Origin of the sequence: Phyllobacterium endophyticum (assembly GCF_003010935.1) — a bacterium.
GTDB lineage: Bacteria > Pseudomonadota > Alphaproteobacteria > Rhizobiales > Rhizobiaceae > Phyllobacterium > Phyllobacterium endophyticum.
This window is the reverse complement of sequence record NZ_PGGN01000001.1, coordinates 1-55749: the sequence shown is the minus strand read 5'-3', so window position 1 is coordinate 55749 and position 55749 is coordinate 1. Positions and strand designations below refer to the sequence as shown.

Annotated in this window: 57 protein-coding genes and 1 riboswitch (1 of these 58 only partly in view); of the genes, 36 read left to right on the top strand and 21 right to left on the bottom strand. The window is 56.6% G+C overall.

The features are described 5' to 3' along the window. Nucleotides 1-2345, top strand: the 3' portion of a protein-coding gene (gene pyc, locus CU100_RS00290) for a pyruvate carboxylase (RefSeq protein WP_106714582.1). 1114 nt of this gene lie to the left of the window's left edge; the window shows 2345 of its 3459 coding nt (coding positions 1115-3459); the start codon falls outside the window, past its left edge; its stop codon occupies nucleotides 2343-2345. 150 nt (nucleotides 2346-2495) lie between these two features. Further along, nucleotides 2496-3662 (top strand): MFS transporter, encoded by a 1167-nt coding sequence (locus tag CU100_RS00285; RefSeq protein WP_106714581.1) that lies wholly within the window; start codon nucleotides 2496-2498, stop codon nucleotides 3660-3662. Here CU100_RS00285 and CU100_RS00280 read toward each other — a convergent pair. Together CU100_RS00280 and CU100_RS00275 are read right to left on the bottom strand one after the other, a co-directional pair. Continuing rightward, nucleotides 3659-4774 (bottom strand): patatin-like phospholipase family protein, encoded by a 1116-nt coding sequence (locus tag CU100_RS00280; RefSeq protein WP_106714580.1) that lies wholly within the window; start codon nucleotides 4772-4774, stop codon nucleotides 3659-3661. The genes CU100_RS00285 and CU100_RS00280 overlap by 4 nt on opposite strands. Next, the gene (locus CU100_RS00275; RefSeq protein ID WP_106714579.1) at nucleotides 4774-5553 is read right to left on the bottom strand and encodes a 3-hydroxybutyrate dehydrogenase; all 780 of its coding nucleotides are present in this window, start codon (nucleotides 5551-5553) and stop codon (nucleotides 4774-4776) included. Before CU100_RS00275 ends, CU100_RS00280 begins: the two co-directional genes overlap by 1 nt. Nucleotides 5554-5751: 198 nt before the next feature. Here CU100_RS00275 and ispG point away from each other — a divergent pair, with 198 nt between their 5' ends. Then, entirely contained in the window at nucleotides 5752-7008 is a 1257-nt protein-coding gene (ispG, locus tag CU100_RS00270; protein WP_106714578.1) for a flavodoxin-dependent (E)-4-hydroxy-3-methylbut-2-enyl-diphosphate synthase, read from the top strand. A gap of 3 nt (nucleotides 7009-7011) precedes the next feature. On the opposite strand, the gene CU100_RS00265 is transcribed toward ispG, so the two are convergent. Further along, nucleotides 7012-7908, bottom strand: a complete 897-nt coding sequence (locus CU100_RS00265; protein WP_407070300.1) for a polyprenyl synthetase family protein — start codon at nucleotides 7906-7908, stop codon at nucleotides 7012-7014. Between the two features lie 186 nt (nucleotides 7909-8094). Here CU100_RS00265 and mtgA point away from each other — a divergent pair, with 186 nt between their 5' ends. Together mtgA and rpmF are read left to right on the top strand one after the other, a co-directional pair. After that, on the top strand, nucleotides 8095-8832 hold the full coding sequence (gene mtgA, locus CU100_RS00260; protein ID WP_245418888.1) for a monofunctional biosynthetic peptidoglycan transglycosylase: 738 nt from the start codon (nucleotides 8095-8097) through the stop codon (nucleotides 8830-8832). 164 nt (nucleotides 8833-8996) lie between these two features. Further along, entirely contained in the window at nucleotides 8997-9179 is a 183-nt protein-coding gene (gene rpmF, locus CU100_RS00255) for a 50S ribosomal protein L32 (RefSeq protein WP_008121851.1), read from the top strand. 66 nt (nucleotides 9180-9245) lie between these two features. Here the strand turns inward: rpmF and CU100_RS00250 are convergent, their stop codons facing one another. Together CU100_RS00250 and phaR are read right to left on the bottom strand one after the other, a co-directional pair. Continuing rightward, nucleotides 9246-9527, bottom strand: coding sequence for a cupin domain-containing protein (locus CU100_RS00250; protein WP_106714576.1), 282 nt, complete (start codon nucleotides 9525-9527; stop codon nucleotides 9246-9248). A 24-nt stretch (nucleotides 9528-9551) separates the two neighbouring features. Further along, nucleotides 9552-10160: a polyhydroxyalkanoate synthesis repressor PhaR gene (phaR, locus tag CU100_RS00245; RefSeq protein ID WP_106714575.1), complete on the bottom strand. Its 609-nt coding sequence runs from the start codon at nucleotides 10158-10160 to the stop codon at nucleotides 9552-9554. Nucleotides 10161-10420: 260 nt separating this feature from the next. Between phaR and CU100_RS00240 the strand changes: the two genes are divergently transcribed. The 6 genes from CU100_RS00240 to CU100_RS00215 all read left to right on the top strand — a co-directional run bounded on the left by CU100_RS00240 (nucleotide 10421) and on the right by CU100_RS00215 (nucleotide 17921). Beyond that, complete coding sequence (locus CU100_RS00240; protein WP_106714574.1) at nucleotides 10421-11605, top strand: acetyl-CoA C-acetyltransferase; 1185 nt, start codon at nucleotides 10421-10423, stop codon at nucleotides 11603-11605. A gap of 130 nt (nucleotides 11606-11735) precedes the next feature. After that, nucleotides 11736-12461 carry a beta-ketoacyl-ACP reductase gene (gene phbB, locus CU100_RS00235; protein ID WP_106714573.1) on the top strand — a complete coding sequence of 242 codons (726 nt, stop codon included), beginning with the start codon at nucleotides 11736-11738 and terminating at the stop codon, nucleotides 12459-12461. 385 nt (nucleotides 12462-12846) lie between these two features. Continuing rightward, nucleotides 12847-15912, top strand: coding sequence for a helicase-related protein (locus CU100_RS00230; protein WP_106714572.1), 3066 nt, complete (start codon nucleotides 12847-12849; stop codon nucleotides 15910-15912). Nucleotides 15913-15914: 2 nt separating this feature from the next. Next, on the top strand, nucleotides 15915-16331 hold the full coding sequence (locus CU100_RS00225; RefSeq protein ID WP_106714571.1) for an RNA-binding S4 domain-containing protein: 417 nt from the start codon (nucleotides 15915-15917) through the stop codon (nucleotides 16329-16331). A gap of 300 nt (nucleotides 16332-16631) precedes the next feature. Next, nucleotides 16632-16970, top strand: coding sequence for a ferredoxin FdxA (gene fdxA, locus CU100_RS00220; protein ID WP_106714570.1), 339 nt, complete (start codon nucleotides 16632-16634; stop codon nucleotides 16968-16970). A 351-nt stretch (nucleotides 16971-17321) separates the two neighbouring features. Then, nucleotides 17322-17921: a CarD family transcriptional regulator gene (locus CU100_RS00215; RefSeq protein ID WP_106714569.1), complete on the top strand. Its 600-nt coding sequence runs from the start codon at nucleotides 17322-17324 to the stop codon at nucleotides 17919-17921. Between the two features lie 46 nt (nucleotides 17922-17967). On the opposite strand, the gene CU100_RS00210 is transcribed toward CU100_RS00215, so the two are convergent. The 4 genes from CU100_RS00210 to thiB form a co-directional block, all read right to left on the bottom strand. Then, nucleotides 17968-19395 carry a M48 family metalloprotease gene (locus CU100_RS00210; protein WP_106715900.1) on the bottom strand — a complete coding sequence of 476 codons (1428 nt, stop codon included), beginning with the start codon at nucleotides 19393-19395 and terminating at the stop codon, nucleotides 17968-17970. 199 nt (nucleotides 19396-19594) lie between these two features. Further along, entirely contained in the window at nucleotides 19595-20269 is a 675-nt protein-coding gene (locus tag CU100_RS00205; protein ID WP_106715899.1) for a thiamine ABC transporter ATP-binding protein, read from the bottom strand. 64 nt (nucleotides 20270-20333) lie between these two features. Then, nucleotides 20334-21986: a thiamine/thiamine pyrophosphate ABC transporter permease gene (thiP, locus tag CU100_RS00200; protein WP_106714568.1), complete on the bottom strand. Its 1653-nt coding sequence runs from the start codon at nucleotides 21984-21986 to the stop codon at nucleotides 20334-20336. After that, the gene (thiB, locus tag CU100_RS00195) at nucleotides 21962-22978 is read right to left on the bottom strand and encodes a thiamine ABC transporter substrate binding subunit (RefSeq protein WP_106714567.1); all 1017 of its coding nucleotides are present in this window, start codon (nucleotides 22976-22978) and stop codon (nucleotides 21962-21964) included. Before thiB ends, thiP begins: the two co-directional genes overlap by 25 nt. Before the next feature lie 43 nt (nucleotides 22979-23021). Further along, nucleotides 23022-23141, bottom strand: a riboswitch (TPP riboswitch). Nucleotides 23142-23302: 161 nt separating this feature from the next. Between thiB and CU100_RS00190 the strand changes: the two genes are divergently transcribed. The 4 genes from CU100_RS00190 (at nucleotide 23303) to CU100_RS00170 (ending at nucleotide 26746) form a co-directional block, all read left to right on the top strand. After that, nucleotides 23303-23938 carry a thiamine diphosphokinase gene (locus CU100_RS00190; RefSeq protein WP_106714566.1) on the top strand — a complete coding sequence of 212 codons (636 nt, stop codon included), beginning with the start codon at nucleotides 23303-23305 and terminating at the stop codon, nucleotides 23936-23938. Nucleotides 23939-24030: 92 nt separating this feature from the next. Beyond that, complete coding sequence (locus CU100_RS00185) at nucleotides 24031-24321, top strand: hypothetical protein (RefSeq protein WP_106714565.1); 291 nt, start codon at nucleotides 24031-24033, stop codon at nucleotides 24319-24321. A 154-nt stretch (nucleotides 24322-24475) separates the two neighbouring features. Then, a complete protein-coding gene (locus tag CU100_RS00180) occupies nucleotides 24476-24793 on the top strand; it encodes a glycine zipper 2TM domain-containing protein (protein WP_106714564.1) in 318 nt (105 codons plus the stop codon). Nucleotides 24794-24931: 138 nt separating this feature from the next. Beyond that, nucleotides 24932-26746 (top strand): ABC-F family ATP-binding cassette domain-containing protein, encoded by a 1815-nt coding sequence (locus CU100_RS00170; RefSeq protein ID WP_106714562.1) that lies wholly within the window; start codon nucleotides 24932-24934, stop codon nucleotides 26744-26746. Here CU100_RS00170 and CU100_RS00165 read toward each other — a convergent pair. Then, nucleotides 26743-27108, bottom strand: coding sequence for a cell division protein ZapA (locus CU100_RS00165; RefSeq protein ID WP_106714561.1), 366 nt, complete (start codon nucleotides 27106-27108; stop codon nucleotides 26743-26745). The two genes, CU100_RS00170 and CU100_RS00165, sit on opposite strands and share 4 nt — an antisense overlap. A gap of 30 nt (nucleotides 27109-27138) precedes the next feature. After that, nucleotides 27139-27411: a DUF4164 domain-containing protein gene (locus CU100_RS00160; RefSeq protein ID WP_106714560.1), complete on the bottom strand. Its 273-nt coding sequence runs from the start codon at nucleotides 27409-27411 to the stop codon at nucleotides 27139-27141. A 294-nt stretch (nucleotides 27412-27705) separates the two neighbouring features. Between CU100_RS00160 and tkt the strand changes: the two genes are divergently transcribed. From tkt to CU100_RS00135, 5 genes are all read left to right on the top strand, one after another. After that, nucleotides 27706-29691 carry a transketolase gene (tkt, locus tag CU100_RS00155; protein ID WP_106714559.1) on the top strand — a complete coding sequence of 662 codons (1986 nt, stop codon included), beginning with the start codon at nucleotides 27706-27708 and terminating at the stop codon, nucleotides 29689-29691. Between the two features lie 58 nt (nucleotides 29692-29749). Next, a complete protein-coding gene (gene gap, locus CU100_RS00150; RefSeq protein ID WP_106714558.1) occupies nucleotides 29750-30757 on the top strand; it encodes a type I glyceraldehyde-3-phosphate dehydrogenase in 1008 nt (335 codons plus the stop codon). Between the two features lie 96 nt (nucleotides 30758-30853). Beyond that, nucleotides 30854-32050 carry a phosphoglycerate kinase gene (locus tag CU100_RS00145; protein WP_106714557.1) on the top strand — a complete coding sequence of 399 codons (1197 nt, stop codon included), beginning with the start codon at nucleotides 30854-30856 and terminating at the stop codon, nucleotides 32048-32050. A 141-nt stretch (nucleotides 32051-32191) separates the two neighbouring features. Continuing rightward, on the top strand, nucleotides 32192-33217 hold the full coding sequence (locus tag CU100_RS00140; RefSeq protein WP_106714556.1) for a class I fructose-bisphosphate aldolase: 1026 nt from the start codon (nucleotides 32192-32194) through the stop codon (nucleotides 33215-33217). 182 nt (nucleotides 33218-33399) lie between these two features. After that, nucleotides 33400-34149: an SGNH/GDSL hydrolase family protein gene (locus CU100_RS00135; RefSeq protein ID WP_106714555.1), complete on the top strand. Its 750-nt coding sequence runs from the start codon at nucleotides 33400-33402 to the stop codon at nucleotides 34147-34149. Here CU100_RS00135 and CU100_RS26665 read toward each other — a convergent pair. Next, nucleotides 34146-34307 (bottom strand): hypothetical protein, encoded by a 162-nt coding sequence (locus CU100_RS26665; protein ID WP_170113701.1) that lies wholly within the window; start codon nucleotides 34305-34307, stop codon nucleotides 34146-34148. The genes CU100_RS00135 and CU100_RS26665 overlap by 4 nt on opposite strands. Before the next feature lie 123 nt (nucleotides 34308-34430). Here CU100_RS26665 and CU100_RS00130 point away from each other — a divergent pair, with 123 nt between their 5' ends. The 3 genes from CU100_RS00130 (at nucleotide 34431) to CU100_RS00115 (ending at nucleotide 38049) form a co-directional block, all read left to right on the top strand. Beyond that, nucleotides 34431-36338: a propionyl-CoA synthetase gene (locus CU100_RS00130; RefSeq protein ID WP_106714554.1), complete on the top strand. Its 1908-nt coding sequence runs from the start codon at nucleotides 34431-34433 to the stop codon at nucleotides 36336-36338. 411 nt (nucleotides 36339-36749) lie between these two features. Then, on the top strand, nucleotides 36750-37352 hold the full coding sequence (locus CU100_RS00120) for a DJ-1/PfpI family protein (RefSeq protein ID WP_106714552.1): 603 nt from the start codon (nucleotides 36750-36752) through the stop codon (nucleotides 37350-37352). Beyond that, on the top strand, nucleotides 37339-38049 hold the full coding sequence (locus CU100_RS00115; protein WP_106714551.1) for a helix-turn-helix transcriptional regulator: 711 nt from the start codon (nucleotides 37339-37341) through the stop codon (nucleotides 38047-38049). The genes CU100_RS00120 and CU100_RS00115 overlap by 14 nt, the downstream gene beginning before the upstream one ends. A 46-nt stretch (nucleotides 38050-38095) precedes the next feature. Here the strand turns inward: CU100_RS00115 and CU100_RS00110 are convergent, their stop codons facing one another. After that, nucleotides 38096-38794, bottom strand: coding sequence for a DUF1013 domain-containing protein (locus CU100_RS00110; RefSeq protein WP_106714550.1), 699 nt, complete (start codon nucleotides 38792-38794; stop codon nucleotides 38096-38098). 229 nt (nucleotides 38795-39023) lie between these two features. Between CU100_RS00110 and CU100_RS00105 the strand changes: the two genes are divergently transcribed. Beyond that, a complete protein-coding gene (locus CU100_RS00105) occupies nucleotides 39024-41222 on the top strand; it encodes an esterase-like activity of phytase family protein (RefSeq protein ID WP_106714549.1) in 2199 nt (732 codons plus the stop codon). A gap of 69 nt (nucleotides 41223-41291) precedes the next feature. Here the strand turns inward: CU100_RS00105 and CU100_RS00100 are convergent, their stop codons facing one another. Then, nucleotides 41292-42296 (bottom strand): NAD(P)H-quinone oxidoreductase, encoded by a 1005-nt coding sequence (locus tag CU100_RS00100; protein WP_106714548.1) that lies wholly within the window; start codon nucleotides 42294-42296, stop codon nucleotides 41292-41294. A gap of 121 nt (nucleotides 42297-42417) precedes the next feature. Here CU100_RS00100 and CU100_RS00095 point away from each other — a divergent pair, with 121 nt between their 5' ends. The 3 genes from CU100_RS00095 to CU100_RS00085 all read left to right on the top strand — a co-directional run bounded on the left by CU100_RS00095 (nucleotide 42418) and on the right by CU100_RS00085 (nucleotide 44289). Further along, nucleotides 42418-42603: a DUF1192 domain-containing protein gene (locus CU100_RS00095; protein WP_106714547.1), complete on the top strand. Its 186-nt coding sequence runs from the start codon at nucleotides 42418-42420 to the stop codon at nucleotides 42601-42603. Between the two features lie 115 nt (nucleotides 42604-42718). Beyond that, the gene (locus CU100_RS00090; protein WP_106714546.1) at nucleotides 42719-43960 is read left to right on the top strand and encodes an MFS transporter; all 1242 of its coding nucleotides are present in this window, start codon (nucleotides 42719-42721) and stop codon (nucleotides 43958-43960) included. 65 nt (nucleotides 43961-44025) lie between these two features. Next, on the top strand, nucleotides 44026-44289 hold the full coding sequence (locus tag CU100_RS00085; RefSeq protein WP_106714545.1) for an ArsR/SmtB family transcription factor: 264 nt from the start codon (nucleotides 44026-44028) through the stop codon (nucleotides 44287-44289). Nucleotides 44290-44402: 113 nt separating this feature from the next. Here the strand turns inward: CU100_RS00085 and CU100_RS00080 are convergent, their stop codons facing one another. Next, a complete protein-coding gene (locus CU100_RS00080; RefSeq protein WP_106714544.1) occupies nucleotides 44403-44582 on the bottom strand; it encodes a YdcH family protein in 180 nt (59 codons plus the stop codon). A 226-nt stretch (nucleotides 44583-44808) separates the two neighbouring features. Between CU100_RS00080 and CU100_RS00075 the strand changes: the two genes are divergently transcribed. The 5 genes from CU100_RS00075 (at nucleotide 44809) to CU100_RS00055 (ending at nucleotide 47640) form a co-directional block, all read left to right on the top strand. Continuing rightward, a complete protein-coding gene (locus tag CU100_RS00075; protein WP_099997693.1) occupies nucleotides 44809-45012 on the top strand; it encodes a YdcH family protein in 204 nt (67 codons plus the stop codon). Between the two features lie 87 nt (nucleotides 45013-45099). Beyond that, the gene (gene purE / locus CU100_RS00070) at nucleotides 45100-45597 is read left to right on the top strand and encodes a 5-(carboxyamino)imidazole ribonucleotide mutase (RefSeq protein WP_106714543.1); all 498 of its coding nucleotides are present in this window, start codon (nucleotides 45100-45102) and stop codon (nucleotides 45595-45597) included. 2 nt (nucleotides 45598-45599) lie between these two features. Further along, nucleotides 45600-46673, top strand: a complete 1074-nt coding sequence (locus CU100_RS00065) for a 5-(carboxyamino)imidazole ribonucleotide synthase (RefSeq protein WP_106714542.1) — start codon at nucleotides 45600-45602, stop codon at nucleotides 46671-46673. Nucleotides 46674-46849: 176 nt separating this feature from the next. Then, complete coding sequence (gene ykgO, locus CU100_RS00060; RefSeq protein WP_100000962.1) at nucleotides 46850-46975, top strand: type B 50S ribosomal protein L36; 126 nt, start codon at nucleotides 46850-46852, stop codon at nucleotides 46973-46975. A gap of 62 nt (nucleotides 46976-47037) precedes the next feature. Further along, on the top strand, nucleotides 47038-47640 hold the full coding sequence (locus CU100_RS00055) for a tetratricopeptide repeat protein (protein WP_106714541.1): 603 nt from the start codon (nucleotides 47038-47040) through the stop codon (nucleotides 47638-47640). A 150-nt stretch (nucleotides 47641-47790) separates the two neighbouring features. Here the strand turns inward: CU100_RS00055 and pyk are convergent, their stop codons facing one another. From pyk to CU100_RS00040, 3 genes are all read right to left on the bottom strand, one after another. Then, nucleotides 47791-49227 (bottom strand): pyruvate kinase, encoded by a 1437-nt coding sequence (gene pyk, locus CU100_RS00050; protein WP_106714540.1) that lies wholly within the window; start codon nucleotides 49225-49227, stop codon nucleotides 47791-47793. Then, the gene (locus CU100_RS00045; protein WP_210280633.1) at nucleotides 49224-49706 is read right to left on the bottom strand and encodes a DUF1036 domain-containing protein; all 483 of its coding nucleotides are present in this window, start codon (nucleotides 49704-49706) and stop codon (nucleotides 49224-49226) included. Before CU100_RS00045 ends, pyk begins: the two co-directional genes overlap by 4 nt. A gap of 304 nt (nucleotides 49707-50010) precedes the next feature. Next, the gene (locus CU100_RS00040; protein WP_106714539.1) at nucleotides 50011-50508 is read right to left on the bottom strand and encodes a hypothetical protein; all 498 of its coding nucleotides are present in this window, start codon (nucleotides 50506-50508) and stop codon (nucleotides 50011-50013) included. An 18-nt stretch (nucleotides 50509-50526) separates the two neighbouring features. Between CU100_RS00040 and CU100_RS00035 the strand changes: the two genes are divergently transcribed. Both CU100_RS00035 and CU100_RS00030 read left to right on the top strand, forming a co-directional pair. Continuing rightward, nucleotides 50527-50832 carry a DUF1244 domain-containing protein gene (locus CU100_RS00035; protein ID WP_106714538.1) on the top strand — a complete coding sequence of 102 codons (306 nt, stop codon included), beginning with the start codon at nucleotides 50527-50529 and terminating at the stop codon, nucleotides 50830-50832. 239 nt (nucleotides 50833-51071) lie between these two features. After that, complete coding sequence (locus CU100_RS00030; RefSeq protein WP_370637210.1) at nucleotides 51072-51341, top strand: DUF2312 domain-containing protein; 270 nt, start codon at nucleotides 51072-51074, stop codon at nucleotides 51339-51341. Between the two features lie 34 nt (nucleotides 51342-51375). On the opposite strand, the gene CU100_RS00025 is transcribed toward CU100_RS00030, so the two are convergent. Next, on the bottom strand, nucleotides 51376-51915 hold the full coding sequence (locus CU100_RS00025; protein WP_106714537.1) for a carboxymuconolactone decarboxylase family protein: 540 nt from the start codon (nucleotides 51913-51915) through the stop codon (nucleotides 51376-51378). Nucleotides 51916-52001: 86 nt separating this feature from the next. Continuing rightward, nucleotides 52002-52700 carry an outer membrane protein gene (locus CU100_RS00020; RefSeq protein ID WP_106714536.1) on the bottom strand — a complete coding sequence of 233 codons (699 nt, stop codon included), beginning with the start codon at nucleotides 52698-52700 and terminating at the stop codon, nucleotides 52002-52004. A gap of 238 nt (nucleotides 52701-52938) precedes the next feature. On the opposite strand from CU100_RS00020, the gene CU100_RS00015 reads away from it, so the two are divergent. Continuing rightward, nucleotides 52939-54330, top strand: a complete 1392-nt coding sequence (locus tag CU100_RS00015; protein WP_106715897.1) for a sensor histidine kinase — start codon at nucleotides 52939-52941, stop codon at nucleotides 54328-54330. Continuing rightward, a complete protein-coding gene (locus tag CU100_RS00010; protein WP_106714535.1) occupies nucleotides 54327-55007 on the top strand; it encodes a response regulator in 681 nt (226 codons plus the stop codon). The genes CU100_RS00015 and CU100_RS00010 overlap by 4 nt, the downstream gene beginning before the upstream one ends. Here CU100_RS00010 and CU100_RS27040 read toward each other — a convergent pair. Continuing rightward, nucleotides 54997-55533, bottom strand: a complete 537-nt coding sequence (locus CU100_RS27040; protein ID WP_106714534.1) for a hypothetical protein — start codon at nucleotides 55531-55533, stop codon at nucleotides 54997-54999. The genes CU100_RS00010 and CU100_RS27040 overlap by 11 nt on opposite strands. Nucleotides 55534-55749: the final 216 nt, after the last annotated feature.

Here is a 55749-nt window from a genome sequence, read left to right as displayed (position 1 = left end):
CCTATCGCGGCGCCACGGGCTTCGGCATCCGGCTCGATGGGGGAACAGCCTATTCCGGTGCGGTGATAACGCGCTTCTACGATCCGCTGCTGGAGAAGATTACGGCTTGGTCGCCAACAGCCGACGAGACGATCCACAGGATGCATCGCGCGCTGCGCGAGTTCCGTATCCGCGGCGTTGCGACCAACCTGACCTTTCTGGAAGCAATCATCACGCACCCGAAATTCGTTGACAATTCCTATACGACGAAGTTCATCGACACGACGCCGGAGCTCTTCGAGCAGGTCAAGCGGCAGGACCGTGCGACCAAGTTACTGACCTATCTCGCCGATGTAACGGTCAACGGGCATCCGGAAACCAAGGGTCGCGCAACCCCTCCGAAGGAAGCCGCACTTCCACGCGTTCCATTTATCGAAACCGCTATTCCAGATGGCACGAAGCAACTTCTCGACCAACTCGGGCCGAAGAAGTTTGCGGGGTGGATGCGAAACGAAAAACGCGTGCTATTCACCGACACAACCATGCGCGATGGACACCAATCGCTGCTCGCAACGCGTGTAAGGACCTACGACATTGCTCGTATTGCAGGTACCTACGCACGCGCCTTGCCGCAGCTGTTCTCGCTGGAGTGCTGGGGCGGCGCTACCTTTGACGTGGCGATGCGGTTTCTCACCGAAGATCCGTGGGAACGGCTTGCGGAAGTTCGGGAACGAGCACCGAATATCCTCCTGCAGATGCTCTTGCGCGGCGCAAACGGTGTTGGCTACAAGAGCTACCCTGACAATGTCGTCAAATATTTCGTGCAACAGGCAGCACGAAGCGGGGTGGATGTTTTCCGCGTGTTCGATAGTCTCAACTGGGTCGAGAACATGCGCGTTACGATGGATGCGGTCCTCGAGGAAGACAAGCTCTGCGAAGCTGCGATTTGTTACACAGGTGATATCCTTAACTCGGCTCGACCCAAGTATGATCTGAAGTACTATGTCGCCCTTGCACAACAGGTGGAAAAGGCCGGGGCGCACGTCATAGCCGTGAAGGATATGGCGGGTCTTTTGAAGCCGGGAGCTGCGAAGGTCCTCTTCAAGGCGCTGCGCGAGGCGACCGACTTGCCGTTGCATTTTCATACGCATGACACATCCGGCATTTCAGCGGCCACCGTGCTTGCTGCGGTCGATGCAGGCGTTGACGTGGTAGACGCTGCGATGGATGCTCTCTCCGGCAATACGTCACAACCGTGTCTCGGCTCGCTCGTTGAAGCCTTGAAGGGTACGGACCGGGATCCGGGTCTCGACCCCGAGTGGATCCGCCGCATCTCCTTCTATTGGGAAGCAGTGCGCACGCAATACGCGGCGTTCGAAAGCGATCTAAAGGGCCCTGCGTCGGAAGTATATCTGCATGAAATGCCTGGTGGTCAGTTTACCAACCTGAAGGAGCAAGCCCGTTCGCTTGGGCTCGAGACCCGTTGGCATGAAGTGGCGCAAACCTACGCCGACGTGAATCAGATGTTCGGAGATATCGTCAAGGTGACGCCGTCTTCCAAAGTCGTCGGCGACATGGCTCTAATGATGGTCAGTCAGGATCTTTCAGTTGCTGATGTTCAGAGTCCGGACAAGGATATTGCCTTTCCAGATTCAGTTGTGTCGATGATGCGGGGTGATCTCGGTCAGCCGCCGAAGGGTTGGCCCAAGGACATTCAGAAGAAGATCCTGAAGGGCGAAAAAGCGTTTACCGAACGTCCCGGCGCTCTCTTGAAGCCTGCCGACCTTGATGCCGAGCGCAAGGAAGTCGAGGCAAAGCTGGAGCGGAAGATCAGTGACCAGGAATTTGCTTCCTATCTCATGTATCCGAAGGTGTTTACGGATTTTGCGGTCACGCACAACACTTACGGGCCCACGAGCGTTCTGCCGACGCATGTCTATTTCTATGGACTGGCGCAGGAGGAAGAGGTTTTTCTCGACATCGAGCGGGGGAAGACCCTTGTTGTGCGCAACCAGGCTGTCGGCGAGGCGGACGAGAAGGGCATGTGCACGGTATTTTTCGAGATGAATGGTCAGCCTCGCCGTGTGAAAGTACCCGATCGCTCGCGTGCCGCCAGTGGTGCCGGCGTACGGCGCAAAGCGGAACTCGGGAACGACAAACATGTAGGCGCGCCAATGCCCGGGATTGTCTCGACGGTAGGTATCGCAGTCGGTCAGAAGGTCAATGCGGGGGACGTTCTGCTCTCTATCGAGGCCATGAAAATGGAAACGGCGCTACGGGCGGAGCGCGACGGGACGGTCAGCGAAGTGCTTGCTCGTGCAGGTGATCAGATCGATGCCAAGGATCTGTTGATCGTATATGAGTAAGCAGCAGCCGCATCTGGAACGATGTTGATGGAATATGCAGGCGGGCGAGGATGCTCGCCGCAGTAAGGATTGAACAAAAACTGTGAGTTGACATCGGGTTCAATCGATTTAAATGTGCGGTCACCTAGAACCAGATCCGGTGAATAATCCATGGATGCCTCAGTCTACCTCAAGCGTGCCGTTTACGGCCGGTGGGCAGTTGCCTGCGCGTTCTTCTTCAATGGCTTCCTTGTCGGGAGCTGGGCACCGCAAATTCCGGTTTTCATGGTCCGTCTTGGGATTAGCGAGTTCACACTCGGCTTGCTCATATTGGTTTTTGGTCTGGGCGCCCTCGCCGCCATGCCGTGGTGCGGTTATCTTATAGGCCGCTTCGGATCGCGAGCCGTGGTGCAAGGCTTCGCGATATTCTGTTCCTTTTCGTTGCTGCTTGTCGCGCTTGCGCCGAACGCGCTGATGGCCGCGCCGGCACTATTTCTCTTCGGTGCGGTGATCGGTGGCATGGATGTTGCCATGAACGCCAATGCAGTGGAGGTCGAGAAGAAGTTGTCTCGCGCCGTCATGTCGTCATCGCACGGCTTCTGGAGCCTCGGCGGTTTTGCGGGAGGCGCACTCGGCGGGCTCCTGATCGAGGCGCACGGTCATTTGACTCATGCTTTGATCGTATCCCTTATCGCCATTCTCCTTGGACTTGTCGCGTTCCGCTACATGATCACAGAAGATGAGCCGGCGGTGCAGGAGAAGCACAGGCTTGAATTTCCCACGAATCCGCTGGTCTATCTTCTCGGACTGATGGCGCTATTTTCGATGGTACCCGAAGGTTCGGTTCTCGACTGGGCTGCGCTATATCTTCAGCAGGAGCGGGGCGCGGACATTGCCACGGCTGGATTCGCCTTCGCCGCCTTCTCTGGCACGATGTCCATCATGCGGTTTCTCGGAGATGGTGTCCGCAATCGCTTCGGTGCGGTCAGGACCTTGCGCTACTCTGCGCTGATCGGTGCAGCGGGGATGGCGGTTGCCAGCCTTGCGCCAACTTCATGGATTGCAATCATCGCTTTTGCGTTCTCGGGCCTCGGTATCGCGAACATGGTACCGATCGCCTTCTCAGCAGCGGGAAACCAGGAGGGAACCTCCTCGGGCGTCGCACTCAGCATGGTCACCCTCATGGGTTATTCCGGCATATTGGTGGCACCGTCCGCGATAGGGTTCGTCGGCGGCAAAACCGGTTTCGGACCGATCTACATGGTGCTTGCAGGCTTGCTCGTGGTTGTTTTCTTGATGTCGAATCTGGCCACAAGTGCCGACAAGATGCGGTCCTAGGCTCGTCGTGCGGCGACCGGTTTTCTGCGCTGCATAAGGAAATCCGCGACGCGCTTGCCAGGCTTGTGGGACTTGATGCCCACATTCATTTCCGGTGCCAATTCCCCCGATAGGTCAAGAGTGGCGTGATCTCCGACAGAATCGAAATGTTCCTCCAGCCAATCCTCGGCGGCGGCACGACCAAGATCGCGCAGATACTCGAGAAATGCCCATTCCGCGTTGATCTTTGATGAGGCCGAGAGCCCGGCCAGTGCTTCGTCCGCATCGATGCGATGCATGCGGATGTTGCGATACTCGCCATGCTGAAGCCTGCCGGCATCGATCAACGAATTGACAAAAGCGATAGAGCGCAGCTCGCGCAAGAGCGCGGCGTTGAAGGTGATTTCGTCAATTCGATCGGTAATCTCACGTGCTGTCTTGGGAGTTCCACGCCGTTCTATCGGATTGATCTGGATCAGGAGGACGTCTTCGCTCTGGCTTGAATAAAAAAATGGATAGAGCGCCGGATTGCCGCCATAGCCGCCATCCCAATAGGGCTCTCCATCGATTTCTACCGCTTGAAAAATGTAAGGCAGGCAGGCGGAGGCCATAACGACATCGGCACTCAGTTCTGATTGGGAGAAGACACGCAGACGACCGGTTTCGACATTGGTTGCGGAAAGAAACAGCTTGAACTGCGAACAGGCTCTAACCCGTTCGAAATCGATTTCCTTTTCGACGACGTCCCGTAAGGGATTGAGATTGAACGGGTTGAACTCGTAGGGAGAAAACAACCGGGAAAAATGTTCGAAGAGATTGTACCCTAGACCATTTTCGACAGACCAGTTACCGAAGAACCGGTCCCATGGCGTGCGCTGAACCGGGCTGAATTGTCCGGTGCGCCCGACAGCACGCCAGAAATCATGCAGTTTTGCGCGAGCCCCTTCCGCGCCATTGTGTGACCAACCGTCGGCGAGCGCGACGGCGTTCATAGCTCCCGCGCTGGTGCCCGAAATGCCTTCGATCAAAAGCCTGCCATCTTCCAGGATGCGGTCTAACACGCCCCAGGTAAAAGCGCCGTGGGAACCGCCGCCCTGCAGTGCGATGTTGATCGCCTTTGGTTTGGCGCCCATTACTCTGCCGTCCAGCCGCCATCGACGGAGATGGACGTTCCTGTAATCTGAGCTGCAGCGTCGCTGGCAAGAAATACAACTGTTGCGCCAATCTGTTCGACTGTCGCAAATTCCTTGGTCGCCTGTTTGTCAAGCATGACTTCGCGGATGACAGTCTCACGATCCATATTGTGAGCCATCATCTGATCTGGTATCTGAGCTTCGACGAGGGGTGTCAGCACATAGCCGGGACAGATCGCATTGCAGGTAATATGGGCTTCGGCCAGTTCCAATGCCACAGTCTTCGTCAGGCCAAGGACACCGTGCTTGGCCGCAACGTAGGCGGATTTGAACGGCGAAGCTCTCAGGCCATGTGCCGAGGCGATGTTGACGATCCGGCCCCAGCCAGCGCTCTTCATGTGGGGAATGGCGGCGGCTGTCGTGTGAAAAGCCGACGTCAAATTGATGGCGATGATCGCATCCCATTTTTCGGATGGGAATTCCTCGACGGGGGCGACAAATTGAATGCCGGCATTGTTGACCAGCACATCCACGGATCCGAAATAGTCGACTGTCCTTTCGACCAAAGCCCGGCATTCAGCGCCACTCGACATATCTGCCTTGATGTAGGCGACACGGACACTATGCCTTTCGGAAATTACGCGGGCGAGGGCATGATCTTCCGGCCGGTCACTGAACGAGTTGATCACGACGTTGTAGCCAGCCGCTGCGAGGGCATGTGCGGCGCCAAGCCCGATGCCGGAGTTGGAGCCTGTAACGACTGCAGTTTTAGTGGTCATGACAATTTCCTTCGATTGATAACCGTGCACGCCATGGGCTTACGGAATATATTGCATTGCAGCAAAATTGCTAGGCTCCGAGCTCGATCACTTCGTCATGCAAGCTCTGCACTTGAAGAGTAGCATTGCCCTAGCTGACGCGGAGTTGACAAACGGCGATAGCTACGCCACCTGAACATGATATCCTGGAGCTTGACGATGTCGGAATATAATTCGCAACCCTTCGAACGCAGGCCCTCTGTTGGCGTCGATGTAGGCGGTATCTTGGTTGGCGGCGGCGCGCCGGTTGTCGTTCAGTCCATGACCAACACCGACACGGCGGACATAGACGGTACGGTGGCGCAAGTTGCCGCACTGTCTCGTGCGGGCTCGCAGCTCGTGCGAATAACAGTCGACCGGGACGAATCCGCAGCGGCTGTCCCGAAGATTCGCGACCGGCTCGACCGGCTTGGCCTTTCGGTGCCTTTGGTGGGGGATTTTCACTACATCGGCCACAAGCTCCTTGCTGATCATCCCGCCTGCGCAGAAGCCTTGGCCAAGTACCGTATCAATCCGGGCAATGTCGGTTTCAAGGACAAAAAGGATGCACAATTTGGCGCCATCATCGAAATGGCGATCCGCTATGACAAACCGGTGCGCATAGGGGTTAACTGGGGCTCGCTCGATCAGGAGCTATTGACCACGTTGATGGATCAAAATCATGCGGCAGGCTCACCACTTACGGCGGAGGCAGTCACGCGCGAGGCGATCGTTCAATCGGCACTCATTTCGTCGCAGCTTGCCGAAGAAATCGGCCTGCCGCGCTCAAAGATCATCTTGTCGGCGAAGGTGAGCCAGGTTCAGGATCTGATCGCTGTATACGCCGAACTTGCGCGGCGTTGCGACCATGCATTGCATCTGGGCCTGACTGAAGCCGGCATGGGCACCAAGGGAATTGTGGCTTCGTCGGCTGCGATGGGCATCCTGTTGCAACAGGGGATTGGCGACACGATCCGGATTTCGCTTACTCCCGAACCAGGGGGTGATCGTACACGCGAAGTTCAGGTCGCCCAGGAACTGCTGCAAACCATGGGCTTCCGTCAGTTCATCCCCATCGTCGCCGCATGTCCTGGCTGCGGGCGCACGACGTCCACGGTTTTTCAGGAACTGGCACAATCAATTCAAAGCGATATTCGCACAAACATGCCCCTGTGGCGCGAGAAGTATCCCGGCGTTGAAGCGCTGAACGTTGCGGTTATGGGGTGTATCGTGAATGGACCTGGCGAATCCAAAATGGCCGACATAGGCATTTCGCTGCCGGGTACGGGTGAGACACCATCGGCCCCTGTGTTCGTCGACGGCAAGAAGGTCGCTACGCTGCGCGGCGCCGGCATCGCGCAGGACTTCCAGAAAATGGTCGCAGAATACATCGAAAACCGCTTTGGACAGGGCGCAGGCGCACACGCGGCGGAATAATCGTTAGCTCTGTCTTTCGGCGATAAACCGCGCCGCGTCCTTGAGCAAGGCCGCGTCGCTGCCGAATGGCGCGAGCAGTTCCTCGGCTTGCCCTACCAAACCGGTCAACTGCTGCCTGGTCCATTCCACACCGTACAAGGATACGAGGGTGGCTTTGCCTGCCGCGGCGTCCTTGCCCGTTGCCTTACCCATTTCAGTCGCATTGGCGGTCACATCGAGAAGATCATCGGCAAGCTGATACGCAATTCCAATTGCCGAACCATATTCTGCCATTCGCTCCCGCTCGCCGGCAGTGGCATGACCGACAATAGCGCCTGCTTCGCAGGCAAAACGGATCAGAGCTCCTGTCTTCATTGCCTGCAGGCGGATAATGCCTTCTTCATCCGGATTGTCATTCTCCGCCTGAAGATCGAGCGCTTGACCTCCGGTCATACCGCCGAGACCTGCGGCACGTGCCAATGCTGAAATCAGGGCCACTTTTGCTTGCGCGTCGAGCTCTGTCTCTTCGCTCGCGATCAATTCGAAGGCATAGGTCAGCAAGCTATCTCCGGCCAGAATGGCTGCAGCCTCATCGAATTTGCGATGCACGGTCGGTTGACCCCGGCGAAGATCATCATCGTCCATGGCTGGCAAATCGTCATGAACGAGAGAATAGCTGTGAACGCATTCAAGCGCGGCAGCGACACGCAATGCTGCAAGGTTGTCCGCACCAAAGAGAGCTGCGCTTTCCATAACAAGCAGAGGACGCAAACGCTTGCCGCCGTTCAAAACGCCATGGCGTATGGCCGCCATCAGCCGCGGTGGACGGCTGATTTCGCCGTTTCGCGGCATATCCGATAGCAGATCTGCGAGCAATGCCTCGACCGACGCTGCCCTTTGCTGCAACGCTATCTGGAACATCGTGACCTTCTGGCTTGTCGTCATATCCAGCCAATTGCCGGTAAATGGTGACTTGGTCAATGGGCGTGGGGGTCGCCATCGCATTTTGCCGTGTACTTGTTGTACGGTTCAGAAAATCGCAGAAGAAAATTCCCTTCTGCGATTGTTTGCTTTATGTCCGACAGGAAATTCAAGCGGAAGGCATTTGTGGCAAGGGTTCTGGTCAGAAACAAGAGAGGCAGAGGTTTCCTCGTCGATCCCGGCCGTTCGCCCTTGGGCCGCGCCGTTCGCTACCTGATTTTGGCAGGTATCGTGTTGATTATGGTGCCCATCCTCCTTTTAACTCTTTATCGATTGCCGTTCGTCCATCCCGTCTCGACGTTGATGGTCAAAGATCTTGTTACCTTCTCAGGATATGATCGCCGGTGGGTGTCGCTCGATCAGATTTCGCCGACCCTCGTCAATTCCGTGATGATGTCGGAGGATGCAAGGTTTTGCTTCCATAACGGCGTTGATTGGGAAGCACTCAATTCCGTCGTGTCCGATACGATCGATGGAGAACAGACCCGGGGCGCGTCGACGATTCCCATGCAGACTGCCAAGAACCTCTTTTTGTGGACTAGCCGCTCGTTCATTCGCAAGGGGCTGGAAGTGCCGCTGGCAGTGCTGACAGATCTTATTTTGCCCAAGCGCCGATTGATGGAGGTCTATCTCAATATCGCCGAGTGGGGCCCGGGCATATACGGCATCGAGGCAGCGGCACAACACCATTTCAAGATAAGCGCTGCGAAGCTTCAGCCGCGTCAGGCTGCTTACCTTGCAGTGACATTGCCCAATCCCATCGTGCGCAACCCGGCCAAACCGGGAAGAGGCATGCAGACATTGGCCAGAGTCAATGAGCGGCGGGCCCGAGGTGCTGGTGCCTATGTCGGGTGTGTGAAATGACCCCGTCCGGGAGCAGAAGCCTTTCGTGACAAAAAAATGCGGTTCCGGCTGGTCAAAAGCCCTCAGGCCGTGTATAGCCCCACCGAACTTTCCGGAATTTTGTCCATTGCGACAGGCTCAATCGGGCCAGTGCCGGATTTTGACTGATTACTGGAGCTGGAACAATGGCTGTACCTAAACGAAAAACTTCTCCGTCGAAGCGCGGCATGCGCCGCTCCGCCGACGCGCTGAAGGCACCGACCTACGTCGAAGACAAGAATTCAGGCGAACTGCGCCGTCCTCATCACGTGGACCTGAAGACCGGCATGTACCGTGGCCGTCAGGTTTTGACGCCTAAGGAAGGCTGATTTTTCTTGAATCTCATGAAAAGACCGGCCATTGGCCGGTCTTTTCATATATGCCGCGATGACAGGCTATTTTAGTTCGATCTCGATGAAAGCGTATTCTCCGTCATTGGCGTTGACCACGTCGTGCTCCACGCCTTCCGTACGAAAATAGGGAACACCTTTTTTCATTTCAGCAAATGAATCTCCCTCCGCCGTCACCAGCCGTACGCGTCCATCCATGAGCGGCACCACGACATAGTCATGTGAGTGGCGATGCCAGCCAGTGTTGTCTCCCACGGCAAAACGATATTCCGTGACGATGACGCGCTCATTATCGATGAAGACGGTTGCTTTTGCCGATCCGGCCATTCCGGGTACTCCGTGCTACCGATCTTATCTGCCGAGGGAGTCCAGCTTCCGCTGCATAGCCGCAATCTGCTCCTTCAACTCATCCAGACCTGTATCCTTCGCGGGTTTATCCGGACCAGTCGATTCATCCGGCTCAGAAGGCGGCGTCTTGTTCAAGGGAAAGGGTGTGAACATGCGCATAGCGTGTTGCAACATTTCGGTGTTTCGACGCACTTGCTCTTCGACCAGCTTTATCGGAGCGCTTACATTCATCATATCGATGGGAGTCTTGCCGAACGCCGCCGTCAGTTGCTCGCGCATGCGCTCCTGCTCTTTTGCAAAGGCCGACATCGATTGCTCAAGGAATGTCGGCAGCACAACTTGCATCTGATCGCCATAATAAGCGATCAGCTGGCGCAGGAAGGGAATTGGCAGCATATTCTGCCCATCCTTGTTCTCAAGCTCGAAGATGATTTGGGTGAGAACCGAATGAGTGATGTCTTCGCCGGTCTTTGCATCCTGAACCGTGAAATTCTCGTTGCGCTTAACCATCTCCGCGAGGTCTTCCAACGTCACATAGGTGCTTGTACCGGTGTTATACAGACGCCGGTTAGCATATTTCTTGATGACGATGTCCCCGGTCTTTGCTGTCATTGCTCGACTCCCCAGCTTGACTTCCTCGGCCGAATTTTCGTGCCGGCTTACGGACAGTTCTTAAGAGGATAGGGGCAAAGTGCCTCAATTCAAAGCGAATTGTGCGTTGCATTCAACGCAGTGCATCGCCGCTTATGCTGCGCTGCAAACCGCTTATTTCAAGCGTTAGCCTTAAATGTCTCTTGTCAAACCATTGCGGGCGGCTAATTCTTGTCGATATGTGTTTTTATATATTCAGAATGCCAATATGAGGAAACGTCATGAGCCATTCCATAGTCATCGCCAGCGCCGCCCGTACCCCAGTAGGATCGTTCAACGGTGCATTCGCCAACGTTCCCGCGCATGAGCTGGGCGCAGCTGTTATCAAGGAAGTGCTCAGCCGCGCCGGTGTGAACGGATCAGATGTGGACGAAGTGATCATGGGACAGGTGCTCGGCGCGGGCGAAGGCCAAAACCCCGCGAGACAGGCAGCGATGGCTGCCGGCATACCGCAGGAGGCGACGGCCTGGGGCCTCAATCAGGTTTGCGGCTCCGGCTTGCGCGCCGTAGCACTCGGGATGCAGCAGATCGCAATGGGCGATGCGCATATTGTCGTCGCGGGCGGACAGGAATCGATGTCTCTGTCTCCGCATTGCGCGCACCTGCGCAGCGGCACGAAGATGGGCGACATGAAGTTGATCGATACCATGATCAAGGATGGCCTTACGGATGCGTTTCATGGCTATCACATGGGGATCACTGCCGAGAACATCGCCACGAAGTGGCAGTTGACCCGCGAGGAACAGGATCAATTTGCGCTTGGCTCGCAAAACAAGGCTGAGGCGGCTCAAAAGGCCGGGAAATTCAAGGATGAGATTGTCCCATTTACGGTCAAGACCCGCAAGGGCGATGTTGTGGTCGCTGACGATGAGTATATTCGTCACGGTGCAACACTGGATTCGCTGGCGAAGTTGCGGCCAGCCTTTGACAAGGACGGCACGGTGACAGCCGGCAATGCCTCAGGGCTCAATGATGGGGCCGCTGCCGTGGTATTGATGACCGAGGAAGAGGCGAAGCGCCGCGGCATCAAACCTTTGGCGCGCATAGCCTCATGGGCTACAGCCGGAGTGGATCCGTCGATAATGGGGACGGGCCCTATTCCAGCTTCGCGCAAAGCTCTGGAAAAGGCCGGCTGGACGGCCGAGGACCTTGATCTGGTCGAGGCCAATGAGGCATTCGCGGCCCAGGCCTGCGCCGTCAACAAGGATCTTGGCTTCAACCCGGACATCGTCAACGTGAATGGTGGCGCAATTGCCATAGGCCATCCAATTGGCGCCTCTGGTGCTCGTGTTCTCAACACACTCTTGTTTGAGCTAAAGCGCCGAAATGGAACCAAGGGCCTTGCAACATTGTGCATTGGCGGGGGCATGGGCGTGGCGCTCTGTGTCGAGCGGATCAAAGACTAGTCTTAGCTTCGCTGGCCCAGGTAATTTAATCGGCAAGTGACGCCTGCATGCGCCGTGAGTTTCGACCGTAGGCTGGCATAATTTCAAAGTACATTGTGTTTTTTACGAGATCAGTTTCAGGGAGGGATAGATGACTAAAACAGCAATAGTTACGGGTGGAACGCGCGGCATCGGTGCTGCTATTTGCGTTGCGTTGAAAACCGCGGGTTATAGAGTGGCTGCGAACTACGCCGGCAATGATGACGCGGCGAAGGAGTTCGGCAAGAAGACCGGTATCGCCACGTACAAATGGGATGTTTCCAATTACGAGGAGTGCGCGGCAGGTATCGCAAGGATCGAAGCCGATCTGGGTTCGGTTTCTGTGCTGGTGAACAATGCCGGCATAACTCGTGATGCAATGTTCCATAAGATGACGCCAGGTCAGTGGAGCGACGTGATCAACACCAATTTAACTGGTTTGTTCAACATGACCCACCCACTATGGGGCGGCATGCGAGACCGGAAGTTCGGCCGGATTATCAATATTTCCTCGATTAACGGCCAGAAGGGCCAGGCAGGACAGGTTAACTATTCAGCCTCGAAAGCCGGCGACATCGGATTTACGAAAGCCTTGGCCCAGGAGGGCGCTCGCGCTGGAATCACCGTTAATGCAATCTGCCCGGGATATATCGGCACGGAGATGGTGCGTGCCATCGACGAAAAAGTCCTGAACGAGCGGATTATTCCGCAAATTCCTGTCGGACGTCTGGGTGAGCCAGAAGAAGTCGCACGTTGCGTCATCTTCCTCGCGTCCGATGAGGCGGGCTTCATCACCGGCTCGACGCTCACGGCCAACGGTGGACAATACTTCACCTGAGCGTGACCGATACGGTGCGGTCAAGGGCGGTCGTGTTTGCAACTGTAGCTGAGCCTCTGGAGCGGAAGGCTTGGCTGAATCCTGTCCTAGACTGTAAGAACGGCTTCAAATCGTGGCCTGAAACGGTTTCAGGCGATTCAGCATCTTGTAAGTTCGTTGAGCCGGTCGCCTAGATGTGGCAGTGAACAAAGCAGGAATCTGGTCCTAAAGCTGATTCGTAGCTGATTCGTTCTGCACGCGTTCCATTTCATAACGGCACTACGATATGTCGATTTATGATTGTTTCTCTACGGCGTCCAACCTACCTTTCTGTTGAATGCTTAAGATGCTAATCGCAAATGCATGCCCGGCATTTCGAACTGGTGCCGGTATTGGATTGTAATTGATGAACGTTATGCCCAACCCCGAACTTCCCCTGGTCTTGTCAGGCCGCGATGTTACTGCCGTGCTGGGTCCCACAAACACGGGTAAAACTCATCTCGCCATCGAGCGAATGCTAGCGCATCGTACCGGAATGATAGGCCTGCCGCTCCGTCTGCTGGCGCGGGAGGTTTATCATCGCGTGGCGGAAAGGGTAGGTCTGTCCAATGTTTCGCTGATTACCGGTGAGGAAAAGATCAACCCTCCCGGCGCACGCTATGCTGTCTGCACAGTAGAGGCCATGCCACGCCAGACCGATATGGACTTTGTTGCCATTGACGAGGTGCAACTCGCCAACGATCTGGAGCGCGGTCATATCTTTACCGACCGTATTCTGCATCTGAGGGGCAGGCAGGAAACCTTGCTGCTCGGCGCCGCGACTATGCGGGGGATTCTCGAGAAGCTCCTGCGGGGCGTTTCTGTCGTCACCCGGCCGCGGCTTTCCAATCTCTTTTATGCAGGACCAAAGAAGATAACCCGCCTGCCACCCCGATCGGCGATAGTGGCATTTGCCGCAGAGGAGGTTTACTCGATTGCTGAGTTGATACGGCGCCAGAGTGGTGGCGCAGCGGTGGTCATGGGGGCACTCAGCCCACGCACGCGCAACGCTCAGGTCGATCTTTATCAGTCCGGTGATGTCGATTACCTCGTTGCAACGGACGCCATCGGGATGGGCCTCAATCTTGATGTCGATCATGTTGCCTTCGCTCAGGACCGTAAATTCGATGGCTATCAGTTTCGCAACCTTTCACCCGGTGAGATCGGTCAAATAGCCGGCCGTGCCGGCAGGCATTTGCGCGACGGGACGTTCGGAGTAACGGGACAGGTCTCGGGATTTTCCGAGGAACTGGTCCAGAGGGTGGAGTCTCATGCCTTCGACGCCGTAAAGATACTCCAGTGGCGGACAGCTCGCTTTGACTATTCCAGCCTAGAAGCGCTGAAGAGATCCATTGACACGCCCGCTGCAATCGAAGGACTGACGCGCGCACTACCTGCGGTCGATCAACAGGCGCTTGAATATTTGTCCAACGATCCAGACGTCGCACCTTTGGCCAATACACCCGAACGTGTCGCCCTTTTATGGGATGCCTGCGCGCTGCCCGACTATCGCAAGATTGCCCCAGCTCAACATGCCGATATTATCGCATCGATCTATACAGACCTTGCTGACAAGGGCCATGTGAACGAGAATTACATGGCCGAAGAGGTGCGCCGTGCCGATTCCACGGACGGTGACATCGATGCGCTGTCACGGCGTATCGCCCAGATTAGAACATGGACATTTGTGTCTCACAGGCCGGGTTGGCTTGCAGATCAGACACATTGGCAAGAAAAGACGCGTGAAATTGAGGACAGATTATCAGATGCACTGCATGAACGGTTGACGAAACGCTTCGTAGACCGCAGGACAAGCGTGCTTATGAGGCGCCTGAGAGAGAATACGATGCTAGAAGCCGAAATTAGCCCTGCCGGTGACGTTGTTGTCGAGGGGCATCATGTTGGACGTTTGGATGGGTTCCGATTTACTGCGGACACTCACGTCGATGGAACGGATGCGAAGGCCGTCAAGGCAGCCGCGCAAAAGGCCCTGGCAGCAGAGTTTGAAAATCGCGCCGAGCGTTTTTCCGCTTCGGCCAATGGCGATTTTGCCTTAGGTTCTGACGGAACCCTAAGGTGGATCGGCGCTCCGGTCGCCTCGGTCGTCTCTGGGGAGCAGGCGTTGAAACCCCGGGCTGTGCTGCTGGCCGACGAACAGCTGACCGGTCCTGCACGTGACAAGGTTGCTGCTCGCGTAGACCGCTTTCTAGCCCATCACGTCGAAACCATCTTGAAGCCGCTTGTCGATCTGGCGAATGCCGATGGTCTGGTCGGAATAACCAAGGGCCTGGCTTTTCAGCTGGTGGAAAATTTCGGAATCCTCCAGCGGCGCGACGTGGCTGAAGACGTGCGCGGACTAGACCAGGATTCCCGCGCCGCGCTTCGGCGCCTTGGCGTTCGCTTCGGCGCATATCACGTCTTCCTGCCAGCGCTGCTCAAACCTTCTCCGGCCGGTCTCCTGACGCTATTGTGGGCGCTCAGGGAGGATGCCAAGGATCGTCCTGGTTATGGAGACGTTGTGCAAGTTTTGTCAGCTGGACGAACGTCGGTGGTAACGGATCCGAGCTTTGATCCGGCTTTCTACCGCCTCGCCGGATATCGCATGCTTGGGAGGAGAGCCGTCCGTATCGATATTCTGGAACGGCTCGCCGACCTCATTCGTCCCGCCCTTGCCTGGAAGCCTGGAAGCGGTACGCGGCCGGACGGTGCCTATGACGGGTCGCGTTTTGTGGTAACCCCGTCAATGATGTCGATCCTCGGTGCCACTGCCGACGACATGGAAGAGGTATTGAAGAACCTTGGCTATCGTTCGGAACCGGCGGATGCAGGATTGGTTGCTGCCAAACTGACGGAACTCGACGCGTCGCCCTTGCCTGCTCCTTCCGAGGAAGTTCAGGCGGACAAGGTGGACGCGGCTCCTCTCGAAGCAATGCAACCCGCGAGCGAACCAGCGGCTGCGGCCGAACCCGCAGAACCGCCAGTGGAGACGCGGGCCGCGGCAGCCATCGAGGATGATGCGGGCGACACAGCCCAAGAGCCGGTGGAGTCCACGCCCGCCGTGGTGGAAGAAATGCCGAAGCCAGTCTTGCTCTGGCGACAAGCCAGGTTTGAGGGGCGCAACAACCGCGCTCCTCAGGAGAAACGAGAAAATAATCGCCGCGTCCAGGCGCGTGCCAACCAAGCCGAGCCGCACCCCGCACGAGCAGAACGACATAACGCGCAGCAGAATGAACAGGGCGAACGCAAGGAGCATTTCCGAGGCAGAGGCAAGCCCGGTGGCAATGACCGCTTCAAGCAGGGTTCCGGCGGAAAACCTTCAGGCAAAGCGCCGCTTCAGGCCAAGCGTCCGGAACGCGAAGAGCGTCCGGTCAAGATCGACATGGATTCTCCCTTCGCCAAGTTGCTGGCACTGAAGGAACAAATGAAGAAATAGGCATGGCCGGCGCGACCTCAAATGACGGAAGTGAAAGGCAACGCGTTGACAAGTGGCTGTTCTTCGCGCGAGTGGTCAGATCCCGCTCCCTTGCGGCAAAGCTCGTGTCAGGCGGTAGTGTCAGGTCCAACAGGGATAAGATTGACCAGCCATCACACGGAGTGAAGCCCGGGGACGTGCTGACGATCACTCTCGACCGGCGTATTCTCGTCTATAGGGTGCTCTCTGGAGGAACACGTCGCGGACCTGCCGAGGAAGCGCGGACTCTGTATGAGGACATCTCTCCGCCCCTGCCGCCAAAGGGCGACACCAGCAGTCTTGATGGTTTACCGAAGCGCGACGCGGGCAGCGGAAGACCCACAAAGCGTGATCGAAGGCAGGTGGACCGGCTTATGCTGGGTGAGGATGAAGATAGCTGATCTGTGATTTCGGCGTTGCAGACAAGCTTCGTTACGTCGAAATTTTCTCTCTGATTGGCATCTTCGCTAAAATATTATTCCAATTACTGAGGTAGTAAGGGATAGTGGTTGCTTGTTGTTCACAGATGGCGATGCCATGAATGGCCGGTGAGTGCCCTTGTGCTTGGCCTTTGTCCAGAGTTTGGACATAAGTTGTCCGCGTTCTGGTGCCGCAGCTTATTCTTCCCCCTTGTCAGCCCGGCGTCAAATCGTTACCTCAGCCGCTGACACGCTGATAGTGGTGTCTTCAGGAGCCAGCAAATGACTTACGTTGTGACCGACAATTGCATCCGCTGCAAATATATGGATTGCGTTGAGGTCTGTCCCGTCGATTGTTTCTATGAGGGCGAGAACATGCTCGTCATTCACCCCGACGAGTGCATCGATTGCGGTGTTTGCGAACCTGAATGCCCCGCGGAGGCTATCAAACCTGACACTGAGCCGGGTCTGGACAATTGGCTTCAGGTGAATGCGGAGTACGCAGAGAAGTGGCCGAATATTTCTCAGAAGCGCGATGCTCCCGCTGATGCCAAGGACATGGATGGTATTCCTGGTAAGTTTGAAAAGTTCTTTTCACCGGAGCCGGGCGAGGGCGACTAAGAGGTTTAGGATATTTGTTACTGTGGGTGCTTGCCTTGAGGATATTCGCAAGTCTTGAAACTTCACTATTTTTAGCAGTTGCAGCAAAAAGTTGATTCTAATCGCTTTTCGTGTTATGGTCGCGCGATATGTTGATCATTGGACGTCAATTTCGTGGCGCTAAAGCATAAATCACCAATCGGCTAGATTTTTTCGGACTGAACGGATCAGGGTGGTTTTTCTTTATCCACCCCTCTGGTGTGTCCGGATGGCTTTTGCATGAATATTGACGGCCGACAAACCGGTTTCCGGTTTCCAGTGATTGGTTTAGCCGGTGCGTTTTGCCGGGCGCAGCAAGGAGTAGTTAAGCGCATGACAGCAGTTCAGCAGAAAAAAACCGCCCAGCGTATTGGATTCAAAACGGGTGAGTTTATCGTATATCCGGCACACGGCGTAGGTCAAATCGCCAATATCGAAGAGCAGGAAGTTGCAGGCCATAAGCTTGAGCTTTTTGTTATCGATTTCCAGAAAGACAAGATGCTCTTGAAAGTGCCGGTCGCCAAGGCAATAGCTATTGGTATGCGCAAACTTTCAGAGACGGACTATGTTGATCGTGCGTTGAAGGTTGTCCAGGGTCGCGCTCGTATCAAGCGTACCATGTGGTCACGCCGGGCGCAGGAGTATGATGCGAAAATCAATTCTGGCGACCTGATCTCTATTTCGGAAGTCGTGCGGGACCTTTTCCGCGCTGACAACCAGCCGGAGCAGTCATATTCGGAGCGTCAGCTATATGAAGCAGCTCTTGACCGTATGGCTCGTGAGATCTCCGCCGTCAACAAGATGTCGGAAACAGAAGCGGTGCGTCTGATCGAAGTTAATCTTGCCAAAGGGCCCAAGCGGGGTGCCAAGGCTGAAGACGCCGAAGCCGAGGCGAATATCGTTGTTGAAGACGAGCAGGAAGAAGCAGCTTAAGAGCTTCCTCCGAACCTGAATAAAAAGCCCGGCATTGCCGGGCTTTTTATTCGCTGATGATCTTGACCTTGTCACCGGCGGAAACGGTTCCCCCTGTCGGCAACGCATTTATCAGGCGGAATAGGTCGAGTTTCCGGTCAGTTCCCATGATTTGATTAGAGAGACTTACCAACGTGTCCCCTGGTTTTACTGTGACGACCCGGATGCGGAGGGGTTTCACGCTTGCTTTCTCGTCCGGTGTCAGCAGGCGGAAACTTCGGATTACCATCTGTGAAGCTGGCACCAGAGCAGTGCTTCCGGCCGGCGCAGCGGTCAGGAAGCGATAGATGCGGTTGCCGGCATTAACGACGAATATGTCGAATTCCCAACGATCCGCCCGGGCTTTGGCGCTTGCTCCAGGCATGCCATTGAAGGTCACGGCCTGAACGCTAGCGTCGTCAAGGCCCGTGACCCAGCCGCTGCGCATGTAGTCTGTCATCGATGGAGTGCCTGTGACCTGCGTTCCGTCGAAACGGATTGCCACCTCACCTGGTCCCGTCGCCATAACGGCGTCGGCGCTGTTGTCGATGGTAAAGCCATCAGGAACGGTGAAGCTTACGCCGAGCAGCGGATGCACGAAATTGCGTCCACGCACATACCCTTCCTCGGGCGTATCGCCATAGAGGACGCCGTCGATGCCCTGCAGGAAGGAGGCTCGGTCGGTCGTGCCGACCCCCGGTGCTCCGACGCGACGGGCATGTCCGCGTGCGAGTTCGATGCGCTGTGGCGCGGAAGGGTGGCTGGCAAGGAAATCCAGGCTCGCATCGGTGGCGCCAGAAACACTGCGGAAATCGGCGTAGGATGCCATGGACTGAAGGAAGCGTGCCGCGGCAAAAGGATCATAGCCTGCCTCGCCGATCATCTTGATCCCGATGGCATCGGCTTGAAGTTCCTGATTACGGGAGAACTGGGCCATGCGCAGCTTGCCCCGGATCAGTGCTTCTCGGCCAGCACTGTCGTCCTGCAAGACCTCCGATACCACGCGTCCAGCGATCTGTGCTTCCTGCTCGCGCTGCTGACGCTCGATACCGTGGTTGGCAATTACGTGACCCATCTCGTGCGCGATGACGGCAGCAAGTTCTGCGCTGTCATTGGCTAAGGCCAGAAGCCCTCGCGTCACATATAGGTAGCCGCCGGGAAGCGCGAAGGCATTGATATTGGGCGAGTTGAGGATCGTGATGCGGTAGGTATGCGTCGGATTATCCGAAACCGTCGTAAGATTGCCGACGACCTTGGCCACCATGCGCTCGAGCTTGGCATCCTTGTATTCGCCGCCATAGGTGGCAAGAATACGAGGATGCTGCTCCGCACTCAGCTTTGCCAGTCTGTCGTTCTTGGTGACATTGTCGACTGTCACCGGGTTCGACGAAGGCCCCAACGCGTCCTCCTTGGTCACATCCAAAACCTGGCACCCCGACAAGAAGGCCAGCAGCAGCGTTGCCGACGCAATATTCGTGCGGCGAGCGGCTGTAAGCCATCCGTTGTCATTGGAAGAATTGTGCGAAGCCAGAATCATTTCCTCATTGTCGACGCGCGCGAGCAGACTCGTGTTTCGTGCCCTTGCTAGCCCGACAAGCAGCTGTGAGCAAGAATTTCATTGTGCTTCATGAAGGTGGCAACGCGTCGAAAATATGTCAAAGCCCAGAGTCTTCCGCACCGAGATATTTCCGCAACAGCGTGGGCGCCCCGGTTGAAAGCAGATTCGCCGCGGGTCCTGAAGCAACGACTTTGCCCTTGTCGAGAAAAACCAGCATGGAGCGCAGACGCAACGCATCGTCTGGATGATGCGTCACCATAACCACGGTCATCGCGGTTTCGTCCTGCAAACTCCCAACGAGGTCGAGCATCTCGTGCCGCAAGGCCGGACCCAGGGAGGCAAAGGCTTCGTCCAGCAGGAGTATTGGCCGGTTCCTCACCAGTGCCCGTGCTATTGCCACCCGTTGACGTTCGCCGCCAGATAGAGCTTCGGGCTTTCGCTGTTCCTTGCCAGCTAGGCCAACCTTCCGGATAGCATCAGCAATCGCGGCCTTGTCAGCTTCGTCCAATCTCAGGTTTGGCTTTCGGCCCAGCCCGACATTGGCGGCGACATCAAGATGCGCGAAGAGATTATTGTCCTGGAATACCATCGAAACGGGTCGTTCGGATGGCGCGGCATAGGTTACGTCCGCACCCGCAATGAAAATCCGGCCCGACTTGGCACGTTCAAATCCAGCGATGAGATTGAGCAGGGTGGATTTTCCCGCTCCGCTTGGACCAATGATCGCGGTGATGGTCGATGGTTCGATGATGAGGTTGAAGTGCATCGCCATGTCGTCATAGTCGAAATCGACCCCATCGAGACGTATGTCCGCACCGCCCTTGGGCGTAGAACGCTCAGCCAATGTTTGCGACCTCTCTCTTTGCCGACGTGGCTGCGCCCCTGTCAGCTGCGATCATCAATAGAAGACACAGCACGCCGAGGATCAATGCCAGGCCCGCCGCGTCTTGTGTACGATAGCTCCCCATGCGTTGCAGGAGCAAATAGGGCAGGGTCTGGATAAGATCATTGCCGAAGAGTGCGATTGTCCCGAGGTCACCGAGAGACAGGGCCATCGCGAAGGCGAAGGCGACGCTTGATGGACGCTTCATAACAGGCCAATCGATTAGGTGGAGCCGGTTCCAGCCGTGAAGGCCCAATTGCGCACACAGCCGGTTATGGCGGCTTGCCGCCGTATCCCACGCCGGGCGTAGAATACGAAATGCGAAGGGTATCGCCATTGCCGCGTTGACACTCACGACCATGAAGGGCGCGAGGCTGAACGGATCTACGAAATAGCGGGACAGAATGAACCAGCCGGAGCCTATGACGATCGGTGGAATGACCAAGATCAGACTGGCGCCGCGATCGATCAATCGTTCGAACAGTTTTGGCGAGGCATAGCCCCGATGGCTGGCCAGGTATTCACGGGCTACCACCAGAGACAGCGAAATGATCAGCGCCAGCCCGGCAGCAGTTGCTCCGAGCAGTACGCTTGTCAGAATTGCGCGCCAGACCTCGCTCTCGCCTAGAAGTCGGGAAAGATCGGCGGCCAGTCCCGAAACGACCGTTCCAGCTATGGGCAGCGCGACAAAGAGCAGCCCCAGCATTATCACGCCTCCATTCAGAAGGCGGGTCGTCAGTGTTGGCTGGTCAAAACGGCGGCTCGTTGTGCGCAGGCTAAATCCTTCCTCGGTTGGACGGCCGGTCAGGCTCAGAACCGCGAGGACTGCAACCGTCAAACACAACTGCACGAGTGTCAGCGAAACTGCGCGAGCAATGTCGAAATCGAAATGCAGCGACTGGTAGATCGCCACCTCCAGCGTCGTCGCACGCGGTCCGCCGCCGAGCGTCAGGACAACGGTGAATGAAGTAACGCAAAGCATGAATATCAGCCCTGCAATGCCCGAAAGATGACGCCGCATGACTGGCCACTCGATAAGCCGGAACCGGGCCCAGCCTCCCATGCCCAGTTGCGACGACAGTTTCCAGTAATCTTCCGGAATCGTATCGAGACCGGCAAGGATAAACCGTGTTGCCAAGGGCAAGTTGAAAAACACGTGCGCGATGAGGATGCCGGTCAGCCCATATATGTTGGGAATTAGATTGAAGCCGAGCCAGTTGAAAAGCAGAGCTACAAACCCATTGCGGCCGTAGATGCTTGTGACGCCAAGAACTGCTACAAGGGCGGGCAGAGCCAGCGGTAGCGCGAAGAGCCGCAAAATCATTGCCCGACCCGGAAAAGTCGGATGTGCGTGTAGAGCACGAGCAAGTGGGATGGCGAACGCAATCGATAGCAGCATGGAAAGTAGCGCCTGCAGCAGCGTGAAGCGGGTAATTCGCCACAGATAGCTGTCGAAAGCCGCAAAACCATCCGTGCCGCCGCGCAGTGCTTCGACAGCGAGACTCAGGCACGCACCACCAGCAAGCACCGCCAGGAAGGCGAGGGCAAGGGCCCCCGCCGCTGGTTTTAAGGACACCAACGCTACAGGCTCATCGCGGAGAGCCATTCCTCGATCCAGGCCTTACGGTTCCTGGCCACTTCCTCTGGCGAAAAGATCAAGGTTTTTGCCGGCTTCACCAAAGTATCGAAGGCAGGATTGAGCGGTCCACTCGTCTTTGCGGCTGGAAACATCCAGTTGCTTTCGGGAATGGTGTCCTGAAATGCCGGGCTGGTAATGAACGCCAGAAACTGCGCGGAAAGCGGATTCTTGGCGCCGTTCGCAGTTTGCGCCGCCACTTCTACTTGAAGGTAGTGACCCTCTTCAAATGCGGCAGCCTTGTAACGATCGTTTTTCTCGGCGATGATGTGATAGGCAGGCGAGGTCGTATAGGACAGCACCAGCGGAGCTTCGCCTTTGGTGAACAGGCCGTAGGCTTCCGACCAGCCTGGCGCTACTGTCAACACGCGATCCTTCAGTCTGGCCCACGCCTCGCCGGCCTTGTCGCCATAGACCGACTTCACCCAGAGCAGCAGGCCCAATCCCGGCGTAGACGTCCGTGGGTCCTCGATGACGATTTTGTCCTTGGGACCGCCTTCGACCAGTTGTTTGAGGCTCGCGGGCGGGTCTTTCATTTTGTGCGTGTCGTAAATCACAGCAAAGTAACCGTAATCGTAAGGAACGAACGTATCGTCTTTGTAGCCGCCGGGAATCTCGATCGAGCTGGTGTCAATTGCGTGCGGAGCGAACAGCCCGGTCTCCTTCGCCTCGTGAGTCAAATTCGTGTCCAGGCCAAGAACGACATCGGCCTTCGTTGACTTACCCTCTAGCCTGAGGCGATTGAGCAACGCGACACCATCGGTTACAGCGACGAAATCGATGCTGCAGCTGCATTGTTTTTCAAAGGCTTGCTTGATCTTTGGACCCGGGCCCCACTCGGCGGTAAAGCTCTCATAGGTGTAGACGGTCAGTTTCCCATCGGCTTTTGCCGGAACGGCCAGTGCTAGCGCGAGTATGCAAGCCGTAATGAAGGGTCTAAGAACAGTATCGAATGGCCGCATCGGCGCCTCCTAGAGTGACAATTCAAAAGGATTGGCGCGCCACTTTCATTGCGCGTCTAATCCCTCCGCCGGTACAAACCGGATCAGGTTCCGCGGGTTGGCAAGGATCTCTCCTTTGAGCCTCTCAGCCCATCCTCTCGGATAGGCACCCCGTTAGAGCATTGCGAACATTAAAGAATAAGCCTCGACCCTGCAAGCAATATGCCCTGGGCGAACTAGTCGCTGCAGTCCCCGTGTCCGAAAGCAGACATCGATGAGCTATTGGTCGTCCCGTTGTGCACCCGGCATCTATTCCGTTGGCCCTACGCATGCTATGGGCGATTCATGAGTAAATTCGTGCTTCTTCTTGGCGGTGGCCTCCATGTTACCGATCGTCTTCGCCATCAGGTTGCAGGCGCGCGGGTGCTTGCAGCGGACGGAGGGATTGCCCATGCGGCGGCGCTGGGGCTCGAGCCTGAACTCTGGCTCGGCGATTTCGATTCGGCCTCGGCGCAACTAGAAGCGCAGTATGCCGGAGTCCCTCGGATGGAATTTCCAGCTGAGAAGGACATGACCGACGGCGAACTTGCGTTGAACGAGGCCTATCGACTAGGCGCAACGGAAGTTATCCTTTGCGGCGCATTTGGCGGTGAGCGAACCGATCACGCACTACTGCATTTGACCATGGCGACGAGGTTTGCAGCGGAGGGACGCAAGCTCATTCTCTCCAGCGGTTATGAGGAAGCACATCCCCTGGTTGCAGGCGCCTACGCGTTCGATTTTTCCGATGGTACTCCGTTCAGCATTGTTGCATTTTCGCAATTGCGCGGGCTTTTTATTAGCGGAGCACGCTGGCCGTTGAAAAATATGGAACTTTCTTTCGGTTCATCGCTTACAGTGTCGAATGCGGTACGCGGACAGCTTCACGTGTCGCTTCGTTCGGGTGAAGCGATCCTGATCGCTGCGCCGGAAGTTGCCTAACGCTTGTAAAACAAGGCGGAAAGTGTAATTGTTGCTACACAGCATTGGGGACGCAAGCTGGTGAGTTTGGTTTTAAAACGGAGAGGTCTTCCATGTTGAAAAGTTTGTCTTCGATTGCAGTTGCCGGACTTTTGGCGTTCTCGGTTGCCGGTTGCACGACCAGCGATCAGCGCGTAGCCGGCTATGGCGTTGGTGGTGCTGCGCTGGGTGCGCTGGCCGGCGGCGCAATCACAGGTAGCGGTCGTGGTGCTCTCGCGGGTGCTGCAATCGGCGGTGCCAGCGGTGCTTTGGTTGGTGCTGCGACCAACAACAATGCCAGCCGCTATTGCACCTATGAGAACCGCTACGGTGAACGCTATCGGGCGCCATGCCGTCGCTACTGACCCGTATCAGTTGGTGAATTATGGAGCAGGCCGGAATTTCCGGCCTGCTTTTATTTTCCAAGGGCTCAGGCTAACAGCGACCAGCGATCTTTCTTCTGCCGCATTAGCTCCGCAGAGTTTGTTGCTTATTATATCGATGTGAGAGGATTTTAAGATGAACATTCGTTTGACCGCTATTGTGGTTTCCACGCTTCTGGCTGTGTCTGTTGCTGGCTGCGCAACGAGCGAACAAAATCAACGTGCCGGTACGGGCGCCTTGATCGGGGGTGGCGTTGGTGCGCTGGCTGGTCAGGCTCTTGGACGCGATACAAAGAGCACTGTTGTGGGTGCAGCTGGCGGCGCGCTCCTTGGCGCAGCGATCGGAACGGCTACCACTCCGAGAGGCCAAAGCGGCAACTACTGCCGTTATCAACGCCGTGACGGATCAATTTATGAGGCTCCCTGTGAGGGCAATGGTGGCGGCGGTTATTGACTGCAGTCGGCCGAGTGAATGCAAACAGGCCGGAGATTCCGGCCTGTTTTATTTCATGTCATTTGACACTGGCGACAATCTCGCCGAAAAGCACGGCGACTTCGATCGCGGCTTCAATATCCAGAACTGTAAACCTGCATGGCTCCCCCACTTCTTCGTCTAGACCAGATAGCGTTGACATTTGGCGGAACACCGCTGTTGGTCGATGCGGCCATTTCCGTCAGCGAAAACGATAGAATTGCGCTCGTTGGTCGCAATGGATCGGGTAAGTCGACCCTATTGAAAATCGCCGCTGGTTTCGTTGCACCCACGGATGGCGAGGTGTTCAAGCATCCGGGCGTTACGGTACGCTACCTGGCGCAGGCTCCTGATATGGATGGCTATGCGAATGTGCGCGCCTATGTCGAAGCGGGACTTGGGCCTGCCGATGATGTCTATAGAGTCTCGTACCTCCTTGAACATCTGGGTCTGACGGGAGAGGAAGAGCCGGGCAATCTTTCAGGCGGTGAAACGCGCCGCGCCGCGTTGGCCAAGGTTCTTGCCCCGCAACCGGATGTTCTGCTGCTTGATGAACCCACAAACCACCTTGATCTAACGACGATCGAATGGCTTGAAAGCGAATTACGCCAGGTGCGCTCCGCGATTGTAGTAATCTCCCATGACAGGCGTTTCCTCGAAAATGTCAGCCGCTCGACGATCTGGCTCGATCGGGGGGTTACAAAGCGACTTGACCAGGGCTTCGGTGCATTCGAGGAATGGCGAGACAAGGTGCTTGAGGAAGAGGAGCGCGATCTGCACAAGCTCGGACGTCAGATCGTGCGGGAGGAGCATTGGCTGCGATATGGCGTAACGGCACGGCGCAAACGTAACATGCGACGGCTCGGTGATCTGCAATCCATGCGCAGCGAGTTCCGCAATCATCGCGGAGCCCAAGGCAAGGCCGTTCTGAAGGCCAGCGATGCAAGAGAGTCGGGTAAGCTGGTAATCGAGGCGGAGCATCTCGTCAAAGCCTACGGCGATCGGGTGCTGGTGAAAGACTTTTCAACACGAGTACAACGTGGAAATTGTGTTGGCTTCGTTGGGCCAAACGGTGCTGGCAAGACCACATTGCTGTCGATGCTAACCGGCATGCTCAAGCCGGACAGCGGCTTCGTCAAGCTGGGCACCAATCTTGAGATCGCCATTCTCGACCAGAAGCGCGACAGCCTGAACCTCGAGCAGACGCTGGCGGATTATCTGACAGACGGAAGGGGGGAGAATGTCATTGTCAACGGCGAGCAGAGGCACGTCGCATCCTACATGAAGGACTTCCTATTCCAGCCCGAACAATTGCGCACTCCCATTCGCGAAATTTCCGGCGGTGAACGAGCGAGGCTTATGCTCGCACGCGTTCTGGCGCGACCTGCCAATCTTCTGGTACTCGATGAGCCGACCAACGATCTTGACATGGAAACGCTTGACCTTCTGCAGGAGCTCGTAGCTGGATTTGCCGGCACTGTTCTGCTCGTCAGCCATGATCGTGATTTTCTCGACCGTACAGTGACTTCGGTCATTGCGCCCGAAGGTGACGGCCGCTGGCTGGAATATGCCGGCGGATACACAGATATGCTGGCACAACGCAAGGAGGCTGCGCTCGCAACCCGCGCAGAATTGAAGAATTCGAAGCCGGTGAACGGCCTTGCAGAAAAAGCAGTCCCGACCAACCGCGAGGAAAAGCGCAAGCTTTCCTACAAGCAAAAATATGCACTGGAAACTTTGCCAGCAAAGATCGAAACACTGCACGGCGAGATTGCCGTGCTCGAGAAGATGCTGGCCGATCCGGAGCTTTTCGCGAGAAATGCGGCGCTTTTCAACACAACAGTCGAAGAAATAACGAAGAAACGGCAGAGCCTCGAGACCTGCGAGCATGAATGGCTGGAACTTGAACTGCTGCGCGAGGAACTGGAAAACTAATTCGCCTTTGGCGCAAGCTTCGTTGCAAGCGTCTCGATACGGGTCGTTACCTCGGAAAGCACCCCGGTTATGGCAGCGTCATTGTTATCGGCCTTGGCCAAGGCTTCGTCGCGGCTCTTGCGCAGCGCTTCGGCCTCATTTTCGAGCCCCTTGACCCGCATCTGCGATTCGCTGAGCTCGTCCATGACCATGATACCTGCCATGACGGTTAGGCGCAGATCGCCTATCTCGCCAAAAGAAGACTTTAAATGTGTGACATAGCGGTCGAAACGTTCCGCGAGCCCTGTCAGGTGCTGTTCCTGGCCCTCATCGCAGGCCATCCTGTAGGCTTTGCCGTCGATCGTGACTGTTACCGTGGCCATGGTTCGTTTCTTCCCGGGTTTATTCTGTTCTTAGCGGTCAAGGACGGTGCGGATGGATTCCATCGCGGCCACCAGGCGGCGAGAAACTTCCTTGTTTGCCGCTTCTAGGCGCTCGGCCCGTCCTTCCGACGCATCGAGTTCCTGGGCCAACTTACGTCGGTCCATATTCATGCGCTGCACTTCTTCTTCGGCCTCGGCAAAGTCGCCTTCGTGCTCCAGTCGTGCGTCCACCGCATCCTCGAGCGAGGTCAAAGCTTTTGCTAGTCTTTCAAGAACCTGTTTGAGGGTGGCTTCCGATGCCATTTCAACGCTTCCCCATGTGTCAATCTTTTTAAACGAATCGCAAAAAGAAGAACAGCTTATCTTGGAGAGTCTAAGGGTTACATCAACGCCGCGTCAATCAATCCCGGCCCTCATGGTTCAGTCATGCACCGATAATAATCTTGTGCGACGAAAGACCTGTTTGTCGAGGGGACCATTTTGCCCTAGGTTTTGTTGACTCCCTGAAGACACCTGCTATGTGTCGCGTGCCTTTTGGATATCGTCTGACCGGCATCCAGAGACGGCATCTCCTTTCCTCTTCGAAAGACGGTGAACATGACCAATTCCGAGAAATCCAACCAAATGGCCAATGCAATCCGCTTCCTTTCGGCGGATGCGGTGGAAAAAGCCAATTCCGGTCATCCCGGTCTTCCCATGGGCGCAGCTGATATTGCGACCGTGCTTTTTACGCGCTTCCTCAAGTTTGATCCCAAGGCGCCACACTGGCCTGATCGCGACCGTTTCGTGCTTTCAGCCGGTCATGGCTCGATGCTGCTCTACTCGCTTCTTTACCTCACAGGTTACGAGGACATGACGATCGACCAGATCGAGAACTTCCGGCAGCTCGGTTCGCGGACAGCCGGTCATCCGGAATATGGCCATGCGGCAGGTATCGAGACGACAACCGGGCCACTCGGTCAGGGTCTTGCAAATTCAGTGGGCATGGCATTGTCCGAGCGCATCATGAATGCCCATTTCGGTGACGATTTGGTCGACCACCACACTTATGTCATCGTTGGCGATGGCTGTTTGATGGAAGGCATCAGCCAGGAGGCGATCGCACTCGCCGGTCATCTGCGGCTCAACAAGCTGATCGTCTTCTGGGACCACAATAATATCTCGATCGACGGGCCTGTGTCCCTCGCAGACAACACCGATCAGTGTGCGCGAGTTGAAGCCTCCGGCTGGAATTCCATAAGCGTAGACGGTCATGACCAGGATGCGATTGCTGCTGCGATAGAGAAAGCAAAGAAATCCGACAAGCCAACATTCATTGCCTGCAAGACCACGATAGGTTTCGGTGCGCCGACAAAGGCAGGCACAAACAAGGTTCACGGTTCGCCGTTGGGTGCCGAAGAGCTTGCGGGTGCGCGGAAGGCGCTCGGCTGGACTTCAGAACCTTTCGTTGTTCCTGCCGACATTCTCGATGAGTGGCGTGCCGCAGGCCAGCGTTCCAATGAGGAACACAAGGCTTGGGAAGAGCGCTTGGCCGAAGCCGATCCCAACATCCGTTCCGAGTGGAATCGCCGTTTGAGCGGTGATTTGCCGGATAATTTCGAAGCAACTATTTCCGCCTACAAAAAGAAGCTTTCCGAAGACAAGCCAAAGGTTGCCACCCGCAAGGCTTCCGAGATGGTGCTTGAAGTCATCAACGGAGTCATACCGGAAACGATCGGCGGTTCAGCCGATCTGACTGGCTCAAACAACACAAAGACGAGCCAGACAACCAATATCACGCCTGAGGATTACGGGCAGCGCTATGTGCATTACGGCATCCGCGAGCACGGCATGGCGGCGGCAATGAATGGCATCGCGCTGCATGGCGGCCTCATTCCCTATTCCGGCACGTTCTTGACGTTCTCCGACTACGCGCGTGGCGCGATGCGGCTCTCGAGCCTCATGGGCATTCGCGTCGTCTATGTCATGACACACGACTCGATAGGGCTGGGGGAAGATGGTCCAACGCATCAGCCGGTCGAGCATCTGGCGGCCCTGCGCGCTATTCCGAACAATATGGTATTCCGGCCCGCCGATGTGGTCGAAACTGCAGAGTGCTGGGAGCTGGCGCTGAAGTCGCGCAAGACGCCATCAACAATTGCGCTTACACGCCAGAACTTGCCAACGGTGCGCACCGAACATGTTGAAGAGAACAGGTGCGCCTACGGAGCCTATGAGCTCGCAGCGGCGAGCGGCAAGGCCGAAGTCACGATCTTCGCCACCGGCTCGGAAGTTGAGATTGCTCTTGCAGCCCGCCTGCAACTGGAACAAGACGGACATCCGACGCGGGTTGTTTCCGTTCCCTGTTTTGAACTTTTCGAGCAGACGAGCGATGAATACAAGCGCGTCCTTCTGGGCGACGCTCCAGTGAAGGTTGCAGTCGAGGCTGCCATTCGCATGGGTTGGGACCGCTTCATTGGCACGGACGGTATCTTCGTCGGGATGACCGGATTTGGCGCCAGCGGCCCTATCGAGGCGCTGTACGAGCATTTCGGCATCACAGCGAACCATATCGTCGCAGCGGCGGAAGCGAAGTTGAAATAGTCCAGCCAATTCCTGCATAATTCGTTCAAGGGCCCCAAAACCCAGGGAGACAATACAAATGACAGTTCGCGTTGCAATCAACGGATTCGGCCGCATCGGCCGCAACGTTCTTCGCGCCATTGTGGAATCTGGCCGTACCGACATAGAAGTCGTGGCGATCAATGATCTAGGTCCGGTCGAGACCAATGCCCATTTGATGCGCTATGACAGCGTTCATGGCCGGTTTCCGGGAACCGTGACGGTTGATGGAGACACGATCAATGTTGGGCGCGGACCGATCAAGGTCACCGCTGTGCGAAATCCGGTTGAATTGCCCTGGAAAGAATTGAACGTCGATATCGCGCTTGAGTGCACCGGCATCTTCACTGCGCGCGACAAGGCCGCTGCTCATCTGGAAGCCGGCGCGAAGCGGGTCATCGTTTCGGCACCTGCTGACGGTGCCGACCTGACAGTCGTCTTCGGCGTCAATGATCACAAGCTGACCAAAGACCATATGGTCATCTCCAACGCTTCCTGCACGACGAACTGTCTTGCCCCGGTTGCCTACATCCTCAACGAAGCCGTAGGCATCGAAAAAGGCTTCATGACAACCATTCACAGCTACACAGGCGACCAGCCGACGCTCGATACAATGCACAAGGATCTCTATCGCGGACGCGCTGCCGCGCTCTCGATGATCCCGACGTCGACGGGCGCTGCCAAGGCCGTTGGTCTCGTTCTGCCGGAACTCAATGGCAAGCTCGACGGCACCGCAATCCGCGTTCCGACACCCAATGTCTCCGTAGTGGATTTCAAATTCATCGCCAAGCGCACCACGACGGTTGCCGAAATCAATGATGCCATCAAGTCGGCGTCCGACGGCAAGCTTAAGGGCATACTCGGATATACCAACGAGCCAAATGTCTCGATCGACTTCAATCACGACTCTCATTCCTCGATCTTCCACATGGATCAAACCAAGGTCATGGACGGCACTTTCGTGCGGATACTGTCCTGGTATGACAACGAGTGGGGCTTCTCGAACCGTATGGCCGATACGGCCGTCGCTTTCGGCAAAGTGATTTAAGAATCATATTTGCGCAGCCCGATGCGAATTATCTTTCCCGTACGGGGGAGATAATCGCGGGCCCGAGATGCTACGACTATCAGGCGAGGTGCGACCATGACTGTTTTCAAGACGTTAGATGATGCCGATGTCACCGGGAAACGCGTGCTTGTACGCGTCGACCTGAATGTTCCGGTTGCAAATGGGGAAGTCACCGATGCAACGCGTATCGACCGGATAGCACCAACCATTCTTGAATTGTCGAAGAAAGGCGCCAAAGTCATTCTACTGGCGCATTTCGGGCGGCCGAAAGGTGGTCCTGCGCCTGAATTCTCGCTGAAGCCGATAGCACAGGCGGTGTCGAAGGTCATCGGACACAATGTCCAATTCGCTGAAGACAGCATTGGAGCGGCTGCTGCGGACGCGGCCGCCAAGCTCGAAAATGGCGATATACTTCTGCTGGAAAATACGCGGTTTCACAAGGGCGAGGAAAGGAACGACCAAGCCCATGTGGAAGCTTTGGCTACGCTTGGCGATATCTATGTCAATGACGCGTTCTCAGCTGCGCACCGCGCCCATGCCTCCACGGAAGGACTTGCAAGACGGCTTCCCGCCTATGCCGGCCGTACGATGCAGGCCGAACTGCAGGCGCTGGAAAAAGGACTTGGCAATCCAAAGCGTCCGGTGGTCGCAATTGTCGGCGGTGCCAAGGTCTCGTCCAAGCTCGAACTTCTGGGTAACCTCGTCCAAAAGGTCGATGCGCTGGTTATCGGTGGCGGTATGGCCAATACGTTTCTTGCTGCCCAAGGGGTGAAGGTCGGCAAATCGCTGTGTGAGCACGATCTCGCCAGTACAGCCCGCGAAATTATGGCGAAAGCAAATGCCGCCAATTGCACGATCATCCTACCTGTCGATGCAATCGTTGCCTGGCATTTTGAGGCCAATGCACCGTTCCACGCCTATGGTCTTGATGCTATTCCCGATGACGGAATGATCCTCGACGTCGGTCCTCAATCAATCGAGCGCATCAAGGGTGCGATCGACGATGCTTCCACACTGGTGTGGAATGGACCGCTTGGCGCTTTCGAATTGCACCCGTTCGATCGGGCGACGGTTGCCGCTGCGCGTCATGTGGCGGAGCGGACAAAAGCGGGCCACCTCGTCTCGGTTGCCGGCGGCGGCGATACCGTTGCAGCTCTCAATCACGCGGGCGTTGCAGACGATTTCAGTTACGTGTCGACGGCGGGCGGCGCGTTTCTCGAATGGATGGAGGGCAAACCCCTCCCGGGCGTCGACGCTTTAAGGAAGCGGTAGACGATTAACGAACAACAGAAAATGTTATCGCGTTAAATCGGTTGAAAAAATTTCAATCGTTTCAATAAGTTGGTGTATAGTTCCGTTTGTCGGTTGCTTCTGCTATGGCCCACGATGTGGGAAAATGGAGTTGTACAACTAATGAGCGAACGCCTGGAAGATATCGCGATTGCAATGGTTGCCGATGGCAAGGGATTGCTTGCTGCTGATGAGAGCACGGGAACAATCAAGAAGCGTTTCGATACGATAGGACTTGAATCGACAGCCGACAGCCGGCGGGACTATCGCGAGATGCTGTTCCGTTCTGATGAGGCGATGAAGGATTTCATCTCCGGGGTCATTCTTTATGACGAAACCATTCGCCAGAATGCCAAGGATGGAACGCCCTTCGTGACAATCCTTCAGAACGCTGGATGTATACCAGGTATCAAGGTCGACGCCGGTGCGAAGCCGCTAGCGGGCTTCCCTGATGAAACGATCACCGAAGGTCTGGACGGGTTGCGGGAGCGGCTTGGCGAGTACTATCGGCTCGGCGCACGTTTCGCCAAGTGGCGCGGCGTCATCGGGATTGCGGATGGGATTCCGACCTGGGGTGCAGTCAAACAGAATGCACAGGCGCTTGCTCGCTATGCAGCGCTCTGTCAGGAACAAGGTATCGTGCCTATCGTCGAGCCGGAAGTTCTGATGGACGGCAAGCCCGCCACCCATTCGATCGAGCGCTGCTACGAAGTTACGCAATGGGTTCTGAAGACGGTTTTCGATGAGCTCTATGATGCGCGTGTTGTGCTGGAAGGCATGATCTTGAAGCCCAATATGGTGATCGACGGCAAGAATGCCCGCAGGGCTTCGGTTGAGCAGGTGGCCGAACAAACCGTGCGGCTGTTGAAATCAACAGTACCTTCAGCTGTTCCGGGCATCACCTTCCTGTCTGGCGGCCAGAATGACGAAGAAGCTACGGCGCACCTTTCCGCGATGAATGCCGGTCATACGTTGCCATGGAAGCTCTCGTTCTCCTACGGCCGTGCACTACAAGCGGCTGCTCTGGGCGCCTGGAATGGCAAACCGGAAAACGTTGCGGCGGGCCAGCGCGCCTTTATCCACCGTGCGAGGATGAACAGTCTTGCCGCAACAGGTGGATGGAAAAAGGATCTCGAGCAAGCAGCTTAAGCGTTTTTTATTCAAAAGCGTATCTCATGGGCCCGGGCTGTGGAATCAGTCCGGGTTTTTTGCGCGCATTTGCCCGCCGTGATTCACAGCGGAAACATTTATGCGTGGAAATCCAGTATGTTATTGTAGCGTTCATGCATTCAGGCGAATGCATGAATAGCAAGGGAGGTATTTGCCTGCTAATGAAATTTTCGCCTATTCATCCGCTTGTCAGTTGGCTGCTCTACCCGGTCTATGCCTGGCAAGGTGTCGGCGTGCGATTGAGGACGGAGCGAATGCTTCCACCCGGCGGTCTTCCGACCGGCGAGATTGCAGGTAAGGATCCGGCAATCAGGTTGCTTGTACTAGGGGATTCCTCGGCGGTGGGGGTCGGCACGACCGACGCCTGGCAGGGATTGTGCGTGCGGCTTGCCGTGCACCTGCAGGGGCGGACTGGGCGCAAGATCATCTGGCGTGCTGCTGGTTTTAATTCCGCCACGTCGGGGCAATTGCGCGATCACGTCGTTCCCAATCTGGAGCGCGGCTTCTGGACTCATATTGTCCTTGCCGTTGGCACGAACGATGCCAAGAACTTCCATTCGTTGCCGCGATTCAAACGTGAGTTTGGCGGATTGCTCTATGCACTGAAAGCAAAATGGCCCGAGGCTCATATAGTATGGTCCAAGGTGATCGATTTTCGCGACATGCCAGCCATGCCGCCATTGCTCGGCCGCATCCTTGAGGCACGTGCGGATGCGATCAACAGGCTGGGTGAGCGGCTATGCCGTGAACGTATGGCGACGCCCGCAACACGTCTTCCAGTAGAGGGGCCGGAAGGATTTTCCAGTGACGGATTCCATGCCTCGGCGTTAGGATACGACGCTTGGGCAAAACATCTTGTGCCTTATGTGCTCAACCTGCCGGATACGGAAGATGGCCGGGTGATCTCCTAACCCGCATGACGCATTACGCCAACGATGAACATCGCCAGCAGTGCCCCCACGGCGATCTTCCAGAAATCACCGCGCTTCTTCAACCCCGGCCAACCGAGCGGCCTTACGATGTGAAGCGCCATCATCAAGATCAGTACGAACGGCAGGATCTTCGTCATTTTGCCAGTATGCCTGCACGAACGGTCGGAGAGATTGAGCAGTGGTCGATCCGGTTGGAATTGTCAATTCCGCCTTTGACTCTGGCGCCGCTATTAGGGATGCTCTGAGCCGGGAGGCAATGCATGATATCACGTTACGAAGAGGTCTATCGGGATTGGAAATCCGACCCGGAGGCATTTTGGGCCCATGCCGCAGTAGCAATCGATTGGCTTCGGCCGTGGGAGAAGGTTTTCGACGCAAATGACGGCCCCTACGGCCGCTGGTATGCGGGCGCCGAGTGCAACACTTGCTACAATGCCGTGGATCGTCATGTGGCGCAGGGGCGCGGTGAACAGCTTGCGCTTGTTCATGATAGTGCAGTGACGGGCAGCCAACGCAAGATCACTTACGGCGGGCTATTGAACGACATCAATGCTCTGGCTGCCGTTCTGACAGACAAAGGCGTCAAAAAGGGTGATCGTATAATCATCTACATGGCGATGGTGCCGGAAGCCGTTGTGGCTATGCTCGCCTGCGCTCGCATAGGCGCCGTACATTCCGTGGTATTTGGCGGTTTCGCTGCGCATGAACTGGCAACCCGCATCGATGACGCCAGGCCGGTAATGATCATTGCGACCTCCTGCGGGCTGGAACCGGGACGAGTGGTCGCCTACAGGCCAATGCTCGACAAGGCGATCGAGCAAGCCACACACAAAGTCAGCGCCTGTCTGATTCTCATTCGTCCGCAACAACCGCACGAGCTCGTCGAGGGCCGCGATTTGGACTATGCGCAAGCCGTCAACGCCGCGGCAGGACGCAAGGTGCCGTGCGCCGCGCTGAAGGCAACGGATCCGCTGTACATCCTCTATACTTCTGGCACGACCGGACAGCCCAAGGGAGTTGTGCGTGACAATGGCGGGCATCTCGTAGCGCTCGCATGGTCCATGGGTGCGATTTACGACACAAGGCCGGGCGACGTGTTCTGGGCAGCGTCGGACATAGGATGGGCGGTGGGCCATTCCTATATCGCCTATGCACCGCTATTCATCGGCGCTACAAGCATTCTCTACGAGGGGAAACCCGTCGGTACGCTCGATGCAGGCGCATTCTGGCGGGTCGTGTCGGAACACAAGGTCCGGGTGTTATTCACCGCTCCGACCGCTTTCCGCGCCATCAAAAAAGAAGACCCCAAGGGCGAGTTCATAGGCAAATACGATCTATCGTCGCTGAAGTATCTGTTCCTTGCCGGCGAACGTGCCGACACGGATACAATCAAATGGGCGGAGGAGAAGCTCGGCGTCCCGGTAATCGATCATTGGTGGCAGACCGAAAGTGGCTGGCCGATGGCGGCCAATCCCGCCGGACTGGGAATGCTGCCGGTCAAATACGGCTCACCGACGGTGCCGATGCCGGGCTATGACGTGCAGGTGCTCGATGACGCGGGGCATCCGGTGAAGCGAGGTGAACTCGGCAATATCGTCGTGAAACTGCCGCTGCCCCCAGCTTGCCTGCCGACTCTATGGAATGCCGACCAGCGCTTTCGTGAGGCATACATCACGGAGTTTCCCGGCTACTACAAGACAGCCGATGCGGGAATCATCGATGAAGACGGCTACATCTACATCATGAGCCGCACGGACGATATCATCAATGTTGCCGGCCACCGGCTCTCGACCGGAGCAATGGAAGAGGTGCTCTCTAGTCACCCGGATGTAGCCGAATGTGCCGTGATCGGCATCTCCGACCATCTGAAAGGGCAGGTGCCCTGCGGGTTTATCGTGCTGAAATCCGGCGTGACGCGTAACGAGCTTGAGATCGAACGCGATTGCGTCGCGCTAATTCGTGAGAAGATCGGACCGATCGCGGCTTTCAAGACGGCACTGACGGTAAAACGTCTGCCAAAAACGCGCTCCGGCAAAATACTTCGAGGCACAATGCAGAAGATTGCCGACGAGGAGGTATGGAACATGCCTGCCACGATCGACGATCCCGCGATCCTCGACGAGATCAAGGTGGTCCTCAACAGTCACGGCATCGGCGTTAGAAACTAATAGGACCTCATGACATGCTCCTGACAGAAGGTTGTCAGGAGGGGTATGCGATAGTGTCTCCGTAGTCAAAAGGAGACAGGGTTATGACTTACGTTGATTTTGGCATTGTTCGCACGTTCAGGCGATTGTTTTCGGAGTTCGTGGCGTATCGTGATGAATTGCGTACGGAGCGGCATATCAATACCCTACCCGATTACGTTCTTAAGGATATCGGTTGGCCTGACGCCTATGCTGAACGTCTTTCACACCGCGCAAGAGTGAGAAAATCGGAGGCTGGCGCAGATAGCGCCAGTTCCGACCTTGCTCCCTGGCAGATTGGATGGCCAAGGGGCCGGGAGTCGCGAAAAGTCAGCAAATCCGGCCACTTCGGCCTAGAGTGTTAGGATAAAAAGCAGGAGGGGAGTGACACGCATGGAACAGAAAAAGACCATCGGCTTTGTCTTTGTCGACAAATTTGCCGATTGGGAGTTCGGCCTGCTTTCCGGGTCCGCGGTCGACTGGTTCGGCGCACGTACGTTTGCGCTCTCGCCATCGACCGGTGGTCCGGTCAAATCCATCGGTGGTCTCAAACTCATGCCGGATCGCGGTGTAGCGCCGGAAGATAATGGCGATCTGGATGCCGTGGCAGTTATTGGTGCCGAGACTTGGCCGAGCGAGGACGCTCCTGACATTGCGCCTTTGTTGAGCACGACGCTGGCAAGGGGTGGTATCGTTGGCGGCATATGCGGCGGAACGTTGGCGTTGGCGCGCGCGGGGCTGTTTGAGGGACGTAAACATACCAGCAATGGCGCCGGATGGATTGAATCGAAGATCGGCACCTATCCAGGTTCTTCGCTCTATCAGGATGTGCCGCATGCGGTTCGGGACGCGCATATTGTCAGTGCTCCAGGATCTGCACCAGGCACATTCACGACGAATTTCCTTGAAGCTCTCTATCCCGAGAAAGCCGCGCACGTTGCGGAGATGCGCGAATTCATTGCTCGAGAGTACAGGCTTGACAATGCGCAGGGCTGACCGGCTTTTTCAGATCGTGCAGAAGCTGCGGGGCGGCCGTCTGGTAACGGCGCGGCAGTTGGCCGAGAAACTTGAGGTTTCGGAGCGTACCATCTACCGCGATATCGCCGATCTGCAATCGACCGGTGTGCCGATCGATGGTGAAGCAGGCGTTGGTTACATCCTGCGCGAAGGCTTCGATTTGCCGCCACTGATGTTCACGCGCGACGAAGTCGTGGCGCTGGTAGCGGGCGCGCGGCTTATCACGGCTTGGGGCGGTGCATCGATGGCCCGTGCGGCCGAAGAAGCAATTATCAAGATCGGTGCTGTCCTGCCCAAGGAAGAGCGCCCGCGCATCACGAACACGCATATTCATTCAACGAGCTATAATATCAGTGATAGCGACCGTGCTCTAATCGATCTTGCCGAGAACGCTGCCGAACAGTGCCGCATCCTGTCGATCACCTATACCGATCTGGACGGCAAGGAGAGCGCCCGGCATATACGGCCGCTCGGCCTCTGGTTCTGGGGCAAAGTTTGGACCTTGATCAGCTGGTGTGAACTGCGCAATGATTTCCGGACATTCCGCATAGACCGGATCGCGAAGGTCGAGAAGATCGACAGGATTTTCCGGCAGGAACGCGGCAAGACGCTGGCCGACTTCTATCGGCGCGTCGAGCTGAGCGAAACTCCCGATACCAAGGCACGCGCATCATGAAAAAGCCCGGCAAGTGCCGGGCCTTCATATTAGATCCTACAGAAGCTTATTGCTGCTCGTCTTCGTCTTCCTGGCGGCCTTTGAGCGACGACAGCTTGGCAAATACCTTGTCGGCGTCGAGCTCCTGGTCTTCTTCGCGGACTGTCGGCTGGACATCGAGGTTTTCGGTTGCAGATGCAGGAAGCAGTGTATCGCCGCCTTCGCCCGGCTGTTGTACCGGCCGACCTCGGGAGGAACGCTCTACCTCGATGTCAAGGTCGATCTGCGAGGACAGTCCTAGGGTGACCGGATCCATCGGCTGCAAATTGTTCGAATTCCAGTGAGTGCGGTTGCGAATCTGCTCGATGGTGGATTTCGTCGTACCGATAAGCCGCGAGATTTGCGCATCCTTCAATTCCGGATGGTTGCGCACGAGCCACAGAATGGCATTGGGGCGATCCTGTCGCTTGGACAATGGCGTATAGCGGGGACCCTTGCGCTTGGTTTCCGGAACGCGAACCTTGGGCTCGAGGATCTTCAGCTTGTAGTTGATGTCGGCCTCACCCTTGGCAATCTCCTCGCGCGACAACTGGCCGGTAATCAACGGATCAAGGCCCTTGATGCCCTGTGCGGATTCGCCATCGGCAATTGCTTTCACTTCGAGCGGATGCAGCTTGCAGAATGCAGCGATCTGATCGAATGACAGCGCGGTATTGTCGACAAGCCAGACGGCCGTTGCCTTTGGCATTAGAAGCTGGGTGGCCATAGATATAGTCCTCTCGTTCGTCCGCTCCGGGGGCGCGGGACGTGGGTTCAACCACAATTTCCGGGAATTCGGCGCCTATATAGCGCTATTTTACCTGATGAGCAAGAATCGCTTTCGTACTAGTCCCCAGTACAACCAGGCGTTTCATCAAAGTGTCATGCAAGTGTCATCCCACTGCAATGTGACTGGGCGAACCATCCATTCAACAATAACAGGAGGTTCCCCGAACATGTCGTGTAAATTGCTCTATCTCGGTCTTTTGACGGCTCTAGCGGCGTCAGCCGCGGTTCCCGCCGCTGCTGAACCTGTTTTCAACCGTATTGCAAGTTTTCCGGTCGCCAGCAATCTGCCAAATGATGCAGACAAGTCAAAGCCGACGTCGTCGGAGATCATAACCGTCTCGGAAGACGGCAAGACTTTGATTTATTCCGATAGCCCCTACGGAGCGATCGGCTTCATCGACATCGCCGATCCTTCCAAGCCACAGCCAGGCGGGATAATCAGTATCGAGGGCGAGCCAACCTCGGTGGCGGCGGTAGGGGCCAATGTCCTGGCGTCCATCAACACGTCCGGGAGCAAGTCCGATCCTTCGGGACGGCTCGATGCCATCAATATAGCGACGCGCAAAATTGAAGCAAGTTGCGACCTTGGCGGACAGCCGGATTCCGTGGCGGTCTCCCCTGACAGGACATTCGCTGCTGTAGCCATCGAAAACGAGCGGGACGAAGATCTGAACGACGGCGAATTACCGCAAATGCCCTCGGGCAACCTCAAGATATTCTCCCTGAAGAACGGCGCTCCGGATTGCGCAACCGTGAAGACAGTTGGTCTCGCGGGCCTTTCCGAAATCGCACCGGAGGATGCCGAGCCTGAGTTCGTGTCGATCAACAACGAGAACCAGATCGCCGTAACGCTGCAGGAAAACAATCATATCGCTGTGATCGATGCGGCCACGGGCAAGATCACGAACCACTTCTCCGCAGGAAAAATCGACCTCGACAAGGTCGACGTGAAGAATGACGGAGCGTTCAAGTTCGACGGCAGCATCAAGGGCGTGCTTCGCGAGCCGGACACCATCAAGTGGCTCGACAATGATCGCTTCGTTGTGGCCAATGAGGGCGATTACAGGGGCGGTTCGCGCAGCTTCACGATCTTCTCCAAGGATGGCAGGGTTGCTTATGAATCCGGCGCCTCGCTGGAGTACAAGATCGTCGAGGCCGGCCATTATCCGGACAAGCGAAACAAGAAGGGGGTTGAGCTCGAAGGTGCAGAGGCCGCCAGGTTCGGCGATACGCCATACCTTTTCGTCGCCAGTGAACGGGCATCAATGGTCGGTGTTTACAAGGATACGGGCAAAGACCCGGAATTCGTTCAGCTACTGCCCTCAGGAATCGGCCCGGAAGGCGTCCTCGCCATACCCTCGCGCAATCTTCTGATCACGGCGAACGAGTCGGATCTTGTCGAAGATGGCGGCGTCCGCTCGCATGTCATGATCTATGAACTCAAGGAACAGAAGCCCAATTATCCTCAAATCGTCTCCACATCGAAAGAGGATGGAACATTGCTCGGTTGGGGCGCGCTTTCCGGTCTCGCCGGTGATCTGAAAGAAGCCGGGAAGCTCTACGCTGTCTCGGATTCGGTTTATTATTCCGCGCCGGCCATCTACACGATAGATGCCAAGCAGACACCTGCAAAAATCACCGCGGCGCTGACTGTCAGGCGCGGCGGACAGCCCGCTCAGAAGCTCGACCTTGAAGGCATTACCACCGATAACGATGGCGGCTTTTGGCTCGCCAACGAGGGCGATCAGGCAAAACTCGTTCCCCACGCAATCCTCAATGTCAACGACAAGGGCGAAATCAAAAAAGAGATCGCGCTCCCGGAAGAATTGCTGTCAAACCAGTCCCGCTACGGTCTCGAGGGCATCACCCGCGTTGGCGAGGGCGATGACGCCGTGCTCTGGATGCCAATCCAGCGTGAATGGAAGGATGATGAGAAGGGCTTCGTGAAGCTTCTCCGCTACGACATCAAAAAGAAGGAATGGAGCGCAGTTTCCTATCCGCTCGACAAGACCGAAAAAGGCTGGGTAGGACTGTCCGAAATCACTGCGCATGACGGTCAGCTCTACATCATCGAGCGAGACAACCAGGTGGGGGAGAATGCCGTCAACAAGCGCTTGTATCGCGTGGCGCTCGATAGCTTGAAACCAGCCAAGATAGGTGAAAAGCTCCCGGTCGTCGAGAAGACTCTGGCTCGTGACTTCGTAAGTGATCTGAAGGCCAGCAATGGTTATGTCGCCGAGAAGCTTGAGGGCTTTACCGTAGACTCCGAGGGCAATGGTTATGCTGTGACAGACAATGACGGCGTCGATGATTCCTCAGGTGAAACCATGTTCTTCGGCATCGGCAAGGTTCATCCCACGAACTAGGTCCGGCTCCCTAAGCTTCATGCACGAATGCACGTCCATCCGCTTTGACGGGTGGACGTCGCTTTTGGATCAGCTGACGTCAAGCACGATCTTGCCTATGTGATTGCCGTCCTCGATTCGCTCATGGGCGCGCCAGGCTTCATGCAGCGGGTAGATCATATCGATCACAGGGGCCACACGGCGCTCGACCAGCAAAGGCCATACTTTGAGTTCGAGTTCGCGTGCGATCTCCGCTTTGAACTCGACCGGACGGTTGCGAAGCGTGGATCCCGTGTGGGTCAAGCGCTTGACCATCAGTTTGGATATGTCCGTTGTCACTTTGGCACCGTTCAGTACGGCAATCTGGACGATACGGCCGTCGAGTGCTGCGGCGTCATAATTGCGCGCCGTATAATCGCCGCCAACCATATCGAGGATCAGGTCGGCTCCCTTGCCATCCGTCGCCTCCTTCACTGCTCCGACGAAGTCTTCCTCACGATAATTGATGGCGCGGTCGGCCCCGAGTTTTTGGCAGGCGTCACACTTCTCGTCCGAACCTGCAGTGGTGATGACAGTGGCGCCAAAAGCCTTGGCGAGCTGGATCGCTGTGGTCCCTATGCCGGACGATCCGCCATGAACGAGAAAGGTTTCGCCTCTATTCAATCCGCCGCGCTGGAACACATTGTGCCAAACCGTAAAATAGGTTTCAGGAATTGCTGCGGCTTCGATAAAGCCGTAGCCTGCGGGAATGGGCAAGGCGTTGGTCTCATGCACCACGCAATATTGGGCATAACCTCCACCGGCAACGAGCGCTGCAACCCGCTCGCCTATGCGAAAACGCGTTACGTCTTCACCCGCGGCGACGACATCGCCGGCGATCTCTAGTCCCGGAATGTCGGACGCGCCGGCAGGCGGAGGATAGTGGCCCAGCCGTTGCAATACATCCGGCCGATTGACTCCGGCAGCCCGCACCTTGATGAGCAACTCCCCGGCCTTCGGCTCAGGAACACCGCGCTTGCCAGGCTTCAAGACCAATGGGCCGCCCGGCTCGGTGATTTCAATTGCCGTCATCGTCGTCGGAATCGTTTCGACCATGGTTTGGTCTCCTCTGCATTGATTCGCCCGAATGGTTTGCAATACCAAGCAGTTGGGCTGTATTCTCTCACACTGGAGCAAATAGACAAAACTTGCTCTAGGACGACAAGTGGAGAAAATGATGTCACTTTTCGACGAAGAACCAAGGCGCAAGATAGTCCACGACATCGGACAGGATCTATCGTTGCTGTCTGTTGCTGAACTTGACGAACGGATTGTCCAGCTGCGCTCCGAGATCAAACGTCTTGAGGAAGAGCGGTCGCGCAAGGGTGATAGCAAGGTTGCAGCGGAGGCGCTGTTCCGTTGAGGCCGACTAATTCATGCGGGTGACCTAAAATATCCGCATTGCTGATTGAGACGAAGTCATCATCACCAGTCTTCTCCTGGCTGGTCCACTCCCCGATTCGCTCGAAGGGTCTGCCGTGTTCCGTTCATTCATTCAGGTCTTCGCACTTCTTTGCGGCACCTCATTTCTTGTCATGGCCTCCGGTCTGCACGGGTTGCTTTTGCCACTGCGCGGCGGCGCGGAAGGATTTTCGACGACCTCGCTTGGTCTTCTGGGAACCGCCTGGGCCGGTGGCTTCATAACCTCATGCCTGCTCGCGCCTCGGCTCGTACGCCGTGTCGGACATGTGCGTGCATTCAGCGCGTTTGCCTCGGTAGCCGCGATCGTTGCGCTACTCACCGGCATTCTTGTCGATTCGACCGCGTGGATAGTGCTCCGCGCCTTGACCGGCTTCGCCATGGCCGGCTCCTACATGGTCATCGAAAGCTGGCTGAACGAGCGCGCAACCAATGCCAATCGGGGTCAGATCTTCGGCTTGTATATGGTGGTGAATTTCGCATCGATAACCGTGGGCCAAATGATGATCGGCTTTGGTGACGTGCATACGGGTACGTTTTTCATGATGTCCGGCATTCTCTTTTGCCTGGCATTGATCCCGACTGCAATTTCGACCGCGAGCAGTCCAAAGCCGCTGACCGAGGTGCAGCTCGACCTGAAAGCGCTATATCGCAATTCGCCGGTAGCCTTTCTCGGCTGTATTCTGATCGGCATTGCCAATGGTGCGTTTGGAACGCTCGGCGCCGTCTATGGCGCGGCGACAGGTATAACGACCACGGAAATTGCGCTCATGATGAGCGCATCCGTGATGGGCGGCGCACTGATGCAAATCCCGGTCGGCCGCATGTCCGATCGCACGGACAGACGTTACGTTCTGGCTTTCGTTGGCGGAGCCGCGGCGGTCATTGGCCTCTTGATATTCCTGATCGCACCCAGGCATGCCACGGTCATTCTGATCATGACTGCGATCTATGGCGGCCTCGCCTATACGCTTTATCCAGTGGCCGTTGCCCATGCGAACGATTTTTCCGACTCTGAAAATTTTGTGAAGGTAACGAGCGGCCTGTTGTTGCTCTACGGTTTTGGCACGATGATCGGCCCGATACTCGGTGCCTGGGCGATGGAAATGATTGCGCCTGAAGGCCTGTTTGCCATAACTGCGCTCGCACATATTTCCATAATGGCCCACGCGATCATACGGTCGCGAATGCGCGCACCGGTTCCAATCGAGTTGCGCGACAATTTTCAGACGGTTCATTCGGAGCGGGTTACGCCGGAGGGTGTCAGGTTGGACCCTCGTGCAGAGACGCTGCCGGAATAGTTTTCGATTCGGTTCCGATACGAAATCCGTTGACAATGCTGATGGTTTAAAATGACTATTCTCACATGGTCGAAACGGATGCCTTTGCAGCAATTTCTGATCCAAACCGCCGCTACCTGCTTGAGGAGCTGAGACGCGGTCCAAAAACCGTGAACGAGCTTGCGACAGGCCTACCGATCTCCCGTCCGGCCGTCTCCCAGCACCTGAAGGCGCTTCTCGATGCGCGGCTGGTTTCAGTCAAAGCCGAGGGCACGCGGCGGATTTACACTGTCGATGACAGCGGGTTCTTGCATCTGAACCTTTGGCTGGACCAGTTCTGGAACGAATGAGCTTGGGCGCCTAGAAACAAAAACCCGGCTCACCGCATGCGGGAACCGGGTTTCCTTCAACTTGCCAGGCGACAGCTCAGCGAACCGCCGTCGGAATTTCGCGGGATTGTCCTTTAATGGTGAGTGACGACTGCTTTCAGTCTTTCAATCTGCTCTTTGAGCACGAGCTTGCGTCGTTTCATATTGCTGATTTTCAGGTCGTCGGAGGCGGGACTTAACAGCGCGTCAGAAATTTCCTTTTCAAGCGCTCCATGCTTACGTTCAAGCGTTTCAAGATGAGACTCAATGGCCATTCGGCTTCTCCCTTGGTTGGTTTCGTCACGTATGCATGCTCTGCTTGCCAAGCGGCAAGTTTGTGACAGAGCGGTGACACTGTGCCACCACTTGAGGCAATTGTCGAATTTGTTTCGTAGGATTTTCTTGTGGCGTGAAATATGATATGGCGACGTGCTGGCGAGGACGGGTTGTCCACAACCAGTGACTGGATTCTTTTTACAGCAAAGTACCGGGAACTACTGCATGTCCGACCAGGATCAGGCTGACATTCGATTGGCAGTCGCAAGATTGAAACAGGAGCATCTGGATTTCGATGCGGCCATACAAGCAATGATCCAGGTGGGTTGCGACCAGCTTCGTATCCAGCGGATGAAAAAGAAAAAACTGATCATCAAGGACAAGCTCATCGAGCTTGAAGACAAGATCACGCCCGACATAATCGCCTGATTCCTTGCGGGTTGCGCAGTTTACGACCTAGCTTGCGGCGATCCGTCTTTTCCGTTAATTGCTCCCGACATATTTACAGGATGCTCAATGGCTGACAAACGCGCCGATGTTGCAATCATCATGGGAAGCCAGTCGGATTGGGCAACCATGCGCCACACCGCCGAGACGCTTGATAGCCTCGGCATTTCTCACGACGACAGAATTGTTTCCGCGCACCGCACGCCTGACAGGCTGGTAAGCTTTGCCAAGGGCGCGCGCGAAGCCGGTTTCAAAGTGATTGTCGCGGGTGCCGGCGGGGCTGCTCACCTGCCAGGTATGGCGGCATCGATGACTGCATTGCCCGTTTTTGGCGTGCCGGTCGAATCGAAGGCGCTGTCCGGACAAGACTCCCTTCTATCGATCGTGCAGATGCCGGCCGGTATCCCTGTGGGTACATTGGCAATCGGGCGGGCTGGCGCGATCAATGCCGCGCTGCTTGCGGCGGCGGTCCTCGCCCTGAATGATTCGGCGCTGGCGAAGCGGCTGGATGAATTCCGCCAGGCGCAAAGCGACAAGGTCGCGTTGAGACCTTCTGACGAGGCATGAGAATGATTTCCCCAGGATCGACGATCGGTATCATTGGTGGCGGCCAGCTTGGCCGGATGCTTGCCATGGCGGCGGCTCGGCTCGGCTATAGAACTGTCATTCTTGAACCGCTGGAAAATTGTCCGGCAGCACAAGTCGCCAATGAACACATTGTCGCTTCATATGATAATCCCAATGCGCTCGAACAATTGGCCGAACTTTGCGAGGTCATCACCTATGAGTTCGAGAACGTGCCGGTCGATTCTGCCGAAACGCTCAGCGAGATCAAGCCTGTATACCCATCGCCCGAGGCTCTGAAGGTCTCGCAGGACCGACTCGTCGAAAAGCGCTTTCTGAACAAGGCGGGCATCCAGACTGCCCAGTGGTTGAGCGTTGAAAACGAGGGCGATCTCGAAGCGGCGCTGCTGGCGTTTGGTGGTAAGGGCATCCTCAAGACACGCCGCTTTGGCTATGATGGCAAGGGGCAGGTGAGGTTTTCCGGCGACAAAGGAGAAGACGCGAAGAATGGTTTTTCCGCCATCGGCAGTGTCCCGTCCATTCTGGAAGCCATGGTCGAGTTTGTATGCGAGATTTCCGTGATTGCGGCACGCGACGAAGCCGGAAACATCAAGGTCTACGACATCGCTGAAAACGTCCACAAAGACGGTATTCTAGCGACTTCTACCGTGCCGGTCTCCGTGTCGTCCACCATTGCCGGCCTTGCTGCTGACGCAGCACGTAAGTTATTGGAAGGATTAGATTATGTCGGCGTGGTCGGCATGGAATTCTTCGTCTTGGCCAATGGTACGCTGCTCGCAAATGAATTCGCGCCCCGTGTGCACAATTCTGGCCATTGGACCGAAGCCGCCTGCGCCACATCGCAGTTCGAACAGCATATCCGGGCGATCACCGGGCTGCCGCTCGGCGATACGAGGCGGCATTCGGATTGCGTGATGGAAAACCTGATCGGCGACGATATCGACAGAGTTGCGGAAATCTTGAAGGAGCCCGGAGCTGTCGTGCATCTTTACGGAAAGGGCGAAGCGCGCCCTGGACGCAAGATGGGGCATGTGACGAGAATAACAAAAAGGCTCTAGCCGGCCGCTTGCAACAAATAATGCGCGGTTATCAGGTGAATCACGCGACGAATCGTAAGCCGGGTGTTGACAATATGGGCAATCCTTGGCTATTTCCCCGCAACGTCTTTCCGGCGCGCTCTTAAGGCGCGCTTTTTATTGGTGCCCGGTTTCGGGCGTAAGATACCGGTGCTGAAATGAAGATCAAGAACTCGCTCAAAGCCCTCAAGGGCCGTCATCGTGACAATCAACTGGTTCGCCGCAAGGGCCGGATGTACATCATCAACAAGACTGCGCCGCGCTTCAAAGCACGCCAGGGCTGATCGTACCCGTCTCACGGTTTTTTGCATTTGACGTTTCGCTGATACGGATTACCATTCGTGTCATGCGGAACGTTTATGCTGTTTTTATTGCCATTTTTCTCGTTCTTTCGCCCGCCATGGCGCAGGAGGGGGCTCCTTTACAACAGAAGGCGGCCTTGCCCAACCAGACGTTGGCGCAGAAACGAGCCACGCGGCTGGACGACCTATTTGCTTCACTGAAGCGCGAAAGCAACGAAGTGAAGGCCGCGCGAATTGCCGCGCAAATACAGGCGCAATGGCAGAACTCCGGCAGCGCCACCGTCGATCTGATGATGGGCTGGTCTGCCAAGGCCATGGAAGATAAGAAGTATTCGGTCGCGCTCGATTTTCTCGACCAGGTGGTCGTGATGAAGCCGGACTATGCCGAAGGCTGGAACAGGCGCGCGACATTGAACTTCATGATGAACGATTACGGGCGTTCCATGGCCGATATCCAGAAGACCTTGGCGCTTGAACCACGCCATTTCGGGGCGATGGCGGGGATGGCTGCGATCCTCAAGGATACCGGCCGTAAGGAAGCCGCATTGCAGGCTTTCGAGCGTGTTCTGACGGTCTATCCTATGCTGCGCGAAGCCCAGAAGCAGGCGGGTGAACTGGCAGACGAACTCACCGGGCAGCGGACGTGATACACGTCGCCACAACTAAATTTCTCGCATAGGTAGATAATCTGCCGCGAAAAACGATCATTCTGGCGCAAAACCAGGCGATTCTCGAATCAAAGTCGTGTCATTGCGTTCCAGCGTCTGCCGGAACGCAATGTTCTTCCTCAATAAGTCTTAAATACCCGTCAGCCCATCCGAACCGATATAGGCGATGCGCAACATATTGGTCGAACCCGGCGTACGCAGCGGTACGCCGGCCGAGATAATGATGCGGTCACCCGGATTGCCGAACTCTTCCTGGTAGGCGATGTGACAGGCACGGTCGACCATGTCGTCGAGGTCGGTGGCGTCCTCGGTTACAACGCAGTGCAACCCCCAGACGAGAGAGAGCTTGCGGGCGGTCTCGACGACCGGTGACAGTGCGATGATCGGCAACAATGGCCGTTCGCGTGCTTCGCGTAGTCCGGTTGTGCCGGACGCGGTGTAGGTGACAATAGCCGAGAGGTTGAGCGTTTCGGCGATCTGGCGGGCAGCGAGCGAAATCGCATCGGCTCCGGTCGCGTTCGGCTCCGGACGCTGGGCATGGATGATGCCGGGGTAGTTGGGATCGCGTTCGACCTCTTCGGCAATGCGCGCCATCGTGGACACGGCTTCGACCGGATAGGCGCCCGCGGCGGATTCGGCCGAAAGCATGACGGCGTCGGCGCCTTCGAACACGGCTGTCGCAACGTCCGAAACCTCGGCGCGGGTCGGCACGGCCGCAGTGATCATCGATTCCAGCATCTGGGTAGCGACGACGACCGGCTTGCCAGCCCTGCGGCAGGCGCGGATGATCTGCTTCTGGATGCCGGGAACGGTTTCAAGCGGCATCTCAACGCCGAGATCGCCGCGCGCCACCATCAGCGCGTCGGAGAGTTCGATGATCTCATCGAGGCGGGTTACGGCCTGCGGCTTTTCGATCTTCGAAAGGAGGGCAACGCGGCCACGCGAAATCTTGCGCACTTCGGCAAGATCTTCCGGCCGCTGGATAAAGGACAGGGCAACCCAATCCACTTCCTCCTGCAGGACAGCATCGAGATCCCGCCGGTCCTTCTCAGTCAGGGCGCTGACGCCGAGCGTCGTATCGGGCAGGCTGACACCCTTCTTGTCGGAGATCGTGTCGCCGGAAACGACGCGGCAGCGGATATGCTTGCCATCGGAGGCTTCGGCGACCAGCGCAAGCCTGCCGTCGTCGATCAGAAGGCGATGACCCGGCTCGACAGCTTCAAGAATCTCTGGATGCGGCAGGAACACACGGGTATTGTCGCCCGGCGCGTCATTATTATCGAGCGTGAACGTCTGGCCGGCGACGAGGCCGACCTTGCCATCCTTGAACTTGCCAACGCGTAGCTTCGGACCCTGAAGGTCGGCGAGAATGCCGATGGGCCGTCCAACTTCCTTTTCGACATTACGCAGACGGCGAACAAGCTCGCGCATCAATTCGTGACTGGCATGGCTCATGTTGATACGGAACACATCGGCGCCGGCTTCGAACAGCTTGCGGATCATGGCTTCGTCGGAGGAAGCGGGGCCTAATGTGGCGAGAATTTTGACCTTGCGGCGGCGTCTCATGGAGAGGGGGTATCCGTTACGATTGGAGAGGAGGGAGGATTTTCTTCCGTCAGCTGGACCATCCAGCTTGTCTGTTCGCCGGTGTCATATTCCTGGAATCCGGAGCGCTGGAAGCCACGCGCGAAACAGTCGTTGATACCGGTAATCTTGAACTGGTTTTCGGCGACGCACATGTTCACCTTGCCATCCCAGCGCCCGCCACTCTGGGCGTCTTCGGCATAAAGATAATAGTAGCGCGATGTCAGCGGGCCGACAACCAGCGTCGTGCAGGAGGATGCGTTGACATGCCACCAGCCTTCGGTGACCCAGCCGGATTTGGCGCGGTAGCCGAGCGCGACGCCAACCAGGTTTTGCGTCGTGTTGCAGACGCGAAAGTCGGCCTGGGCCTTTTCGGGTGCATAAAAACTGCCCGCAATGAAGATGAATAAAAAAGCCGCGAGGAAGCTCCCCCATCTCGCCCTTATGCTTCTATTCAACATGGCCTCCGTCCGGTCTTCTCAAGTCCTCGCCGCGCGAGCAGCCAATGGGCCTGGGGCGAGGTAGACGACCTTCTTTTCGGTAGTTTCGCATGCATTGTCAACGCGCTAATCGTTTGAATGCGGAGTTCCCGCAAGAGTGCGACTTTAGGATGACTATCGGGAGCCAGCAGCGGTGATGAAGCATTTAAAAAGCCCCGATACGTTCGAAGGGGCTTTTTAAATGCTGGGGGCTTATTCCCCCTTGTCGCCGGAGGCATCCCCGTAAGAGAGAAAAGCGGATTTTATTGGCCGCAATTGTTACCGCCTAGAGGTCGACCTCGTCGACATCCAGGTATTTCTTCAAATAGCCGAGTGTCTTGTCAATCATTTCATCAAGATCCTCCACCTTTTTATCTACGTTGAAGTGGTGATCCATATCCCGAATCATAAGTTCCGGATGTGCGCCCCTATGATATTTGATGAACAATTTTCCCATCTGTGGCTGAGGTCCGACCAGGGCGACCTTCGTACCGACGGCAACAAATAGCGGTCCATTATACCTTGACATTTCCGCTACGGGATCAATGGCGTAGATTTCCTTGAAGAATGCCCCGTTCAGAGTTGTGCCTGGTACAAGCTTGTCATTGGCAGTCTTGAGACCGGCGATGAGATTCTGCTCGCCGCCTGGAGAAAGCGGACGAAAGGTTTCGTCCCGGCGCGCTTTTCTTTGCTCAGTTCCGCCACGATCGAATGATGCTTCTTGAAGCGCCGAAGCGCGGCTCCGATATGCGGTAAAGCCGGGCGCCAACAGCGCCTGGACCATGTGATTGAGGATTTCACCATGATTGATCTTAGCGACGACCAGCGCACGGCACTCGAAGCAGCGGCTTTCCGCCGTCTTGTGGAACACTTGCGCGCCCGCAGCGATGTGCAGAACATCGACCTGATGAATCTCGCCGGATTTTGCCGCAACTGCCTGTCCAACTGGTATGGCGAGGCCGCAGAAGAGGCGGGCATAAAGATATCGAAGGATGAATCGCGCGAGATCATCTATGGCGAGCCTTATGCGCAGTGGCAGGCCAAGCACCAGCGCGAAGCAAGCGATGCACAGAAAGCAGCATTCGAGACGAACAAACCGTCGCATTGAGGGTTGTGCGTGGTTCGACAAGCTAACCATGAGGGAGGTTGTCGATGTGGCAAGACTGCGCCGGTGATGATGGCTATGCAGTAACCACAATCCTCGTGGCGGGCTTGTCGAACCACGCACAACCAAACTGATCCCTCCTCCGACTCTTGTCTTGACTCCTGATGTGCCGGTCGGGCATCGAAGCCGTTCGCGCGGCCTATCCCGAGTCGCACAACGGATATTTTGAAAAGAGCGGAGTGATGAGCATGGATGATTTGGCGGCGCAGGGTGGTGTCGAAGGTGTTGCGGCTGCAGAACTGAGACAGTTCATCGAACGCATCGAGCGCCTCGAAGAAGAAAAGACCACGCTCCAGGACGATATCAAGGAAGTCATGGCCGAAGCCAAGGGGCGGGGCTACGACACAAAGATCATCAGGACCATCGTGCGGCTCCGCAAGAAGGATGCCAACGAACGCAAGGAAGAGGAAGCGATCCTCGAATTGTACATGAATGCGCTCGGCATGGTTTGAGAAGCGACACGTAATAGCTGGTTTCAAGGAATATCTATGGACTGACCTCGCCGGCCTTCCTGTAAGCATCAAGTTCCGGGTCGAGATCGATCTCGACCACATTGGTGAAAACGGTGGTTGCCACCATGATACCGGCAAAGGCGACAAGGTTGACGAGCGCCGGTTCGTCATACCTGGCCCTGAGCTCGTTCCAGAGGACATCGGGAACGGCGTTCGAATCCGCAATGATGGCTTTGCCGAATTCGATCAGCAGTTTCTCGTCCGCGTCAGGAATAAGTGTCTCGGGCTCCGATCCGGATTCGATCAGCGCGCGCCGGAAAAAAGCGGCCGGCACAAGGGCGCCCTGCGCTTGCGAGATGGCGAGGGAAAACAGCCATATCGCCCGGTCTGACAGCGCCTGCCGCAAGAGGTCGCGCAGCGTGAACCACTCCCCATAAATACGGTGCGCCACGGGCGAGTGGAGCAGAACACGTTTCATGTTCGTCATACGCCCGCGAAGCCGCAATTCCTCATCATGTTCTTTTCGAATTTCGGGTGACGCCGTCCTGTAATCGATTGGCGATATGCGGCTCATGTGAGGTCCCCCGGTTTGACTGGTCGAGCTCACAAAAACGCCCGCCTGTGAAGAACAGGCGGGGCGCCCTTGTGGAAGACAAGAGTTCAGAATTTGTAGCTGATGCCGACTTTCACCGCGTGGGTATTCAGATCGACATTGTAGTCGCCCAGCGCGTTGGAGAAATCCTGATCGCCAAAGTCGGTATAACGGTATTCCAGGCGTCCGGTCCAATTGTCGGTAAAGGCATATTCGACGCCGGCACCCGCGGTCCATCCGGTATAGGTGTCATCGTCGTTGAACGACGTGCCATCCGGAAAATCGATATCATGCTTGTACTTGCCGAAGGCGACACCGCCCGTCACGTACGGCAGCCAGCGGTCGACAGCGTAACCCAGCCGCGCGCGGACGGAGCCCTGCCACTCGAGCTTGCTCGACCCATCGATGCCGGTGTCGATGCCGCCGATATCGAGCGTGCCGTCGCCGGAAAGATCGCTGTAGTCGATATCGGCTTCGATACCCAGAACGATATTGTTGGAGAACTGGTAATTGTAGCCCGCATGAACACCGCCGAGAAAACCGTCGGGATCGAAGGGCAGCGAAGCGCCCACACCTGCGATATTCGTGCTCAATTCGGAATCGCCCCAGCCGTAGCCAGCTTGCGCACCGACATAAGCCCCTGTCCATGTGAAGATCGGAGCCTGCTCGACAGGCATTTCTACCGGCGCCTCTGCAACGGCATCAGCCGCCAAGGCTGAAGTCGACCCGAGGAGAACTGCTGCAAATGCGATAAGATATCTTTTCATCTCGCCCTCGCCATAGTGTTGTCAACTGAACGCAATTTACTCCTCCTCAGGCGACATGACTGTCTCCAATGTGCAACAGGGTCCGGGCTTATCCCTTGAATGGCCTTGTCACGAGGGGTTTCAACCGAGCACAATGGTCCGGGAGCGCGAACATGATCGCAACCCGGGCATCAAGGACAAGGAACAACAAACTCTGACAATCGTTCCAGCACCATTCGAAAAGACCGGGGAGAGGGCGATGAATTTGCTGGGGCGCTGGAATTCCCAGTCTCTGGCAAAGCAATTCCTGCTGACCGGCGGGCTGGTCTCGCTTGGAGCGATGATCCTGACAGGCATTTTTGTGACAACACTTATTGAAGGTGCCGTTACGAGGAACTCCGCCGCCGCCACGGCACTCTATGTGGATAGCGTGGTCGCGCCTATTCTGCCGGACATGCAGACCAACCAGATACTCGACGATACCGTGACACGAGCGCTCGACGAGACCCTGGGGCAGGGCGCATTGGCAAGCAGGCTCATGTCTTTCCGGCTTTGGCGAAGCGACGGAACGATCCTTTATTCGAGCGAAAAGGCGCTTGTCGGCAAACGCTTTCCCGTTAGTGAGGACCTGAAGGCCGCTTTTGACGGCAGGATGGTCGCCAATTTCGGCAAGGTCGAAGACCTGGAAAGCGAAACCGAAAGGGCGAGCGGCAAGCCCCTTCTCGAAATCTACAATCCTGTGCTCCAGCCCTGGTCGGGCAAGGTTGTCGCCGTATCGGAATTCTATGAGATCGCCGACGAGTTCCAGCACAGCCTCGACCAGGCGCGGCTGCTCAGCTGGCTTGCCGTGGCTTCATTTACGCTGGCATTCTTTCTCGTTCTGTCGTTCATCGTCGTTCGCGGCAGCAAGACGATCGATCGCCAGGGCAAGGCCCTGAAGCAGCGTGTCAGCGAACTTTCCGATCTGCTCGCCCAGAACAAGGCGTTGCACGCGCATGTGCAACGGGCATCGCAACGTGCTTCAGCCCTGAACGAAAACTATTTGCGGCGCATCGGGGCCGATCTGCATGACGGCCCGGCGCAACTCCTGGCTTTCGCGGCGCTGAGGCTGGACAGCGACACGCTGGTCAACCCGGCTGTGCCGGGTGAAACGCGCGAGCACGAAGTGATGGCTATCAAGGAAAGCCTCGACGAGGCCATGCGGGAAATACGCAGTATTTGCGAGGGCCTGGTATTGCCGCATATCGAGGCCGCCGATCTCTCCGAGATCGTTCAGCGGGCGGTGCGGGCGCATCAGTATCACACGGGCACGAGCGTTGAGCTGACGATGGCAGGATCGGCGCCGGAGCTCGGACCGTCCGCCAAGATATGCATCTACCGGTTCGTCCAGGAAGCACTCAACAACAGTTTCCGTCACGCAGGAGGTATCCGGCAGCGGGTGGTGCAAAGCGTGCAAGGCCAGCGGATGGTGATCGAAGTGTTCGATGGCGGGCCAGGATTTGATCCCGAGATCATCGGCAGAACCAGTATCGGGCTTGCGGGACTGCGGGATCGGGTGGAGAGTCTCGGCGGACGTTTCGCAGTGGAGTCTTCCCGGAGCGGCACGCGCGTGACAATGTCGCTCAATATGAATGGAATGGAGCATGCATGATGGCGGGCGTACGAATTGCAGTGGTCGATGACCATCCGTTGTTCAGAGAGGGCGTCAAGCGCAGTCTCTCCGAGATCAGCGACTTCCAGATAGTGGCGGAGGGCAGCACGAAGGACGATGCTGTCAGGATTTCGCAGGAGCACCGTCCGGACGTCATGTTGCTCGACATTTCCATGCCTGGCGGCGGGCTGGATGCGATCGTGCCCATACTCGAAAACTGGCCCGGCCAGAAGGTCGTCGTCCTGACGGTTTCGGAGACGAGCGACGATGTGACCAGGGCGTTGAACAGCGGTGCCAAGGGCTATGTCCTGAAAGGTGTCGGTTCGCGGGCACTGGCCGAGATCATCCGCACCGTGGCTTCGGGCGAAGGCTATGTCTCGCCGGCGCTTTCGGCACGGCTGCTCTCGGGGCTGGCGTCAGCGCCGGAAGCCGACAGCAAATCCGATCCGATCGCCGCGCTTACCGGCCGCGAATACGAAGTCCTGACACTCGCCGCCGCTGGCCTGAGCAACAAGCGGATCGCCCTGAAGCTCGATCTTCACGAAAAGACAGTGAAACATCACATGGGGCGCATTTTCGCGAAACTCAACGTCACCAACCGCACGGAAGCCGCCATGGCCCTGCGCGATGCCGGCCATGAGGTGCAGCCGGTGATTCAGCGGAACGTCAGCGGGTAAGGGAGTTCAGGCGGGTCTGGTCGGAGACTGTCGCAGTGCGTTCGATGATGGTGCGGCCCTTGGCGTCTTTCATGAGATAGCGGCCGTCCTTTATGCGCTCACTCATGCCATTCCTGTGACGAACCTCGACTGGACTGTCGATCGCCACCCTGCCTGGCACTGCGGATGGGCCGGGGCTCGCAACCCCAGCGTTGCCCCTGGCGCTGCCGGTATTTCCCTTGCCGCCAGCGTTGCCATTTTTATTACCTGCGTTGCCATTGTTGCCGCCAGCATTGCCATTGTTGCCACCGGCGTTGCCATTGTTGCCGCCAGCGTTGCCGTTATTGCCACCAGCGTTGCCGCCGGCGTTGTTTCCACCACCGCCATTGCCATTGCCGCCGCCATTATTGCCGTCCTTTGCGAGGGCTGCCTGGGGCTGCAAGGTGGGGAAATGAGCGTCGAAACCGAGGGTATAGGGCGCCAGCGCCAGCGCCGTTGCCAGCGCGGCGGTGCAAAGGACGGGTATCGGTCTCGTGCGGGCAGGCATCGTGCCTCCTGTCATTCCGGACCTGGCGGGCGGGAAACCCGCTGCCTCGGGGGAAGAACTCCATAACTCAGATAACGACGGCTTGCCGCCGCGTAATCAGACTTAGGTCTGACCATGCCGGGGCATAGGTCCGAAACAGGCCGGACTGGAGGCCCACTGGCGGAACGAGGCTGCCCCTCTTTACGTTTGCTTGCGGTTTTGCCGCGCATTTCTCCG

Bases quoted from the DNA above. Each gene is read 5' to 3' on its own strand.
- CU100_RS00285 (WP_106714581.1), top strand. From the start codon at position 2,496: ATGGATGCCTCAGTCTACCTCAAGCGTGCCGTTTACGGCCGGTGGGCA.
- CU100_RS00280 (WP_106714580.1), bottom strand. From the start codon at position 4,774: ATGGGCGCCAAACCAAAGGCGATCAACATCGCACTGCAGGGCGGCGGT.
- CU100_RS00275 (WP_106714579.1), bottom strand. From the start codon at position 5,553: ATGACCACTAAAACTGCAGTCGTTACAGGCTCCAACTCCGGCATCGGG.
- ispG (WP_106714578.1), top strand. From the start codon at position 5,752: ATGTCGGAATATAATTCGCAACCCTTCGAACGCAGGCCCTCTGTTGGC.
- CU100_RS00265 (WP_407070300.1), bottom strand. From the start codon at position 7,908: ATGTTCCAGATAGCGTTGCAGCAAAGGGCAGCGTCGGTCGAGGCATTG.
- rpmF (WP_008121851.1), top strand. From the start codon at position 8,997: ATGGCTGTACCTAAACGAAAAACTTCTCCGTCGAAGCGCGGCATGCGC.
- CU100_RS00250 (WP_106714576.1), bottom strand. From the start codon at position 9,527: ATGGCCGGATCGGCAAAAGCAACCGTCTTCATCGATAATGAGCGCGTC.
- phaR (WP_106714575.1), bottom strand. From the start codon at position 10,160: ATGACAGCAAAGACCGGGGACATCGTCATCAAGAAATATGCTAACCGG.
- CU100_RS00240 (WP_106714574.1), top strand. From the start codon at position 10,421: ATGAGCCATTCCATAGTCATCGCCAGCGCCGCCCGTACCCCAGTAGGA.
- phbB (WP_106714573.1), top strand. From the start codon at position 11,736: ATGACTAAAACAGCAATAGTTACGGGTGGAACGCGCGGCATCGGTGCT.
- CU100_RS00230 (WP_106714572.1), top strand. From the start codon at position 12,847: ATGAACGTTATGCCCAACCCCGAACTTCCCCTGGTCTTGTCAGGCCGC.
- CU100_RS00225 (WP_106714571.1), top strand. From the start codon at position 15,915: ATGGCCGGCGCGACCTCAAATGACGGAAGTGAAAGGCAACGCGTTGAC.
- fdxA (WP_106714570.1), top strand. From the start codon at position 16,632: ATGACTTACGTTGTGACCGACAATTGCATCCGCTGCAAATATATGGAT.
- CU100_RS00215 (WP_106714569.1), top strand. From the start codon at position 17,322: ATGACAGCAGTTCAGCAGAAAAAAACCGCCCAGCGTATTGGATTCAAA.
- CU100_RS00205 (WP_106715899.1), bottom strand. From the start codon at position 20,269: ATGGCGATGCACTTCAACCTCATCATCGAACCATCGACCATCACCGCG.
- thiP (WP_106714568.1), bottom strand. From the start codon at position 21,986: ATGGCTCTCCGCGATGAGCCTGTAGCGTTGGTGTCCTTAAAACCAGCG.
- thiB (WP_106714567.1), bottom strand. From the start codon at position 22,978: ATGCGGCCATTCGATACTGTTCTTAGACCCTTCATTACGGCTTGCATA.
- CU100_RS00190 (WP_106714566.1), top strand. From the start codon at position 23,303: ATGAGTAAATTCGTGCTTCTTCTTGGCGGTGGCCTCCATGTTACCGAT.
- CU100_RS00185 (WP_106714565.1), top strand. From the start codon at position 24,031: ATGTTGAAAAGTTTGTCTTCGATTGCAGTTGCCGGACTTTTGGCGTTC.
- CU100_RS00180 (WP_106714564.1), top strand. From the start codon at position 24,476: ATGAACATTCGTTTGACCGCTATTGTGGTTTCCACGCTTCTGGCTGTG.
- CU100_RS00170 (WP_106714562.1), top strand. From the start codon at position 24,932: ATGGCTCCCCCACTTCTTCGTCTAGACCAGATAGCGTTGACATTTGGC.
- CU100_RS00165 (WP_106714561.1), bottom strand. From the start codon at position 27,108: ATGGCCACGGTAACAGTCACGATCGACGGCAAAGCCTACAGGATGGCC.
- CU100_RS00160 (WP_106714560.1), bottom strand. From the start codon at position 27,411: ATGGCATCGGAAGCCACCCTCAAACAGGTTCTTGAAAGACTAGCAAAA.
- tkt (WP_106714559.1), top strand. From the start codon at position 27,706: ATGACCAATTCCGAGAAATCCAACCAAATGGCCAATGCAATCCGCTTC.
- gap (WP_106714558.1), top strand. From the start codon at position 29,750: ATGACAGTTCGCGTTGCAATCAACGGATTCGGCCGCATCGGCCGCAAC.
- CU100_RS00145 (WP_106714557.1), top strand. From the start codon at position 30,854: ATGACTGTTTTCAAGACGTTAGATGATGCCGATGTCACCGGGAAACGC.
- CU100_RS00140 (WP_106714556.1), top strand. From the start codon at position 32,192: ATGAGCGAACGCCTGGAAGATATCGCGATTGCAATGGTTGCCGATGGC.
- CU100_RS00135 (WP_106714555.1), top strand. From the start codon at position 33,400: ATGAAATTTTCGCCTATTCATCCGCTTGTCAGTTGGCTGCTCTACCCG.
- CU100_RS26665 (WP_170113701.1), bottom strand. From the start codon at position 34,307: ATGACGAAGATCCTGCCGTTCGTACTGATCTTGATGATGGCGCTTCAC.
- CU100_RS00130 (WP_106714554.1), top strand. From the start codon at position 34,431: ATGATATCACGTTACGAAGAGGTCTATCGGGATTGGAAATCCGACCCG.
- CU100_RS00120 (WP_106714552.1), top strand. From the start codon at position 36,750: ATGGAACAGAAAAAGACCATCGGCTTTGTCTTTGTCGACAAATTTGCC.
- CU100_RS00115 (WP_106714551.1), top strand. From the start codon at position 37,339: ATGCGCAGGGCTGACCGGCTTTTTCAGATCGTGCAGAAGCTGCGGGGC.
- CU100_RS00110 (WP_106714550.1), bottom strand. From the start codon at position 38,794: ATGGCCACCCAGCTTCTAATGCCAAAGGCAACGGCCGTCTGGCTTGTC.
- CU100_RS00105 (WP_106714549.1), top strand. From the start codon at position 39,024: ATGTCGTGTAAATTGCTCTATCTCGGTCTTTTGACGGCTCTAGCGGCG.
- CU100_RS00100 (WP_106714548.1), bottom strand. From the start codon at position 42,296: ATGGTCGAAACGATTCCGACGACGATGACGGCAATTGAAATCACCGAG.
- CU100_RS00095 (WP_106714547.1), top strand. From the start codon at position 42,418: ATGTCACTTTTCGACGAAGAACCAAGGCGCAAGATAGTCCACGACATC.
- CU100_RS00085 (WP_106714545.1), top strand. From the start codon at position 44,026: ATGGTCGAAACGGATGCCTTTGCAGCAATTTCTGATCCAAACCGCCGC.
- CU100_RS00080 (WP_106714544.1), bottom strand. From the start codon at position 44,582: ATGGCCATTGAGTCTCATCTTGAAACGCTTGAACGTAAGCATGGAGCG.
- CU100_RS00075 (WP_099997693.1), top strand. From the start codon at position 44,809: ATGTCCGACCAGGATCAGGCTGACATTCGATTGGCAGTCGCAAGATTG.
- purE (WP_106714543.1), top strand. From the start codon at position 45,100: ATGGCTGACAAACGCGCCGATGTTGCAATCATCATGGGAAGCCAGTCG.
- CU100_RS00065 (WP_106714542.1), top strand. From the start codon at position 45,600: ATGATTTCCCCAGGATCGACGATCGGTATCATTGGTGGCGGCCAGCTT.
- ykgO (WP_100000962.1), top strand. From the start codon at position 46,850: ATGAAGATCAAGAACTCGCTCAAAGCCCTCAAGGGCCGTCATCGTGAC.
- CU100_RS00055 (WP_106714541.1), top strand. From the start codon at position 47,038: ATGCGGAACGTTTATGCTGTTTTTATTGCCATTTTTCTCGTTCTTTCG.
- pyk (WP_106714540.1), bottom strand. From the start codon at position 49,227: ATGAGACGCCGCCGCAAGGTCAAAATTCTCGCCACATTAGGCCCCGCT.
- CU100_RS00045 (WP_210280633.1), bottom strand. From the start codon at position 49,706: ATGTTGAATAGAAGCATAAGGGCGAGATGGGGGAGCTTCCTCGCGGCT.
- CU100_RS00040 (WP_106714539.1), bottom strand. From the start codon at position 50,508: ATGGTCCAGGCGCTGTTGGCGCCCGGCTTTACCGCATATCGGAGCCGC.
- CU100_RS00035 (WP_106714538.1), top strand. From the start codon at position 50,527: ATGATTGATCTTAGCGACGACCAGCGCACGGCACTCGAAGCAGCGGCT.
- CU100_RS00030 (WP_370637210.1), top strand. From the start codon at position 51,072: ATGAGCATGGATGATTTGGCGGCGCAGGGTGGTGTCGAAGGTGTTGCG.
- CU100_RS00025 (WP_106714537.1), bottom strand. From the start codon at position 51,915: ATGAGCCGCATATCGCCAATCGATTACAGGACGGCGTCACCCGAAATT.
- CU100_RS00020 (WP_106714536.1), bottom strand. From the start codon at position 52,700: ATGAAAAGATATCTTATCGCATTTGCAGCAGTTCTCCTCGGGTCGACT.
- CU100_RS00015 (WP_106715897.1), top strand. From the start codon at position 52,939: ATGAATTTGCTGGGGCGCTGGAATTCCCAGTCTCTGGCAAAGCAATTC.
- CU100_RS00010 (WP_106714535.1), top strand. From the start codon at position 54,327: ATGATGGCGGGCGTACGAATTGCAGTGGTCGATGACCATCCGTTGTTC.
- CU100_RS27040 (WP_106714534.1), bottom strand. From the start codon at position 55,533: ATGCCTGCCCGCACGAGACCGATACCCGTCCTTTGCACCGCCGCGCTG.